This window comes from Paenibacillus sp. 01T442 (assembly GCF_056398345.1).
This window is the reverse complement of record NZ_JBFTPF010000049.1, coordinates 1-48179: the sequence shown is the minus strand read 5'-3', so window position 1 is coordinate 48179 and position 48179 is coordinate 1. Positions and strand designations below refer to the sequence as shown.

Annotated in this window: 37 protein-coding genes, 1 tRNA gene and 2 pseudogenes; 12 read left to right on the top strand and 28 right to left on the bottom strand. The window is 46.7% G+C overall.

Features of this window, described 5'->3' with window-relative positions; genetic code table 11:
• Positions 1-192: 192 nt before the first annotated feature.
• The 4 genes from AC1DLM_RS25985 to AC1DLM_RS25970 form a co-directional block, all read right to left on the bottom strand.
• Positions 193-1179, bottom strand: a complete 987-nt coding sequence (locus AC1DLM_RS25985; protein ID WP_477571597.1) for a Gfo/Idh/MocA family protein — start codon at positions 1177-1179, stop codon at positions 193-195.
• 100 nt (positions 1180-1279) lie between these two features.
• Complete coding sequence (locus tag AC1DLM_RS25980; protein ID WP_477571595.1) at positions 1280-2389, bottom strand: Ger(x)C family spore germination protein; 1110 nt, start codon at positions 2387-2389, stop codon at positions 1280-1282.
• The gene (locus AC1DLM_RS25975; protein ID WP_441992604.1) at positions 2382-3461 is read right to left on the bottom strand and encodes a GerAB/ArcD/ProY family transporter; all 1080 of its coding nucleotides are present in this window, start codon (positions 3459-3461) and stop codon (positions 2382-2384) included. Before AC1DLM_RS25975 ends, AC1DLM_RS25980 begins: the two co-directional genes overlap by 8 nt.
• Before the next feature lie 13 nt (positions 3462-3474).
• The gene (locus AC1DLM_RS25970; RefSeq protein WP_477571594.1) at positions 3475-4980 is read right to left on the bottom strand and encodes a spore germination protein; all 1506 of its coding nucleotides are present in this window, start codon (positions 4978-4980) and stop codon (positions 3475-3477) included.
• A gap of 234 nt (positions 4981-5214) precedes the next feature.
• Here AC1DLM_RS25970 and AC1DLM_RS25965 point away from each other — a divergent pair, with 234 nt between their 5' ends.
• From AC1DLM_RS25965 to AC1DLM_RS25950, 4 genes are all read left to right on the top strand, one after another.
• Positions 5215-5637, top strand: coding sequence for an SRPBCC family protein (locus AC1DLM_RS25965; protein ID WP_441992606.1), 423 nt, complete (start codon positions 5215-5217; stop codon positions 5635-5637).
• 1 nt (position 5638) lies between these two features.
• Positions 5639-6013: an ArsR/SmtB family transcription factor gene (locus tag AC1DLM_RS25960; RefSeq protein WP_477571593.1), complete on the top strand. Its 375-nt coding sequence runs from the start codon at positions 5639-5641 to the stop codon at positions 6011-6013.
• 873 nt (positions 6014-6886) lie between these two features.
• Complete coding sequence (locus AC1DLM_RS25955; protein WP_477571592.1) at positions 6887-7654, top strand: DODA-type extradiol aromatic ring-opening family dioxygenase; 768 nt, start codon at positions 6887-6889, stop codon at positions 7652-7654.
• Between the two features lie 89 nt (positions 7655-7743).
• Positions 7744-8115, top strand: coding sequence for a DoxX family protein (locus tag AC1DLM_RS25950; RefSeq protein WP_441992454.1), 372 nt, complete (start codon positions 7744-7746; stop codon positions 8113-8115).
• A 170-nt stretch (positions 8116-8285) separates the two neighbouring features.
• Here the strand turns inward: AC1DLM_RS25950 and AC1DLM_RS25945 are convergent, their stop codons facing one another.
• The 11 genes and pseudogenes from AC1DLM_RS25945 to AC1DLM_RS25895 form a co-directional block, all read right to left on the bottom strand.
• Positions 8286-8528, bottom strand: coding sequence for an alpha/beta hydrolase (locus AC1DLM_RS25945; protein WP_477571591.1), 243 nt, complete (start codon positions 8526-8528; stop codon positions 8286-8288).
• Between the two features lie 395 nt (positions 8529-8923).
• Entirely contained in the window at positions 8924-9829 is a 906-nt protein-coding gene (locus tag AC1DLM_RS25940; RefSeq protein WP_441992452.1) for a GyrI-like domain-containing protein, read from the bottom strand.
• 72 nt (positions 9830-9901) lie between these two features.
• Complete coding sequence (locus tag AC1DLM_RS25935) at positions 9902-10612, bottom strand: metallophosphoesterase family protein (RefSeq protein WP_477571590.1); 711 nt, start codon at positions 10610-10612, stop codon at positions 9902-9904.
• Between the two features lie 156 nt (positions 10613-10768).
• The gene (locus AC1DLM_RS25930) at positions 10769-15925 is read right to left on the bottom strand and encodes an S-layer homology domain-containing protein (RefSeq protein ID WP_477571589.1); all 5157 of its coding nucleotides are present in this window, start codon (positions 15923-15925) and stop codon (positions 10769-10771) included.
• Between the two features lie 191 nt (positions 15926-16116).
• The gene (locus AC1DLM_RS25925; RefSeq protein WP_477571588.1) at positions 16117-17634 is read right to left on the bottom strand and encodes a glycoside hydrolase family 28 protein; all 1518 of its coding nucleotides are present in this window, start codon (positions 17632-17634) and stop codon (positions 16117-16119) included.
• A gap of 106 nt (positions 17635-17740) precedes the next feature.
• A complete protein-coding gene (locus AC1DLM_RS25920; RefSeq protein ID WP_477571587.1) occupies positions 17741-18022 on the bottom strand; it encodes a glycoside hydrolase family 88 protein in 282 nt (93 codons plus the stop codon).
• A pseudogene (locus tag AC1DLM_RS25915) lies at positions 17943-18125 on the bottom strand (glycoside hydrolase 105 family protein); the annotation flags it as partial. The gene AC1DLM_RS25920 and the pseudogene AC1DLM_RS25915, both read right to left, overlap by 80 nt.
• Before the next feature lie 42 nt (positions 18126-18167).
• Positions 18168-19244, bottom strand: a complete 1077-nt coding sequence (locus tag AC1DLM_RS25910; RefSeq protein WP_477571596.1) for a hypothetical protein — start codon at positions 19242-19244, stop codon at positions 18168-18170.
• Between the two features lie 136 nt (positions 19245-19380).
• Positions 19381-20256 carry a carbohydrate ABC transporter permease gene (locus tag AC1DLM_RS25905; RefSeq protein ID WP_477571586.1) on the bottom strand — a complete coding sequence of 292 codons (876 nt, stop codon included), beginning with the start codon at positions 20254-20256 and terminating at the stop codon, positions 19381-19383.
• Positions 20257-20294: 38 nt separating this feature from the next.
• Positions 20295-21245, bottom strand: a complete 951-nt coding sequence (locus AC1DLM_RS25900) for an ABC transporter permease (protein WP_477571585.1) — start codon at positions 21243-21245, stop codon at positions 20295-20297.
• 87 nt (positions 21246-21332) lie between these two features.
• Entirely contained in the window at positions 21333-22871 is a 1539-nt protein-coding gene (locus AC1DLM_RS25895) for an extracellular solute-binding protein (RefSeq protein ID WP_477571584.1), read from the bottom strand.
• 292 nt (positions 22872-23163) lie between these two features.
• Here AC1DLM_RS25895 and AC1DLM_RS25890 point away from each other — a divergent pair, with 292 nt between their 5' ends.
• Complete coding sequence (locus AC1DLM_RS25890) at positions 23164-23250, top strand: putative holin-like toxin (protein ID WP_081787580.1); 87 nt, start codon at positions 23164-23166, stop codon at positions 23248-23250.
• A gap of 415 nt (positions 23251-23665) precedes the next feature.
• Here the strand turns inward: AC1DLM_RS25890 and AC1DLM_RS25885 are convergent, their stop codons facing one another.
• Complete coding sequence (locus AC1DLM_RS25885; RefSeq protein ID WP_477571583.1) at positions 23666-25186, bottom strand: extracellular solute-binding protein; 1521 nt, start codon at positions 25184-25186, stop codon at positions 23666-23668.
• A gap of 155 nt (positions 25187-25341) precedes the next feature.
• Between AC1DLM_RS25885 and AC1DLM_RS25880 the strand changes: the two genes are divergently transcribed.
• On the top strand, positions 25342-27666 hold the full coding sequence (locus AC1DLM_RS25880) for a helix-turn-helix domain-containing protein (protein ID WP_477571582.1): 2325 nt from the start codon (positions 25342-25344) through the stop codon (positions 27664-27666).
• A gap of 172 nt (positions 27667-27838) precedes the next feature.
• Here AC1DLM_RS25880 and AC1DLM_RS25875 read toward each other — a convergent pair whose 3' ends face one another.
• The 3 genes from AC1DLM_RS25875 to AC1DLM_RS25865 form a co-directional block, all read right to left on the bottom strand.
• Complete coding sequence (locus tag AC1DLM_RS25875) at positions 27839-28135, bottom strand: hypothetical protein (protein ID WP_477571581.1); 297 nt, start codon at positions 28133-28135, stop codon at positions 27839-27841.
• 519 nt (positions 28136-28654) lie between these two features.
• Positions 28655-29491: a sugar phosphate isomerase/epimerase family protein gene (locus tag AC1DLM_RS25870; RefSeq protein ID WP_441991450.1), complete on the bottom strand. Its 837-nt coding sequence runs from the start codon at positions 29489-29491 to the stop codon at positions 28655-28657.
• A 104-nt stretch (positions 29492-29595) separates the two neighbouring features.
• Positions 29596-30669 (bottom strand): Gfo/Idh/MocA family protein, encoded by a 1074-nt coding sequence (locus tag AC1DLM_RS25865; protein WP_441991451.1) that lies wholly within the window; start codon positions 30667-30669, stop codon positions 29596-29598.
• 122 nt (positions 30670-30791) lie between these two features.
• On the opposite strand from AC1DLM_RS25865, the gene AC1DLM_RS25860 reads away from it, so the two are divergent.
• A complete protein-coding gene (locus AC1DLM_RS25860; protein ID WP_477571580.1) occupies positions 30792-31682 on the top strand; it encodes a helix-turn-helix domain-containing protein in 891 nt (296 codons plus the stop codon).
• 195 nt (positions 31683-31877) lie between these two features.
• The gene (locus tag AC1DLM_RS25855) at positions 31878-32174 is read left to right on the top strand and encodes a hypothetical protein (RefSeq protein WP_441991452.1); all 297 of its coding nucleotides are present in this window, start codon (positions 31878-31880) and stop codon (positions 32172-32174) included.
• 214 nt (positions 32175-32388) lie between these two features.
• Here the strand turns inward: AC1DLM_RS25855 and trpB are convergent, their stop codons facing one another.
• The 8 genes from trpB to AC1DLM_RS25815 form a co-directional block, all read right to left on the bottom strand.
• Positions 32389-33555 (bottom strand): tryptophan synthase subunit beta, encoded by a 1167-nt coding sequence (trpB, locus tag AC1DLM_RS25850; protein WP_477571579.1) that lies wholly within the window; start codon positions 33553-33555, stop codon positions 32389-32391.
• A 193-nt stretch (positions 33556-33748) separates the two neighbouring features.
• Positions 33749-36223, bottom strand: coding sequence for a S9 family peptidase (locus AC1DLM_RS25845; RefSeq protein ID WP_477571578.1), 2475 nt, complete (start codon positions 36221-36223; stop codon positions 33749-33751).
• Between the two features lie 162 nt (positions 36224-36385).
• The gene (locus AC1DLM_RS25840) at positions 36386-37369 is read right to left on the bottom strand and encodes an aldo/keto reductase (RefSeq protein WP_441991498.1); all 984 of its coding nucleotides are present in this window, start codon (positions 37367-37369) and stop codon (positions 36386-36388) included.
• A 174-nt stretch (positions 37370-37543) separates the two neighbouring features.
• Positions 37544-38875 carry an ABC transporter substrate-binding protein gene (locus tag AC1DLM_RS25835; protein WP_477571577.1) on the bottom strand — a complete coding sequence of 444 codons (1332 nt, stop codon included), beginning with the start codon at positions 38873-38875 and terminating at the stop codon, positions 37544-37546.
• A 181-nt stretch (positions 38876-39056) separates the two neighbouring features.
• A complete protein-coding gene (locus tag AC1DLM_RS25830) occupies positions 39057-40667 on the bottom strand; it encodes a response regulator transcription factor (RefSeq protein ID WP_477571576.1) in 1611 nt (536 codons plus the stop codon).
• Positions 40645-42414 (bottom strand): sensor histidine kinase, encoded by a 1770-nt coding sequence (locus AC1DLM_RS25825; protein WP_477571575.1) that lies wholly within the window; start codon positions 42412-42414, stop codon positions 40645-40647. The genes AC1DLM_RS25830 and AC1DLM_RS25825 overlap by 23 nt, the downstream gene beginning before the upstream one ends.
• Positions 42415-42495: 81 nt before the next feature.
• Positions 42496-43341 (bottom strand): carbohydrate ABC transporter permease, encoded by an 846-nt coding sequence (locus tag AC1DLM_RS25820; protein WP_171637012.1) that lies wholly within the window; start codon positions 43339-43341, stop codon positions 42496-42498.
• Positions 43338-44297 (bottom strand): carbohydrate ABC transporter permease, encoded by a 960-nt coding sequence (locus tag AC1DLM_RS25815; RefSeq protein ID WP_441991459.1) that lies wholly within the window; start codon positions 44295-44297, stop codon positions 43338-43340. Before AC1DLM_RS25815 ends, AC1DLM_RS25820 begins: the two co-directional genes overlap by 4 nt.
• 348 nt (positions 44298-44645) lie before the next feature.
• Between AC1DLM_RS25815 and AC1DLM_RS25810 the strand changes: the two genes are divergently transcribed.
• The 4 genes from AC1DLM_RS25810 (at position 44646) to AC1DLM_RS25795 (ending at position 47750) form a co-directional block, all read left to right on the top strand.
• Entirely contained in the window at positions 44646-45389 is a 744-nt protein-coding gene (locus AC1DLM_RS25810) for a spermidine synthase (protein ID WP_477571574.1), read from the top strand.
• A 95-nt stretch (positions 45390-45484) separates the two neighbouring features.
• Positions 45485-47041: an ABC-F family ATP-binding cassette domain-containing protein gene (locus tag AC1DLM_RS25805; protein WP_171637022.1), complete on the top strand. Its 1557-nt coding sequence runs from the start codon at positions 45485-45487 to the stop codon at positions 47039-47041.
• Positions 47042-47160: 119 nt separating this feature from the next.
• Positions 47161-47232, top strand: a tRNA-Lys gene (locus AC1DLM_RS25800).
• A 182-nt stretch (positions 47233-47414) separates the two neighbouring features.
• On the top strand, positions 47415-47750 hold the full coding sequence (locus AC1DLM_RS25795) for a DUF5658 family protein (RefSeq protein WP_441991461.1): 336 nt from the start codon (positions 47415-47417) through the stop codon (positions 47748-47750).
• Positions 47751-47941: 191 nt separating this feature from the next.
• Here the strand turns inward: AC1DLM_RS25795 and AC1DLM_RS25790 are convergent.
• Positions 47942-48175: pseudogene (locus tag AC1DLM_RS25790) on the bottom strand (IS3 family transposase); the annotation flags it as partial.
• Positions 48176-48179: the final 4 nt, after the last annotated feature.

Here is a 48179-nt window from a genome sequence, read left to right as displayed (position 1 = left end):
GTCTAATTGAGGGTCATTCGGTTTAGAGCGAAGCATGAGGTTCACCACTTTCAAGAGTATACTTATATTATACCAAATTAACGCGGTAATGTGATGAACTAAAAAGAAAATAATAAAGACTGTCGAGACTTTCTCGACAGTCTGAGTTTTTCCAGTTAGTCGCGGCTAGTCGGTCGTGAAAAGGCTCCCGCGTTACTTCCGATCCGCCGGATACACCAGCCCGATCTGTCTCCGCGCCTCATCCATAATAGCCATCGCCGCGCTGGAATTCGCATGTGAGTTCGTCGGGGACTCTAAGTCGCCCGCCTTAATCAGCCGGCTAAACTCCTCCGCCTCGTAGCGCATCGTTCTTGCGCTTTGCTCCCGCGTCAGATCCTCTACGGAGCCATCGCGGTAACGAATTTGCACTTTCTCAGGCTGGTTAATCTTATCGATGACCATGGTCGCAAGTTCGCCTTGAATTTCGGTCGGCAGGTAGGAACTAGCGATTTTGGAATGCTGAATCGCAGCATCCATCTCTTTGTAGCTTAGTAACAAGCTACCTTCGCCATCAACGCCTGATTCCAGCATCACCGCACTCGCTTGTACCCGCTCAGGCGCACCGAACAACACAACCAATGGATAAATACAATACACACCTAAATCCATCATCGAACCATTTGAAAACACCGGATTAAACGCATTCAACACAGTACCTTGCTTATAAGCATCATATCTGGACGAGTATTGACCATAGCTCGCAACATAACGACGCACTTTGCCAAGCTTATGTAAATTGTCTTGTACCGCTTTGAAGTTAGGCATGAGCGTTGACTTCAACGCCTCCATGAACACAACCTGATGGCTGCGCGCTGTGTCAATCATAGCAGCAAGCTCCGCCGTATTAGAAGCCGCAGGCTTTTCGCAAATCACATGCTTCCCATACTTCATGCAATGAACAGCATACTCCGCATGCAAGGAGTTCGGACTTGCAATATAAACAGCATCAAACGCATCACTTTGTGCAAATGCTGTTAAGTCTGTAAATTGATGTTCAACATCAAATTTCCCTGCGAATTCCGCAGCCTTTTCCGCCGTGCGTGAGTATACAGCGGTCAACTCGAACTCTCCTGTTTCGAGCGCCGCATGAATGAATTCCTCTGTGATCCAGTTCGTACCAATGACTGCAAATCGTATCATTTTCCCCATGACTCCTTCATCCTAGCTATATTCTTTGACTTCTACCCTACCAAATTCACCCTCCGAATTCAATCTCATCGCCCCTCTGATTTCCGCACAATCATTGAAATTTCCCGTAATGCTTGATCTTTACTTTCGTTTGACAATGAATCTCTATCTCGGGGTACACCTCACGCCAGTTCATAGCTTTCCATTCCTTATAAGGAACAATTCGCTTAATCTCGTTTCCCAGTCCGATGCTGTCCACATTATGCTTCTGCATAGCATTCAACATAGTTTCCATGTGCGAGGTAATTTTTTCTCCTATTTTGTCCTCAAGTGCATGCCGATCTTCTTCCTTGCTAATTTTCAAACTTCCCATGTACTCCAAAATAACACCGCTTACTGAAATCTCGAAATTCACGATGAACGAGTTACCACCCGCGCGAGTCGTGTGAATCCGCCGTTTGCTAATCAACGAATCGAACAGCACAAGTTCCTTCGCCTCTTCATTTTTACTTAGACGCATAGGTAAGGAACCTAACTTGAAATCTTTGCTTAACATCGCAAAGTAAATCGTTTCCTTATCATCAATCTTCATTAGATAACGATCATCCTGAAACAAGGCAATGCCATTTACCTTCACATGGTCGCCAATATCTTTAATAGTGGGAGCAATAGGATCAATACCATCATCGTAATAATCTCTGGTGAACTCATATAAGGTAACCTTTGGAATGCTCTGAAACCTCGTTTCGGATTCCATCATCCGATCAATATACTGCGCTGTTCGCAAGTAATTGCTGTAGTTTTTGATTAATAAGTCATGGGCATCTCCATCTACAACGGTCACTTTGACACGCGGTGAAACAGAAGGATCCCTCACAAGCGTATCGATGTCATCCCAAAATCCCCGACGAGCCAGCGTCGTCCCGAACAAAATATTACGCATCTGGCCGCTGACCAGAATCAATTGAGTTTGCCTAGAGAGATCAACTTTTGCACTTTTGCTACTATCGGAAATGGTCGTCAAGACTTCTCTTGGCTTCCGGCCTTCATCCACAGCTAGAGGAATACTATTGGTCACCTTGAGCATCCCCCCAGGCATTAAATCAAATGCTGTCGTATGTGTCAGTCCAATCTTCTCTAAGATCCGCTGGTCATTCCCGCAGCCTGTGATCGTCATCAGCAACATACAAGTAATCAGCCATTGAAACCGCGTCTTATACAAGCTGTTTTCGCCACCTTTGAATAGAAAGAATACCAATTAAACAGATCGGTAGGACAAAGCAATAAGCAATATTCAAATACGTACAAATAGTCAACCATTTACCCACTTCATCCAACACACTTGGCATTAACGAAATGAGAAAAGTGATTACCATCATAAATAACGTGATCCGCTTAAGCTTAAAATTTTTGAAAATTCGCTGCATACATAAACTCGCCGCCCAATGATACATGACAATCGTAATGAGAACCCGAAAAACAAGAAAACTAAAGAGGATATTCTCCGCTCGCTCGATAAAAGGAAATTTAATATACGCAAGTAAGTCGAGAAAAGGAAACATAATTAATTTCAACTGCTGCAAGCTATAGAAACCGAAGCAAATTAGGCACACACTCACATAAATAAGAAAGCTAAACGCACTAGATAGCTGTACACCTGTAATAAATCGCGTTTTCTGCTGAACATAGGGGAACAACAACATGCAGAGCTCATACCCCAAGAAAGAACCATATAGATTAAAAAAACCTGTCCAGTGCTCTTTCCCCTCTTGAAATATATAGTGCGTATATCGCGATAATTGCAAATCATTATAAAATGGAATTTCCAAAGGCATCATCCACAATACCAAAAAGAAAAATACGGTACTTGCCTTCACAATCGTATACACGCCTTTAATGAGCAGTAAATACGCAAGCAGGCTGATAATGAACATGAAAGACATCGGGTTTGCAGTTGGAAATGCAGTAACTTGGAAAATCAGAACATACTCCTTTGCAACCAGACTAGCCGTAAGTGACCAAGTTAGGCCAACAATGATATATAACGGAAAAACGATCCACTTAGGCAAGTAACTTTCAAAAATAGTAAATATATCTGCACCGTTTCCCATTTTCCAAACGACCCGTATTAGGTAAATATTAAACGCAGCGATAGCAGCGATGACAACTAGCATGAGCCAACCGTTATAGCCAAAATATTCTGCTGCAATACGTGGTAAAGCAAAAATCCCCACACCAACTTGTATCATATGAATCAAAATGAAGATATGGAAACCGTTCAACTTCTCATTCACGCACGGATCATCCTTATTTTCTCATTTTATTCTTCTGCGAATTGGTTGTCTTTACTTGACTCGGGCGCGCTGTCAACATAGAGAAAGGTCCCCGAATAAAAACATCTTTCCAATCAACCCATTTTGTAGGAGCAAATGGAGATAAATAGGAAGTCCCCAAGCTGGTTAATCCACATAAATGGATGACAATATAACCAATGCCCGCCATCAGACCGAAATTCCCCCATATGCCCGCTAACAATATTAAACCAAAGCGGATAAGACGAATCGATGCACTCATCACATAACTTGGAATAACAAAAGACGATATCGCAGATGAAGCGACTGCAATAATAAGAATGTTGCTCGTAAGCCCCGCTTGGACGGCTGCTTGACCAATAACAATACCGCCAACGATGCCAATGGTTTGTCCGATTTTGGTTGGCAACCGAGCCCCCGCTTCTCGCAATAGTTCTATCGTTACTTCCATCAACATCGCTTCAATAACGGGGGGAAAAGGCACCTTACTTCGTGATTCTCTTAACGTCAAAATCAACGCCTCAGGTATCATCTCATAATGATACGTAGTCACGGAGACATAGACAGCTGTAAACGTAATGGTTATCACAAAAGCGATAAACCGAAGCATCCGAGTAGCAGTCCCAATAGACCATCTCTGATAATAGTCATCCGCGGAAGAAAAGAAGTCGAAGAAAGCTGTTGGAGCGCTCACCACGGACGGACTCCCATCTACAATGGCCAGAATCCGACCTCCCACCAATTTGGAAACGGCCGTATCTGGACGCTCCGTCATTAAGAATTGCGGAAATAATGAATTAGGAAAATCATCGATATACTGAGAGAACATGTTGCCATCGTAGACGGCATCAATCTCAATTCCACGAATACGCCGAACAAATTCATTAACCAGATCCATATTCGCAATCCCTTTGATATACAGAACAAATACGACGGTTTTGGTGACTTCACCGACTTCTAGCTTGATCACTTTTAGATGAGAGCTCTTTACCCTTCTTCGCACTAACGAAAGATTCGTACCCGCTGTTTCCGTAAACGCATCATGCGGCCCCGTAATAACGGTCTCGGTCTCGGACTGTTGCACACTCCTAGCTTCAGGGCCATAAACAAAGAACAAATATATCTTCTCGTTATGAAAAATAGCCACTTGCCCAGACAGTATCCCAATGACAATTTCCTTAGGGTCATCCGATTCTTCAAATTGTGACTGCTCCAAAATGTGGCTTAAATCATCCGTTTGCACATTCGATAATGGATCCATGACTTCCCGAGACAATTGAGTGTGATCAATCATATGGGGAATATAAATAATATCAACTTGGACGCTAGGTATGTTTCGATGAAATACATCAATACAATCTTCAAATTGCTCCAGAATATGAGCTAAAGAAACCGACTCATTCGTATTGGCAGGCTCCGTTAACACAGGTATCTCAAATCGTGTAGGCTCTCGATCTACTTGCCGCGAGAAAGAAAACAATAAACGATCCCATATGGCCACGCACGATCCCCTCCTGCTAGAGCTTTCCATTATTCTGAGCAGTTACGCTTAAAATATTCCATTTCGCCCAAAAGTTGCGCTTAGGCGCGTATCTTGACACGAAACCAAATGGTTTCGTATAATGAGACATGTAACCAAACGGTTTCGCGTTGGCGAGTCCGATGTAAAAGTGATTTTGCGGGAAAACTAAGGGTAAGAGTAAATAATAACACTAAACACTGGAGGTTTTTAACAATGGAAAATCAAATGCAATCCCTACCTGATATTAAACAAACACTTGTTTTTAACGCACCTATACAAAAAGTGTGGAACGCTGTATCCACTTCTGAAGGCATCGCGGTTTGGTTCATGCCGAATAATTTCATGCCAGAAATCGGCTATGAATTCCATTTGGAAGCTGGCCCTTTCGGCAAATCCCCTTGTAAGGTTACAGAATTAGATCCCCCCAATCGCCTAAGCTTCTCTTGGGGCAAGGATTGGTTCTTATCTTTTGAATTGACCGAGTTAGATGGCAAAACACAGTTCACCCTCACCCATGGCGGCTGGGATATCGACAAAGTTACCGAATTCGGTCAACCGCATGATACGGTTCGCGATACGATGTCACAAGGCTGGGCAGGCATCGTCCAAAGGCTATCTGCTTACATCGAGGCTTAATATGGCCATTCCCGCGCAAAAGCATGACGTCTTCCAGGCCATAGCCGACCCCACGCGACGACATCTGCTGCAGCTTCTGGGTGATCAGGAAATGCCTGTCACTGTCATCTCAGGCCATTTTCCCATGAGCCGTACAGCGGTATCGAAGCATCTTCGTATTCTCGCCGAGGCCGGCTTAGTAAAAGAACGCAAAGTCGGCCGCGAGACCCGTTACCGATTGGAGGCCGAGCCACTGATGGAGCTCAAACGTTGGCTTTCCTTTTACGAGCGCTATTGGGAAAATAAACTCCATGTGCTCAAACGTTTCGTTGAGCAGGATGATGATGCAGCTGAGCTCACATTCACTCCACTTGAAGTGGTGGATCCAGAGAAATAGATCTTGCGAGAAGAGTCTCCGTTTGGGGAGGCTCTTTTGTGTTATGTGCCGTTGAGGTGGAGGTGGCTAGGGCGGCGGCGACTGACGGGATATGAGAGAGCGGTGGCCACCTACCGTGAGGGGCTGAGATGGGCCGAAAGCGAAGGAATACAGGCAGAGACCGATGGAGAGTTGCGGCGATCGATCGAATGGAATGGGCTATTGCAGGTCGCGATGAGCTGCGAGAATGAAATAAATGGAAAAACTCCAGTTAATTATGGCGTTTTCATTTGAAATCGCCAAATAGATGGAAATTATGTAGTTAATTCGAGGGGATTCGGCATATAGACCAAAAATTGAAGGGATTAGCTGTAGGAAATCCAGTTATTCGTTTAAAAAGACATTCCCCCTTCAAATTAGCGGGAGAAAATCCAGTTATTTGCACCAACCTCCCTCGGCGTGCGGATAGAGGCGCTCAGTTGGCCTTAGGGTGGGATCACTTTCACTTTCACTTTCACTTTCACTTTCACTTTCACTTTCACTTTCACTCTTACTCTCACTAAACTACGCTACACTCTACTCTACTCTACTCCAGTTCCCCCTCTCCCCTCACGGCACGTCAACTAGCTTCACTTCACTTCACTTCACTTCACTTCACTTCACTTCACCTCTACTCTAATCTACTCAACTCACTTCATCTAACAGCTTCCCCCCACTTCACTTCCCCACTCTCATCCTCATCCCTCACCCACACGCTTAACTCCTCCCCCTCCAACAAACTAACAAAAAGTAATTTACTTACTTGACGCAGAAGAATCAAAAGCGTATCATTAGTTACATAAAGTAATTAAATATATTTAAGTACATTAAACATATAAAAGGAGATGTTTTTCCATGATTTCACCGATTTTTGTGGGGCACGGTTCACCGATGATGGCGCTGCAGGATACTGCTTGTACGCAATTTTTACTCGAGTACGGTAAAAAGCTGTCACCCAAAGCCATCGTTATTTTCACCGCGCATTGGGAAACCGAAGTACTTACCATTTCCTCCACAAATGATGTATATGAAACCATCTATGATTTCCGCGGCTTTCCTGATGAGCTTTTCCAATTAAAATACCCAGCCAAAGGGGATGCCACACTGGCACAATCGATCGCGGAGCGCTTTCAAGCGAAGGGTATTCCTGTTCAGCTTGATCGTACACGCGGCCTAGACCACGGCTCATGGGTACCATTGTTACGGATGTTCCCTACACCTGAAGTTCCTGTCATTCAAATTTCGGTGAATCCGTATTTGCCACCTGCCGAGCAGTACCGAATCGGCGAAGCTCTGCGTGGCCTGGATCAGGAAGACATCCTGATCATTGGCAGCGGCGCCACCGTGCATAACCTGCGCGCGTTGAACTGGAATGCGACCGAGCCGGATGCTTGGGCGGTCGCTTTTGACGATTGGCTTGCCGCCAATATGCAAGCTAAGAATCTAGATGCGTTGTTCAACTACGCCACGGAAGCCCCTAATGCGAAGATGGCCGTGCCGCGCCCTGAGCATTTCATCCCGCTCTACATCGCGATGGGGAGCGGTGATCCTGAGCGGCCAGTCCAGATCATCCACCGCAGCTACGAGGTTGGATCGCTGAGCTATTTGGCCGTTTCATTCTAAGTAGCGCTGCATGCATGACTACCCGCATGAAATTGGTTAGGTTGCACATGCTAACATAACCAATTTCAACAAACAGAGGTGCTCAGGCATTGACATGGACGACTCGCATCATTCAAATCTTATTGGCAGCAGCGTTTGTCATGTTCGGGATTTTGAAGCTGTCCACCCATGAGCTGCAAATGGAAGTCTTCACATCGACCTACGGGTACAGTGTAGGTTTCATGTATATCGTCGGCGCCGTCGAACTCGTCGCAGGAGCCGGGCTCATCATCGGCCTTTGGCACCCGCGGATTAGCCTGCTCTCCGCTGGTGTTATCGCCATGATTATGGCGAGCGCAATGCTGACCCATATCCGCTCCCACGAGGGGATGCGGACATCGATACCGCTGCTGATCTTCCTCGCGATGGCGATATTCCTCGTTATCCGAAGCTCGCGCGGACAGGAGCGAGCGAGGGCCTAAGCGGCGCCACCAAGTAAAAAAGCGTGCGAGCCTATGGCCCGCACGCTTTTAAATTCCCTTTAACCATCCCATAATTGCATCTACCGCTTCCTTATATCTCTGTCCTACAAGCACGCCAGTATGCGTGGTATGCCAAAGCCCTCTATACTCAGCACGAAGATGCTCCGCGGTCACCCTACCCCGGCGATCTTGACGGTTTCAGCCACCTTCTCACTCAAGATTCCTCCCATGCTAAATCCGATAAGAATCGGAGGAGCACCACACTCAGCAATAGCCTCATGAATATCCTCCAAATAATCCTCGAAAGTTATACGAGTCATATCTAGTTGCCTACTTTTATAGTGACTTCTCAAGTTCATGACATAGCATTCCCAACCTTCGTCGATGAAGTGAAGTATATACTTGCTCCACATCCAACTTCCTGTAAAGGCGCATGTATGAAAAGCAAAGGAGGCTTTTGTGTTTATATCAAACTATTCACGCAAAAAAATTTATAAGTTACTATAAATCTTTTTTAAAATATGAAGCAGCTCTTCTTTTTCATGATCAGAAATGTTCAAGTAAAACGCGTCTATCATCTCTTGGGATATCGATTCAAAGATTGGTTGCAAGTCACTGCCCTTTTCACCGACTCCGCACAAAAAAAGAGACCCACAGCAACGGGCCGCAGGTCTAAGGTATATATATTAAAAGGGGGTCGAATTTCATTATAGGCTCCGAACCTTAAAGCGAGATGAAATTCAGATGTCATTTGCGTGACAATTGATTCCTCATTTGTTACATCCTGCACCTATCCTATTTCCACGGCTTACTTCGCTTTGATTGGAATATAAATATCCATCTCCACTAGTTCATGCAGGTTCGCATGACAGCGCTCATCGTAGTATTCGAACTCGGCACTCCCCGCATGCTCGTACCCTGAATGAGGAAACCATTCCGTGAAAATCGTCTGCCACGTACTTTGAATCGAAGCCACAAACTGCTCTTGCTTCACCTTCGGTGTCGTGAATACAGCGTAATTCGCCTCTGGAAACTCGCGACATACCATATTTTCAGGAACGTCCTCGAAGCTCGTTGCCTCCATCCCAATGATGTAAGTCAAATCCCCGCTCTCCAAGTTGAAATCCGCACAAACTCCAATCTCAACGGGCACCCCTGTGTGAACACGGTTCGGAATATGTTGCCCTAACCCTTCTTGCATGTACGTCTGCCAGAACAACGGGATATCTCGGTGATTCTGCCCCTCCTTGCAGGAAGTCTTCAATTCATATCCAATTAGTTTAAAACTAGGTTTCGTTTTCAATGCGTAATCCATACGTATTCCTCCTAAATAGGGATTAAATTTCCGATCCAGCACATTCACTTTGGGATAGTTAGGCGGTCGTATGCCTTGCTTGCGATAGGCAAGCGGCGTACGTTCAAACACCTTTTTGAATGCCCTAGAGAAATTCTCCGGGGACCCAAAGCCATTGTCGAGGGCGATATCGATCAACTTCTGTTCGGTGTGTGCGATTTGAAAAGCGGCTCTCGCTAATCTCCTTTTGCGCACATACTCCATCACCGCGTCGCCTACCATCGTTTGAAAAACCCGATGAAAATGAAAGGCAGAGAAACAGGCGACCTCGGCTAAGCATTCAACAGACAGCGGACCCGACAGATGCTCCTCAATATGATCCAGCGTCCTCTGAATCCGCGTCTCATAATTGGTGTCCATCGTCTGCCCCCTTCAACTTCCTAACCTCAGTTTACGTCATTCGGAACTACGCTTCTTGATATTTCTTGCTCCTTATTTCCAACTTCCTTTGGAAGCAACGGAATACGTCTTGTATTGATTCTTCCCCTTAATTTCAAGAAGATTCAACTGCAGGCCGTAGGCACAACCGCCATCGATCCCGATTTTGTCCGTATCAAACCACACTTCCGCTTTCCCATGAATATCCTTCGTCGTCGTATGTCCAAATACAACAATCTTCTTCACAACTGTTTTCTGTTGCACAAACGGTGCACGAATCCAAATAAAGTCCCGCTCCGGCTGTGTTTTCCAATCTGCATAAGCGGGATTCAGCCMGGCATGGACAAAAATATGCGTGTCATTCTCGTAATAAAGCGGCAGCTCACGTAAAAAGGCCAGATGCTCACTGCAATTCGCCCGAATGCGCTCTTTCGCTGTTTTCAAATCAAAATCCCTAACTCCGCTAAAGCTTTGGAACGTCTGGATGCCCCCATGCTCAAAAAACTTCATTTCCGTCAAGTCATCGGTACCGCCCATCACTTCCAAAAAGCGCTGATCATGATTTCCTTTGAGGGCAATCGCACCCTTCTCACGCACAAGGAACATCACATGCTCCACAGTCTCCCGACTCGCTGGTCCCCGGTCTACATAATCTCCCAGCAAAATAAGCTGGTCCTCGTCCGCATTAAACTTTGCTTTATCTAGTAATTCCTTAAATTCATCCGCACAGCCGTGGATATCGCTGACAGCTAGCAATCGTTTCATAGACGGTTCCCCCCTGATGATGTTCTCTCTTGTCAAACTCCCATGTATATGAAACTTATTTTAGCATATTTCGTCACTTGCGAGCTTCCTTAATTATGGAAATCCTTGTGGAAGCAGGAAAAAGGACGCCCTGAGCGGACGTCCTGCAACTAGAAATTAATTGATAAATTGAACAAATTGTAAGAATCTCTTCAGCATGACCGCGGCTTCCGCTCTAGTCGCTGAAGCTGCCGGGACAAATTCCGTTTCGGTTACGCCGTTTACAATACCAGCGCTTACCGCCTCAGCTACGGCATTTTGGGACCACGTACTCAAGCTCTTACTATCCGTAAATTTGACTAATTGCTTAAGGTCAACAGCAACTGATTTCCCGGCAAATGTCATCGCTCGCGTGATCATGACCGCCATCTGCTCTCTCGTGATTCTTTCATTCGGTCTGAATGTGTTATCTTCAAAGCCCTCAATTAATCCAGCTTTTGCCGATGCGCCTGCCGTCCCCGCAAACCAACTGTTAGCAGGTACATCCGTGAAACGTGTTGATCCCTCTTCTTTTAAGCCAAGTGATCTAACCAGTAGGGCCGCAAATTCGGCACGCGTAACGTGATTGTTAGGTCCAAAAGTCGTTTCCGAAGTACCCTTGATCACTAATTTGGAAGCCAACAATTCGATCTCATTCTTCGCCCAATGTCCTTTTACGTCATCGAAAGTCTTCGAAGATTGAACAACGGTGTAGATACTGTTACCCTGACGTTTGATTGTAACCTCTGCCTTGCCATTTACGGTTGTTACTACCACTGGAACGAAAGACATCTCTCCGGTTTCCGGGTTGAACAATACCGCAGTTAGTTGATTGGCATCTACTGTTTTAACCAACGTAATCGTTCTTGGCACGTACGTATTCCCGAAATTGTCTACCGTTACAGTCTTCCCATTGGCTTCCGCGGTAATCGTGAAATCAACTGCGCCAGAAAGCAGCGTTAATCCAGCTTGTTTCGCCTTAGCGTTAATTAGTTCAGCCGTAGGGCCCGTTACTTTTTCAATCGTGATATTAATTTTCACGTTGCTTTCATCAGTACCAAGCGCTGTCGCTATATTCGCAAGTTCCAACGATTTGGCAGGGAGATCGTAAGTAACCTCATTACTTTTAATGGACAACACTGCATCTGGCGCGTTTTTCAGACCTGCCGATAAGGCGTTAGCATCCATCTGAACTTTAGCAGTCCCTTCCGTGCTATTGACATCAATCGTAATCTTTTGCTTGTTGGATTCATTCAATTTGAGTGCATCAAATGCTTTCCCCAATGTGCCGCCATCTACCGTAACGACCGCAACAATTTTCCCATTAATCGTTTGATTCACTGGGGCGATTGATACTTGTACGCCGCCATCAATGATTGTTGGAGCAGCTGGTGCTGAACCCCCAGAACCTCCAGGTGAATTATCAGTCGATGCTTGAGGTGCAATAAATTGAAGGAAGCTTCCTCTAATTATGTTTCCTTCTGCATTTCTTTGATATGGCAGGGATGCTGTCAAACTTACAAAATTAGCATTTGAAAGGGATACACCTGATCGATTAGCTGAGACTGTACCATTAAACATATAGTTATTGTCTGATTTTAGTTCTGCTGGAAAACTGTCTTTAGAAGCATAATCCTTTTGATAGGATACAAATCCACTTAGGCTAAAGTAGGATGGTTTATCTGCATACGGTTGGAAGTATAAGTTTCCTCTCGCATTGTTAAAGCCAATATTGTTTTCAGCTATAACGCCTGGATTGCTATTATTCGTAAATCCATATGCACCGTTACCAAATGCCATGCTGTTACGGATGATATGGTTGACACGAATGCCTTCACCACCCAGTTTAAAGCCGTTTTTATCACCATCGCCTACACGATTGTTCGTCAAAGTACCATTGTTATAAGCGATACTGTCTTCAATGATCACGGCGCCAATAGCACCTGTACCTGCTTTCGTGTATAAATCCCAACCGTCATCAATATTGTTATGGGCAATGTCACCTCTGAAAATATTGCCTGTGCCCGATGTTAATTTGGCAGCAAAGCCATCCGCATTGTTATTCGAGGGATCCACATTATCAAACGATTCACAATTTAGAATGAGATTGTTGGAAGGCCACAGCGATTTATTGGACTCCGTCACATCTGTGCGGCTTATTTGGAGGCCTGTATCTCCATTGTCATAAAATCTGCTGCTTTCCACGATATTGTTGCTGCCGCCAACTGTAAAGCCTTTGGTATTTGCTGCTGACCGAGTAAAATCAATACCCTTTACTTGCCAGTAATTACCACTCAGCACAACGCCTTCTGATCTTTTGTCAAAATCGATAATAGGCTTGGCACCTGGGGCCGCGACCAAATATTTCATCGCATCCACCCTACCGTCATTGCCTTTCTTGATATCCAGTTTAGCGGTGCGTACATATCGTCCATCCTGCAGGATGATTTTTTGACCTGCCCGGACATAATCAATCGCAGTGTCCAAATCAAGCGGGCTATCGATGGTACCTTTTCCGCTACTAGTCGCTGTTATCGATACATAGATGTCACCGTTATCTACATAAGTTTTCATATCGACCGTATGATTTTTGACGATTTTATTATAGCTAGTCAGATACTGCGTATCGTCTGGCACGAAAGTTGCTGTAAAGTTGGTATACGTATTTGCAGTAACCGTGCTATTTATAGAAACCAGCTTACCCGCTTCCATAACTGCATTTTGTTCGATGACGTTGGGTCCTTGTTTAATCGTAACTTTCCCGTTCACATTGGATAACAAGCCTAAGGTATATGCAGTTACAGAAGTTCGTGTTAGACCTACAAAGTTAACATCGGGCACGACAGGCTGTGGAGATGGTGCTTGCATAGGTGTATCCGTATCCGCAGAGGTAACTTTCAGCTCCATATTGCTTACTACAATCGTTGCAAGTCTAGCCGTATAGAAACCTACATACATCTTAACGCCATCTTGAATTGTCATAATATCCGGTGCATAGATTTCAGCACTTGTCCCGTTATTTAATCTGCCAGTGAATCCGTTGTTCGATTTGATTAACGTGAGCTTATAATTGGTTGCCGTATTGCTTGCCGCAGGTCTAACCGAGCTGAGCATACTGCTTTGAATACCTTTACTGCCTGCCCCATCCGGCGTAGTAACACCTGTTCTAACGAACAATTGTGTACCATTTGGCAAAGTCGTTCCTCCGCTGTAACCACCAATTGCCGCAATGTTGGACGCAAATACCGTAGAATCACCCTGCGTACCGATAGCATCTCTAGCCATAATTCCGAACGATTCTTGACCATCCTGTGGCTCTTTGGCATACGCTTCAACCTTGATATCTGCCGACAATTCAAAGTTATCCTTCCTTGCATCCAACTCCGTGTAGTAGAAAGTTATGCCGTCATGGTCGCCGGTCACTTTACCGCCGCCTTCCAGCGCTTCAAGCTTTACCGAACCATTTGCGTTTACCGTTACTTTATTATTCGTACTCGATGTGGATTGTCCAAAACGAATCGATTTCCACTCATACGTTTTATTCTCAACTACTGTTACTTTAAGGATGGTCTGAGGGATTGCAGCATTATTCGGAACGATAACGATGTCGTACACGCCTGGTGTCGTTTTATCGAAAGCGTTGGTATTAACCGTATACTGAGCATCTGGCAGTTCCTCTAGCTTACTGCTGTAAACCGCCGATACAACCATACCTGCTTTATCAAAATCTTCACCAATCGCATACGTCGTTCTAGGATATATCGTTACTTGGCTGCCAATGATTTCTTGTGGCCAAACAGTAATCGTAAATGGAGCTGTCGGTGTCCCTTTACTAGTAGAGACCTGTAATGTCTTCGTGCCTGCTGTACTCATGTCTGCAGGAGTAATGGCAAATTCGCTTTTCAAAAGCTTCATTTCCGTATTATCACTGTACTTCGCGTACACGACAATGCCGTCTTGAACGAATTTGTCGCCAACAAAATATTCCCGCTTTACTGGCAACTCTCTAACTTCTAGACCTGTCAAATGCGCATTGTTAACCATCACATTTAGCGTGGTATAGGTAGACGAAGTGACGGTGGAACTCACTGTTACCGTTTTAGTGCCAGGTGTTGCAGTTGGTTTGAATGTATATGTTGCATTCGTTACACTTACATCAGCTTCTGGAGAAATAGATAATGCATACTGACTACTTGCCATCTCTACCCAATTACTACCATAATTGTATTGTCCTAACACGGTCAGACCCTGAGGTTCAAAGGCTTCACCAGGGTAATAGTCCGTCTTGGCAGGCTGATATTTAATGTCTATCCCGGTTACGATTAAAGGCTGAAAGGTTAACGGAATAGATGCCGTTTTCCCGTTAAAATTTACAGTAATGAAACTAGGTTCCGCTTTCGTATTATTAAATCCAGAGACAATATAGTCGCTCGTCGACAGCTCTTTCTCAACATTCCCCTCATAGACAGCCGTAACTTTTAATCCTGTTAAATCAAGGCTGTCACTAACGTAATAATCTTTTTTCATGGCGTCAGCATCCACTTTTAGGCTAAGAGGGGCTCTTGTGTCCTTGGTGAAGGTTACATCACGGTAGGTAACCGTTGTGTTCCTGGACGAATAGAGACCTGCGTAAGCAATATCTCCTGTAAAATCATTAATGACCTTCGTTTCGTTACCAATTCTCAACGCATAAGCATTTCCTGATTTTTTGATACTTATCTCATATTCAATCCCTTGGTTGGGTGGAGTAGCGGTATATGTAGCGATTTTTTTCGTAGGATTAGATGTATTATTGAATGTTCCTTGTTTGTAGAAAGCTTCCATTTTTTGATCTAGTGCGCCCAAAGCGATGTAATCACCTGTATATCCCGATTGCGTTTTATTGTCGGTCATAACATTACTGCGCATCATGATACCGAATGAAATTTGGCTATTGGTCGCCCCCCAAGCATCTACAGTCGCTTTAGCCGACAATTCAAAGTTCTCATTGGGATTAATGTCTCTAAAATAATAAGCAATCCCTTCCGATGGGTTGGAGCTACTCGAACCAGTGGCAATTTTCCCCTTGTTGCTATTGACACCTATTGTAACGCTTTTATCCGCCTTTTCACTGATGCTAAAATTGGTCGATGTCGGATCTCCCCCAAGATCACCGAACACTCTTCCCTTCCAGTCACTTTCGCTTGGAATAGAAACCATAGGTAGTGGATCCGCTGCAAGCGCAGTAATCGGAAGCATCGAACACATTAGAATTACTGTCATTAGGAAAGCCAATAAACGTTTTTGTTTTTTCAAGTCACATATCTCCTTTGAATTGGATTGCGAGAAGTGCTGATTCTGTGTCTTTGGGTCTAAGGTGTATGTATCTTGAAGTAGAACTTACGAGGAATATTTTTGTATGCGTTTTCATTTCAAAGTGAAATAATATCGCTCACCACAGCAACTCGGATAGAAGGACGCCGTCAGGCGCCCTTTTCCTCCAAATCTCACGCTCGAGAACGAACCGTCTCTTTCTCTTCTTCCAGATAGCCAGTCTCCATCGACTGCCTTCCCGAGAAGAATACATCCTCCGAACGAGTCACACGCGCAACCGGCGTCGCGGCATGTTTCCCCTTCATCGTAAGCGAATGAACATCGACGCCACGCCCATCTTCCAAACAAAGAGCAGGACCCTGACGCGTTTCGATCCGCACATGATGAAGCTCCAAATCCGCTACATGCTTGCACAGCATGCCGTCGCCAGCCATGATTAACTTCTCGCGCACCATGTCCGGCTCATCTCCCTGCTCCGCAGGATCCGTCGTCATCTCGATGTGTACATGCGATAACTGCACGTCACGAATCGGCATTTCTGGCAGTCCATAGAGGAAGCCAGCAGCAGCACGAGTCCGCTTCGCGGTTACTTGATGTATCCGAATATGTTCAATCACAGGTGTGCATTCCGTTACGGGAACGGCATCTGGACTGCTGATCAATGGGTCGCTTTCGTCAACGCCGTGCCGATAGAACGAGTTAATCGTTATCGGACAGAACACATCTTCCATATAAATATTGCTGACCAAAATATTCTTGATGTACCCACCGCGGGCACGGTTCGTTTTCATCCGTATGCCACGATCAGTCCCTGTGAAAATACAATTGGAAATAACCACATTCCGAATACCGCCAGCCATCTCGCTGCCGAGCACGACACCGCCATGTCCTCTTAACATCGTACAGTTGGTAATTACGATATTCTCGGAAGGCTTGCCCACCCGTCGGCCATCTTCATCGATGCCGGATTTGATGCACAAACAATCATCGCCAACATCGAAGAAGCAATCGGAAATACGTACATTTTGGCAAGAGTCGATATCCAGTCCATCCCCATTAGGCGTATCATTCGGGTTCTTAATCGAAACCCCGTGAAGCTGAACATCCGAGCAATAGACGAGATGTGTATTCCAGAAAGGGGAGTTCTGCAAGGTTATGCCTTCGAGCCTAACGCCTTCACAATCCATCAATTGCAGCAGCGGCGGCCTTAGAAATTGGGAGGCCCACTCCACAATATTGCTCTTCACCGTTTCCAGCAAAGCCCGATTCTTCGCCTTGAGCTCTTGCGTTTTCGCCGAATTCACTGTACCGCCATTGCGAATCTCACGATACACTTGCCACCAAGATCTGCCTTGCCCATCAATGATGCCATCACCTTTGATCGATACCTTCTTCAAGCCTCTCCCATAAATGAGCGGGGAGTACCCGTAGCATTCGTAGCCTGACCAGCGCGTCTGTACGAGGGGGTACTTGTCGAACTCGCTGGTAAACATCAGCTTCGAGCCCGTCTCAAGCTCCAACGTCATGTAACTGCGCAGCTCAATCCTGCCCGTGAGATACGTACCCGCTGGGACGAATACCGTTCCGCCGCCATGTAGCGTGCAGGCTTCAATTGCTGCCGCGATCGCTTGCGTGTTGTCGGTTTCGCCATCACCAACAGCGCCGAACGTCGTTATGTTATATATCGCCATAGGTCGCTCCTTCGGATCCTTACTTGTTCAATGCTTCAACTTCAACGCACGCGATGACAAAAGCTCCCACACCATGCAGATCATTCTCACTCGTTGGACGCGTTACTTAGTTCTCATAGTCACCCGCAGATGTTCCAATACAAATCAGCGGCAAAATAACTCTTCCTTGCTCATCAAATTTTAACGTGCGCAGCAAGCCTTCATACCCTTTCACCGCTGCTGCCGCACATTCATGGTCAACAACCCCAAGATTCACGGCTTTGGCGATCGTGTAGACGAACAGACTTGTACAGGAGCTTTCCAGCCAGTTATCTGGTTGATCGCCTTTGTCGATCACCTGATACCAGAGGCCGCTTTCCGCATCCTGGTAGCGGATCAACGCATGCACGAAGTCGTGCAGCGAGCTGACTAGCGCTGCGCGCCCAGGCTCGTCTGCCCGGCAACTCGTCGAGGAATTGTGAGACGGCTAGGCCGTACCAGCCAAGCGAACGCCCCCAGAATTCCGGCGAGCAGCCGGTTTCGGGGTTCGCCTTTCAATTGTTTTCCAACACGTTGAACATCGACCCTTTGGTCAGAGGTGGCGCTTTCTTACCAGCTAACTGATAACAAACCGAACGAATCAACAATGCCTGTGTGCCAGCGTTCATATCGCCTTCCACTTCGCCGCCCCCGAGATGGACTGCCTTCGGCATGCCGGGGTAGTATTCGCCCTCCTTCACTTGCGCCACGTTAGGCGCTGTTGGCGAGTGGGCTAGTTCACGAGAAAAACCGCCGTCTGCACGAAGCAGGCGCTTCATATTCGATAATGTAATCGCGATGATCTCTTGCAAATCTTCCGCCGGAATAGGTAACTTCATATACGACAGTAAGTGAATCGGATTACGTATATAGCACATATCAACCGCTTCCTCATGCCGTAGGGCATAGAGGATACTTTGGTAAATTCGTTCCTCTCTTGGCAGCGGCACGTTGAAATGGTCATAGAAAATGTGCAGCTTAAACGTGCCTGAAATCCGCACATAATAGGACCCTTCCCCCCATAAACCGGTAAAAGGATCCTGTTCATTGGCGAAGAAATTGAATGCGGTTTGGGCAAACTCAGCTCGGCGGCTCGCTGGCTCTACTTGTTTCACATACACGCTTGAGGTCGAAAGGCGATCACAGCCTCGCCAGCTGTTCGTTAGCTCAACTGACTTCAGCCACGTGAGGTAGTCTTCCGGTGAGGACATATACGATGGTGCTTGCTTGGCCTCGTATGGCAGTGCATGAAGCGGCTGCCCGCCAAGCTTGCGCAACGCATTCAAGCTGTAGGAAATAGCGCGGGCAACCATCACTTCATCTTCACGCATCAGTGGATTATCATCATAGAAGTAGCCTGACGATGCCTCTTGCTTGCTTTGAAAGAAACGGATATACCCGTGCTTCATGTCTGTGGACATGGTGTTTAACCAATCGCAGCGCTCCAAAATGTTCAACGCTTGCGCGGAGGATTCAATGTCTGGAGCGCCGCCCAGCATCCGTCTGGAGCTTGCGGCGTAGTAGAACCCGCCGCTTTCTGCATCCATTTGTCCACTAAGCCACGCTCCAAAACCATCAAACAATTGATCCATCTCGGCAAGTAATTTACTGATCTCCGCACTTTGGTCTTGATTTTGTTTCTTATCTTGTTGATCTTGGCTCTGGTTTTTTAAATCTGTCATGTGCATTTCCCCACTTATGTGTTGTGCCGTCTTTACCATTCACCGACTATCCCTTGATGGATCCAATCATGGCACCCTTAGCAAAATGCTTCTGCAAGAACGGATACACTAATAGAATCGGAAGTGTCGCTACGACGATTACTGCCATTTTGATCGACTGGGCAGGTGGCGGTGCCACGCTGTCCAAGTCCGAGCTTACGTCCATACCGCTGGCAAGGACGACAATTTGGCGAAGCAAAACCTGAATCGGCCATTTAGCACTTTCATTGATATAGAGAATCGCGCTCATATACGTGTTCCAATACGTTACCGCGTAGAACAATGAAATCGTTGCAATCGCTGGCATCGACAACGGCAGCACGATACGGAACAAGATACCGAAGTCGCTGCATCCATCAATTTTTGCCGACTCCTCCAGTCCTTCAGGGATGTTCTGGAAGAAGTTTTTCAAAATAATTAAGTTAAATGCACTGATCGCTGTTGGCAGAATCAACGCCGCATAGGTGTCGATCATGCCAAGCTCCTTCACGACCAGGAACGTCGGAATCAACCCGCCGTGGAACAACATGGTGAATACAACGAGGAACATAATCACTTTACGACCATCCACATCTCTGCGTGCCAAGCCGTAAGCCATCAACGCTGTGATGAACATACTAATCACAGTGCCGATAAGCGTCGTCCCAATCGAGACCGCCATCGCTTTAAATATCGTATTCGTTGAAAATATAAATCGATAAGCCTCGATACTCCAATCCGTCGGAATGAGGACGAATTTCTTCGCCGCCATTTCCGCACTCGTCGTGAAGGAACCTGCCACCACGTGCACGAAGGGGATGATCGTAACCAATCCGATAATGGTTAATAACAAATAGTTGATGATACCGAACGTTCTGCCGGCAATTGTTTTATCTTCTACCACGACTTTCAACCTCCTAGCTGCTTACACTCTACACAAGCCTAGTAAACGCCTTCTTCGCCCATTTTCTTCGCAATCCGATTCACAATCATCACCAGAACAAGTCCAATAAAGGATTTGAACAAACCAATGGCTGCGCTGTAGCTGAATTGCCCTTGTTTCAAACCTGCTGTATATACATAAGTATCAATGATCTCAGCAACTTCTCGGTTCATGGAGTTAAGAAGCAAATACACATGTTCAAAACCGAGCTCGAGAACCGCACCAATTTTCAAAATTAGTAAAACAATAATGACACTTCGGATCGCCGGCAGCGTAATGTGCCACACTTGTCTAAGACGTCCTGCGCCATCCATACGAGCAGCTTCATACAATCCGGGGTCAATGGAGGCAATCGCCGCCAAATAAATGATCGTTCCCCAACCTGCTTCACGCCAAATCACTTGCAGAATATAAATCGGTCTGAACCATTCTGGAGCAAGTAAGAAATTCACCTTTTCAAAGCCGAAATACGTAATCATCTCATTAATAACGCCGCCGTCCATAGTCAGCATAACGAAACTGATGGAGACGATAATGACCCAAGACATAAAGTGAGGCAGGTACACGATTGTTTGAAACACTTTCTTGAAGAGATCCCCTCTAACTTCATTCAGCATGAGCGCCAAGATGATGGGGATTGGGAAATAGAACAAGAGATTCATAACGAACAAGATTAACGTATTGCTCAAAATATTTAAGAAGTCCGGCTCTGTAAACAATCGCTGAAAATGCTCGAGACCGACCCATTCACTCCCTGTAATTCCTTTGAAAGGCTTGTAATTCTGGAAGGAAATGATCAATCCATACATCGGGATGTATTTGAACACGATAAAATACAAAATCCCCGGCATCAACATGACATAAATCCATTTATTTTTCAAAAGACGCCTGCTCAGTTCACTGCTCGACTTCCTTGCGACAACACTTTGCGAAACATTCACTTCTTGCATAGGACTTCTTCCTTTCCTTAAAAGGAGAAGACTGCCGCGGTGCAAGCAGCCCTCTCGCCTTGACTAGTCAGACACTGTGTTGCTGAATTACTTTTTAAGTGCGTTGTATTCTTCGATGATTTTGCTGCCGCCACGACTTTTCCAATCTTCAATCGCTTTATCAAATCCAGCTTTATCCAGTGTTCCGTAAATGTATTTGTTCGTTGCATCCGTGATAACAGCTTGCAATTGAACACCTTTTTCAAGGTTTGTTTTGGAATCTAGCGCTGCAACTGGATCTTGAACAGCGAACTTCAGGTTCGCGATTTTCAATTCATCTGCTTTACCTTGTGCTGGGATCGTTGGAATACCCAAGAATCGGCCAGACGTATCTTCATCACCAATCGCTGCATCTGTGAATGGTTTTACTTCGCGTGTCCATTTTTCTTCATCCAGCTTCTTCGCTTTGTTATCGGTTACGCTGTAGTTCACATCTTTAATGCCCCAGTTCGCCATGTTCGCTACTTCTGGTGTCATCATTTTGTCGAAGTAAGCTAATACTTTACGAAGATCTGCTTCTGTTTTGTTCGCGGATTTCGGGAACAGCACGACATTTGCATAGCCAGGCAGTGCCCATGCTGCGAATTTGCCGTCAGGTCCAGCTACCATACTGTGCACATCGACTACGGCTGTCGGTACGTTTTTGACCAAGTCTTTGTTCAACGTGGAAACGTCCGTCATCGCTCCGATGTACATACCTGCTGTTCCGCTTGTGAACAGTTTTTGTTGATCTGTTTTACTTGTAGCAGCGAAATCTTTGTTGATGTAGCCGCCATCACGCATTTTTTTGAAATAATCCATCGTCGCTACATATTGTGGGAACATGAATTCCGGAGCTAGCTTGCCATCTTTAGTTCCCCAGTTATTCGGCGTGCCCTGCCAAGCAGCAACGGTTTTGAATGCGCCATAGATCAGATCGTTACGATCGGTTAGACCGATGGTGTCTTTTTTACCATTTCCGTCAGGATCGTTTTCCGTAAACGCTTTCGCCATAGCGAACAATTCATCTAGATTAGCAGGAGCTTTCAAACCCAACTTGTCTGCCCAGTCCTTACGGTAGATAAGACCTTGACGAGCAATGTCTACGCCGCGGTACAAGGTATACAATTTGCCATCCACTTTCGTATTGTCATTCGTTGTGGATTTCAATTTGCTAAGGTTAGGGAAGTCTTTCAATAGCGGCCCGATCTCCCAGAATTGACCATCACGGATCGCGGATTTCATTTGAATGAAGGTTGCTTGGTTTTTCAAATACGTTACTTGTGGCAGTGCTCCTGTTGCAAACGTCGTATTCAACTTCTCCTCATACGTGTCTGCTGGGAAGAATTGATACGTCAGCTTCGTGTTCGTCAGCTTCTCTAGTTCTTTTATAATGGTATCTGGTGGCGTTTGTGCCGTATTGAGTGGTGCCATGATGGTAATCGCTGTCGGTGTATTGTCTGTCGGCTTCGGTGCTGTTGTTGTCGTTGCTGCCGTTGTTGATGCTGCAGTTGTTGATGCAGGCGTTTCTTTATCTCCGCATGCTGCCAAAGCAAAGCTGGAAACGAGTAGTACGCTTAGTGGTATCGTAACTAAATTTCTCTTCATATCGGTTTGACCTCCGTGAAAATGTGGTGTGCTACAACTCACACATTACACGGTTCGTGGTGGGTGCCGAAACAATCATTTGCTCATATAACCCACGTCTGACGCGGGATGTGAGATGATGATTATCGGGAGGGAAGATGATTATTGAGGAGGCCATTAAGGCCGCGGGGTTGAGTCTTTTGGCCTAAACGGACAAAAGAAAAAGCCTACCGATTGGTAGACTCGTTATGATATATTTATTAAGTACAATCTCAACTTGTGTGCGGCTCCCTCCGGAAAGGAGGTTGATGCCATGGAAACTTTCCAAACGATAATCGTTATGCTCGCGTTCGGTACGTTTATACTGGCGCTTCTAACATATATCGAAAAACGAAAGTAACCCACTCAGGCTGACTACCTAACCAGTGGGTTACACCTTGCTTATACCTTGGAGGTTGCCCACCAGATTATTGTGCAGGAGACGTGTTGGTAGCACGTCTCTTTTCTATTTATAATCTTATCACGCCTGTTTTATACTAGCAACTTAACTTGTTGCTCTTGACCACTTATCTCAACCAGATTTAGGTGTTTAACTGGAAAACCTCCATCTAAATCCACCGAAACGCGCCCAATTTCTGATTTAGATGGATTTCCTCCATCTAATTTTAAGCCAAATTACTCTTATGGCCAATAGTAGCTCAAATTAACTACCTATTTTCCATCTAATCGCATTTTCCAACGAAATCCGCCAAAATTAGCTGTAGGAAATCCAGTTATTAGCACGATGTCCCAGAGTTTGCAGGTGCGAGACCCAACTACCCCTTTTTCGCAAATGCCTCATTATACTCCGTTATCATCTGATTCCCGCCGCCGCGCTTCCAACGCTCAATTTCTTGTTGAAAAGCCGCTTTATCCAGCTTGCCCAGGATATAATTGTACGTCGCATCGGAGATGATTTTGTACAACTCGACGCCACGTTCGTCGTAGGTCTTCGACTCCATGCCTAATGTCGGATCCTTGACGACATATTTCTCATTATCCAAGCTAAGCGTATCGGCCAGCTGGGACAAAGATTCACTTTCCACAACGGGAATGACGTTCGGGTTGTTCAGATCGGCGATCATCAGCGCATACAACGCGTTGACTTCATTGACACGAATCTTCGACGTCTCTTCGGAGAGCTGGATTTGCCCATTTTTAACCGTATAATGCCGTCCCTCTAGGCCGTACTTCATGAGATTGGCGACATCTTTATCCATCGTCCGATCAAAAAACTGCAGCATCTGCTTCAGTTCCGCCTCGGTTCTTATAGCCTTTTTCGAAAAGAGATATAACGCACTATAGTTCGGAATGGACCAAATATGAAACCCTTGCGGCCCTTCAATATGATTCACCAACGTCAGTCTTGCCTCCGGATTCACTAACTGCGCCTCATCGGAAAGACGCTGCACATCCTGCATACTGCCAATGTACACGCCAGCCGTGCCGCGAATCAGCTTATCTCGCTGTACTTCCTTACTCGTTACGGCAAAATCCGAATTAATCAGCTTCTCATCATAGAGCTTCTTCATGAAATTCATTGCATCGACGTAAGACTGCGTTTCAAACTCCGGTACAAGCTTACCTCCGGAAACACCCCAATTATTCGGTGTCCCAAAATAGGAACTGAGCGTCTTAAAGGAACCGAACACCAAATCATTGCGGTCCGTTAATCCGATCGTATCGTTCTTCCCGTCGCGATCAGGATCGCCATATGTGAACGCTTTTAAAACCTCATAAAGCTCATTTAAATTCGTTGGCTTTTTCAGCTTAAGATTATTCAGCCAATCCTCACGAATAATAATGCCTTGCCGAGAGGACGGGCGCTCGGTATATAAGCCATAGATTTTGCCATCGACAGCCGCTTGTCCCAAAATCTCTTTATTCAGCTTTTTTAAATTCGGATACGCATCCAAATACGGCCCAATATCCCAGAATGCGCCGGAACGGATCGAATTTTTCATCAGCATGTAATCCGTATATTTCACGTAGGTTGCCTTTTTCAACGAGTTCGTCGTAAGGGCCGTATTCATTTTATCCGTGTAGATGCCATCCGGAACCCAATTCAATTCCAGCTTCGTTTGCGTCTTATTCTCAATCGCTTGGACAAGCTCAGGTATGGGCGGATGCGGAAAATGAAGAGGTGCCATAATAGAAATAACAGGCCCTGCGCCTTTATCATTTTCTGCTTTTGGCGTGTTGTCGMTCTGACAGGCACTGATCAACATGATGACAATAAGAACGATACTCATTCGTCCTGTCCACTTAAACCGCTGGCCAACTATTCCACTTCTCATGCTAACTCCTCCTTGCAACAGCTGTGTTTTGGGCGGTAAATATGAGATAATGATTATCCCATGGGCAGATGATTATTGATCTGAACCGCACTCTTGACTACAATACATAGATAGTCTGACGAATGATTCTTTGAACAGATAAGGTGTTGGATGCGATGCGCTCTTTAAGTTTTCTTAGCAAAATGACGATATTCAGCTTCTTGCTTAGTACGCTGCCTGTGATCTTTATCGGCGCTTTCGCCTTCTTTACGTCCTCAAGTGAAATCCAAAAAAATGTAAACGAAGGGAAAATGCAGTTAATCACCCAAATTAACTCCAATGTAGAGCAGAAATTAACCACTGTCAACCATACACTAAATCAGGTCATCAATTCCACTGTTCTCAAAAAAGCCATGGATATGCCGCTGACTGTAACCGATTTCATGATGTACGACGATCTGCGAAGCGAGATTCGGTATATGCAATCTTTTGACACGAGGCTGGAAGATGTTCTCCTGATTAATGCGAAACAGAATTGGATGATCAAAAATTCAGGGCTCTACCGTTTCGACAACTATCCGTTTGCTGATAAATTGATATCCCTGATGAACACGCAAGACAATAGCACGTGGATCCTGAATCCATCCGAGTGGTTTTACACCGAAGAAAATGCGCGAAGCGTGACCTGTGAATATAGTATTTCGCTAGTTAAAAAGCTGCCGACCACAGGACTCGATAAATTCGGCCTCGCTTTAGCTAATATCCCTGCCTGCTCCCTGAAGGATATGATTCAAAGTGATAGCGATCATCCCGATGACATTGTCATCATGGACGAGCACCAGCGAATTGTGATGGATCGGGATCCAGGTCTCATCGGAAAATCAATCGCAGCTGCCGGTCTGACCGACCTGACACACCTTGATGAAGATGAGAGCGGACAGTTCCGCGCCAACATTCACGATAAGCCTTATTCCGTTACGTATTTGCGTTCGAACCTGAACAATTGGACCTACTTATCCTTGACTTCGATTGACAGCTTGACCAAGGAATCAAGCAAAATCGGAACCTATACGATTTATATTTGCGTCCTGATGCTGCTTCTTGCTTTGCTGCTCGCATGGCTCGTTTCGCGTAAAATGTACTCTCCGATCCAGCTTCTTTTGAATCAAATCGGAGGCTTGGTGAGTGGGAATCAGAAGCGCAAAGCGAATGAATTTCAGATGATCAGCGAGCATGTGCATACGTTGTTTCAATCGAAATCGCAGCTCGAAAAAGAAGTCCATCAGCATATCGGCCAGGTACGGACCTTCTTCCTGATCAAAGCTTTTCAGGGGCATATTAAACCGACTGAGCTGCTAGAGAAACTTGCCCAATTCGGTTACACCGACCATATTGCTGCTTGGAAAACGATGTCCGTCATCACCATCCAAATCGACGCCATCGATCACACTCGCTATGAGAAAAAGGACATGGAGCTGCTGCTCTTCGCCGTGCACAACATGATGGAAGAGCTTATCCCTTCGGAGCAGCGCTTAGCGCCGATCCTAATTGACCAGACCATTGTGACCATGATTGGCAGCTCGGACAGCGTCGACAGCGACTTCCGTACGAAGGTGTACAGCCTAACCGAGCAGGTTCAACAGCATATTTATAATTTCCTGAAGCTGCACATTTCGATCGGGATTTCCTTGCCGATTCATGCGTTTACCCAGATGTCGCTAGCCTATAAAGAAGGGCTCGAGGCTTTGAAGCATCGCATCAAGCTCGGCGAGGGCATTATTATCCAGTATGAGAACATCAACTCAGGGAAGCATTACTTGAATTTGAACTATCCCAAGCCTATTGAGAATGAACTGATCGACAGCATTAAGCTAGCCGAAAAGGATAAATCCCGCGAGCTGTTGAAGCAGCTGCTGCATGCTGTTTTCGCGGCGCAGCTCACCCCGCAGGAGTATCAAATTCCGCTAGCGCGGCTGCTCAACAACCTGCTGATGATGATGCAGGAATCCGGCATCGCCTTGAATCAAATTCATCCGAACAAAGGCTCTTTGTTCGAGGAAGTGCTCGGCCTGCACACGACCGCCGAGATCGAGGACTGGTTCTGGACCGAGGTCATCCATCCGCTGATCCGTATTTACCGCGACAGACAGGATGCGCAGTACCACAACATTTCCGAGAAAATTATCGATCTCGTGCAGCACTATTACGACACGGATCTGACACTCGAGGAGTGCGCTTCTCGCTTGCATTACAATGCCAATTATTTGAGCAGCATTTTCCGCAAAGAGACGAACTGCTCCTTCAGCGATTATTTATCGAACTACCGTTTCAATATGGCGAAAAAATGGCTCTCCGAGACCGATATGCCGATCAAGGATATCTCCTCGAAGCTGCGCTACAACAACTCGCAGAATTTCATCCGCTCCTTCCGCAAGCAGGAAGGGCTCACGCCCGGTCAGTATCGGGATAAGCAGAGGGAGGGCTTGCCGCCTAGTACTTAGGGGGAAGAGCTGAGACACCCTCCACCGCTGGAAAAGCAAACAGCCTGCGAAAATGCAAACAGCCTGCGAAGACACCACATGATTGTTGGTGGTTTCGCAGGCTATTGTTCGCCTTGCGGGATGTAGGACAGCCTCGAGGAGGCTTGTCCACATGATCTCCGTTTCTACGCGGTTAAGCGGAAACGACTTGGCTCGAATCGACCGCTGCTTTAAGCGCGGCACGGTTGTCCCACAGGAAGGAGAGCACCTGATTACGCTCATCGAAGAAAAACTCTTCTGCATCCTCATAATCTTTCCCGACGCCATGCACACTGAATCGTTCGTCTTCATAACTCATTAAGGTCCATTGACCTCCACGTTTTTTATCAGCAAAAACAAGGTAAAGCTTCTTCCCTGCTGCGTCCCACTCTGCGAAGTTTGAAAAGTTGTCCAAAATCAAGCTGATGTCCTGTTTATTCTTAATTTGCATGATCTTATCTCCTTTTCGCTTTTTTTAAAATCGTACCCGAGTTTCCGTGAGAAGTTTGTCACACTTTAGGGACGAATTGTAGGAATTTTTGTCGACGGGGATGAATGGGTCTGTGGGAATCGCTGCGTAAGGTGGCTTGGGACTAGCAGTGGCGCTATTTAGCTGGAAAAACTACAGCTAATTTCAGCGGATTCACTGAGAATCTGCGATTAGATGGATTTCCTACAGCTAATTTTCGGCTTTTCGGCGTAGAGGCGGAAAAGAGAGGAAAATAACTGTAGGAAATCCAGTTAAACGTCCCAAGACGTGGATTTCCCACGAATTAGCGGGAGGAAATCCAGTTATTTCTCAAAAAGKGGGCAAAGCGTATCATTGAGCCGCTGAGCTCCCTCAATTTCGATTTTAGCTAGTTGGAAGTGCGCTCGATTAAAGTTGGGGGGAGTTGGAGCCGCGGAGCCCCAAAGAAACAAAAAGCGAATCCCGAAGGATTCGCTCTCCATACAACACGCAACACACAACCTACAGCCCCGCCGCGGCATACACCTTGTCGAAGCCAGCTTTGGACCGCTCGACCAGGCTCTCCGGAGAATCTGTCGGCGCTTCGGCCGTCAGGATCTCCTGCGCCACGGCGCCGGTGTAGCCAATACGCTTCAGGCCTTGCAGGAAGCCTGCCAAATCAATAACACCTTCGCCCGGATACACACGTCCGTTGTCGAGCACTTCCTCAACCGGCACATCCGGTGCATCGTTGATGTGCACATGCACGATCTGATCGACGCGGAGCTTCTCGATATCCGCGACAGTCCCACCGTTCGTGTACCAGTGGTACGAATCGAACAGTAAACCCACGTTGCGCTCACCGATCGCATCGATCCAATCCAACGTTTCATCGATGGTCCAGATGAACGGGTTCTGCCACCGTGTCCGCAGATGATGCGGACCGACGAACTCCAGCCCTAGGCGAATGCCGTAGGCGCCTAGGATTTGGGCGCACGTGCGCAATCTGCGCGTCGCGAGCGCCATGAAGTGCGCTGCCCCGAGGTCTGTCGAGGGCAGCACATACGTGCAGCAGCTCGTGCAGCCGAGCGCTGCTGCCGCTTCCGCGGCTTGGGCTAGCTTCGGCAGCCCCTCGCGGAACACCTCTTCCGTGGAACGCCATTCCACGGGCAAACCAATGGACCCGACAACGAGTCCATTCTTCTCTAATAACTCACGAGCACCAGCTGCGGTGTGAGCTTCTACAAGGCTCAAAGCGTCGATGTCGACCGCTTGGAAGCCATATTTTGCCGCTAACTCGATGAACTGCTCGTTGCTCTCGATCTTGCCAAGCCCTGCTCTCGTTAACCCTCTAAGCATCGGATAATCCCTCCAAATGGTTGCTGCAATACGCTTTCTTAGTCTGTTCTCCACGCTGTCCGTTCTATATTCACTCTGTTCCGCTTACTTCGCTCTATCCGCGACTACTCCCAGTTCAATTTCACTTCACTACCTGTACGCGAAGATTCATAGATTGCATCGAGAATCAAATTGTTCGTATAACCGGAAAGTGCCGATGTAATCGGCTGTTTGCCTTCACGAATACAATCTAGGAAATGTAGGCTAAGACGTAGGCGCTCGCCTTCATCATTCTCAGGCTTTTTCAATTCAGTCTCGATTGCACGGTTGAATTTCTCTGTCAGCAATTTACCCGTAGGTCCCTTGTAGCTAGCTCCGCCATCCGCGCCCATGAGGTGTACGAAAGGCGTGTTGTCTGTGTCCATATGAACCGCCCAGCTCACTTCAAGCGTCAGCGTGCTGCCATCTTCCATACGAATCAGCGCAGTTGCCAAATCCTCTACATCATAGGTACCGTTCCAATTCGGTTTGCCCCATGTGCCAATCCCTTTGCGGCGCGGCCCGAATTCCGCATACGTTGCACCTACAACAGAAACTGGTTTCGGATTCCCCATCAAATAAAGAGCAAGATCCAGCATATGAACGCCGATATCGATCAACGGACCGCCACCGGACTCATCCATTTTCGTAAACCAAGTTCCCCAGCCTGGAATACCTTTGCGACGGAACCAGCCTGTTTTGGCTGTATAAATTTTGCCTAATTCGCCTGCTTCAACCTGCTCTTTGATTTGCATAGGAACGGATTCCCAGCGCATTTGGTGACCGATCATCACAATCGTATTCGACGCTTTACTTGCTTCATATATTTGTTTAGCCGCTTCGGCGTTAATGCCCATAGGCTTCTCGATAAGTACATGTTTACCCGCTTCAATCGCTTGTACAGCAAGGGAAGCATGGTATTGATTCGGCACCCCAATAATGACGGCGTCGACGTTCGAGCTTTGGATTAATTCCTCCGGTGTGGCAGCCACATGAGCAATGCCATGCTCTTGCGCTCTCGCTGCAGCCAAAGGCAAGTACGCATCTGTAATCGCCGTAATTTCACAGAGTTCCGCCAGCTTTGAAAACTCCCGAATATGAACCCCGCCAATATTGCCTGCACCAATAATTCCAATTCTAATTTTGTTAACGCTTTCCACGATTCGTTCCTCCTCATAAGTACACGCTGTTGACCCTGCTTTTATGATAAAATAAGATCACTAAGAAGTCGTACCGTATATTCGGAAAACGTCCCATTTTTTCGAAGGAGCCCTGACTGATCATGACGTATTTTCCAGATTATCTGAAAACGTACCCAAATATGCACTCCCCCTTCCCATTTCACCTTAGTAGAAATACATTGGAACATGGCTTTCGCGCGCACCGCCATGATTACCTGGAGTTCTCTTATGTGGTTGAAGGACGTGGCGCTGAATCCATAAATGATGTGAAACATACGATGGCGCCTGGCACTTTCACGTTTGTACTGCCCTATCAGGTGCATGAGATTTTTACGGATCCGGGTCAAAAGCTAGTTCTCTTCAACGGCATGTTCAGTATGGATCTGCTCATGGAACCAGGGAACGATCAAGGTCTCTCTGATCTGTTTAATGATGCGAATGGATTTCCAGCTTATGTACAGTTCGAAGGGGCTGAGCAAGAGATGATGTCGGCTCTCATCGAAGAGATGGTGAAAGAGTATCACGGTGACGAACGTTACAGGCAGACCCTGCTGAAGGCCAAATTGAAGGAAATACTGATCCGCTTCGATCGGCATCGCTTCCAGCACGCAGGCCAGGAGGAAGAAGCTGCAACGTTGGCCAAATCCCCATCAAGGTCCAGCCACGCCGTGTGGCCGATTATTCATTATATCCATCGGAATTATCAAGAAGATTTGGCACTGTCCGATCTGGCAGCTCGCTTCACGATGAGCGTGTCACGCATCAGCGAAGTGATTAAGCAAACGACAGGCCAAACCTTCGTCCACTTCCTGCACGATCTGCGCTTGCGTCATGCCTGCAGCTTGCTGGTCTCCACCGACATGAGTGTCACGGAGATCGCATTGGAAGTTGGCTATGGCTCCTACAAAACCTTTTCGCGGATATTCCGAGAGAGTAAGGGCATTGTGCCGAAGGAGTACAGGCGGGTTGAGCATGGGCGTGCGGTGACGTAAAAAGGACTGGTCTGATGTACCCTATCGTGATGATCCTTCCTACCATTGCGTATGTAGAAAGCTGCCGCGAGGCAGCTCTTTTGCCGTTCTACTGAACTGCGCTACAACCCTACTACACCGGTACTATGAAATGTTAGTACTTATCCTACTGGGCTTACTTTACTAAAATGTAAGTATTGAAGGGTGGGTGTGGTAATGGAAAGAATAAGCGTGTATACGAAAGTTATTGATTTCATCGGTTTAATCATTCTGGGTATTCTCGTAGGGTTTCTTTATTCGATCTTATCCATCGTCATTCTGGTACTATGTTCACCTTATTTGGAGCCGCAGTTTCAGATGTTTAGTCAAATCTACATGTACTATCTTCCACTAGCGGTCTTACTGAGCTCCCTTATTTTCAAACAAGTTAACGCATTTATCACTATACTCGCTGCCATGCTGACTGTGGCCTATTTGTATTATCTATGGAGCCATATGACATTCGGATTCTAGTCTGACCTACTACGCTACAAAAAAAATGACCCACAGCAACGGGCCGCAGGTCTCAAGGTATATATATTTAAAAGGGGGTCGAGATTTAGTATAGGCTCGTTTCCTTAAATCTACCTGAAGATAAGATTTCAATCTTGTTACATTTACATGACGGCTTGTAGGCCCCCCAAGGGGTGCCCCACTCATCGCCATCGTGGTGCGATCATAAGCTCGTTTATTTTTTCTTAAGCATTTCGAATACTTGTTCGACATCCTTGTCTCCGCGACCAGAGAGGTTGATGATGATGATTTGATCCTTACTCATCGTCGGAGCAAGCTTCTTCGCATAAGCGACAGCATGCGCGCTCTCAAGCGCGGGAATGATCCCTTCCGTGCGAGACAGCTCCTGAAATGCCGTCAAAACTTCATCATTGCTGACTGTCACATATTCCGCTCTCTCCGTTACTTTCAGATGGCTATGCTCCGGACCTATGCCTGGATAATCGAGACCCGCTGCAATCGAATAGGTCTTCCGTGGGTTGCCCTCCTCGTCCAACAGCACCAGGCACTTGAAGCCGTGAATTACGCTCGGAACACCTTCAGTCAACGTAGGTGCTTGATCCGGCTCGACCCCGATCAATCGAACCGATGGTTCGTCTAGGTAGTGGGCAAACGCGCCGATCGCGTTGCTTCCTCCCCCTACGCAGGCGATAACCGCATCTGGCAGGCGACCCTCCTTTTCGAGAATCTGACGCTTGGATTCCTCGCTGACGATCGATTGGAAATGTTTAACCATTGACGGGAATGGATGTGGGCCGACGGCAGAACCAAGCAAGTAGAACGTGTTCTTGTAATTCTGAACAAGATCTCCCAAGGCTTCGTCAACGGCATCCTTCAGGCGACCTTGTCCTTTGTGAACGGGAACAACGGTAGCGCCAAGCAGCTCCATCCGGAAAACATTCAAGGATTGACGGCGCGTATCTTCGGCGCCCATATAGATGATACATTCCATGTCGAACATGGCGCAGGCAGTCGCCGTTGCGACGCCATGCTGCCCGGCTCCAGTTTCGGCGATAATCCGCTTGGCACCCATCCGCTTGGCGAGCAGAATTTGACCGATTACGTTGTTAATTTTGTGCGCACCTGTGTGGTTCAGATCCTCACGCTTTAGATAAACTTTCGCACCGCCCCAAGTCTCCGACAGCCTCTTCACATAGGTCAGTGGATTCTCGCGACCCACATATTCACGTAAATAATAACTATATTCTTCATTAAATTCCGCATCGTCCTTATACTTATAGAATTGCTCACTCAGATAATTTAGCACTTCCTGTAATTCTGGCGGCACGAAGCTGCCTCCGAACTCCCCAAAATACCCTTCCTGCAATTGTTCCTGATTCATACTGTAAGCGCCTCCAATATACATAATAATAGTCTGTCTGACCTAGTTTCCATCGTACCATAAATAGCCAATTTGTGGTGTTGCACATTTTAACAACTTCATGAGGAAGTCCGTCGGCACATAAAATAAAAAAGAGGCCCTAGAGCCCCTCATTCATTCGAGGATCCCCTTCTAGGACAGCCCCGACATAATTCTACGCCGCTTTCTTCTTGTTCTTTACGTTCTTATTCAGAAAATGGATAAGTGCCTGGTAGAAATCCCGTTCATTTTCTAACTTGGAATAACCATGTCCTTCGGACATTTTGAGCATATAAGGTACGTCGACATCTAGTTTGCGTAGCGCTGTCACCATTTGATCCGATTCCGTTCTCTTCACCCTCGGGTCGTTCACGCCTTGCGCGATCATGAGAGGGGCTTTGATTTGGTCCGCATGCAGCACGGGCGAATACGCTTCGAGCATCTTCTTATCTTTAACAGGGTCACCTACCTGTTGGTACATCTGCGAACGGCCAATCTCCCAATATGGCGGCATCGAGTCCAAAAACGTCAATAGACTGGACGGACCTACATAATCCACACCTGCTGCGTACAAATCCGGCGTAAACGCCATACCCGCCAACGTCGCATATCCACCGTAGGAGGCACCGTATATCGCAACGCGTTCAGGGTCTGCAGTGCCCCGTTCAATCAGCCATTTAACACCGTCCGTGATATCATTCTGCATCGCTTGGCCCCATTGCTTATCTCCAGCATGCAGGAAGGCTTTCCCATAGCCTGTTGAGCCTCGGAAATTCAATTGCAGCACAGCGTACCCTTGGCTAGCCAACAGTTGAACTTCCGAGCTATAGCCCCAGGAAACGCGAGCCMTCGGCCMGCCATGCGGATTGACAACAAGGGGCAGTTCCGTTGCTGCTGCTCCTTTAGGTAACGTTAAATATCCGTGAATCGTCAAGCCATCTCTGCTTTTGAAAGAAATCGGCTTCATGTCGGCCAGTTTCTTCTCATCCAGATTCGGATTACTATCTGCAATCTTGTCGAGCTTATCCATCTTGCGATCATATAAATAATAGCTGCCATATGACTTATCGCCTCCCGCATGCAGCAGCAGGACATCTTTATCCGGTGAACCAATAATGCCCCAATGCGTGTTTTGCAGTTTGTCATCGATTTGGCGCGACATCACTTCAAACTCTTTATCCAAATACTTCAAATGAACATCATCGGTCTCATAGGAAACCGCTAGAATGGACCTCTTCTTGTAAGAATAGATGAAATTGCTAATATCGACTTCGTCATTCACATAGATGACTTCCGTCTCTTTCTTCGTGCTTAAGTCATAAGTAACCAGTGCTACTTTGTCGCGTCCAACGTTGGAAGCCGCATAGAGTTGATCAAATGCATTAGCCCCTGGATTGTAAGTGAACATAACAGGAATAAAGGTATCATTTGCATCAAAACTCGCTATTTTCTCAAAATCTTTGTTCTCATCCTGCCTATAGAGGAGGCTTGTTTTTTCGCCATCTACAGCTATCGCTGCACGAACTTGGCCCCAATTATCGGTCTGCCAATAATTGACGTTTCCTGGATTTTGCACATGGAGGGTTGTATCACCTGATCCCAGCTTTACCCGGTAAACATCCATTGCTTTGGGATCGCGCTTATTCATGGTAACTAAAAGTTCAAAATCCTCTTCTTTCTGAGCAGGCCGCACATCAAGCAGGTCCGCCTTTACATTCGTATAGGGAGTCAGGTCTTTATCGCCTGTACCGTCTGCATGAACAACATGAATATGCGTATTTTCGGTACCGCCGTTATCGACGGAATAGACGAGCACTTTGTCTGTAATCCAATATAGACTTTGAATATTTTCGTCTTTGGAGCTCGTAATCCGTGTGCTTTCTGTCTCTCCAACTTTTTGAATATAGAGATTCATGCGGTTTTCCCACGGTTGCAATAAAGCTAGTTTCGTACCGTCAGGTGATAAACGTAAGGCAGCCTTATCTGGTAGCTTCAGGAGATCATCCAATGAAACCGTACCTTGCGACGTCTCTTCTTGCGCGGAAATCGTCCGATATATGAATAAGACAAGTTGTGCACGCGTCACATGATCCTGTGGCATAAACGTCAATTGCTCGGTAATAAAATTTTGCTTCAGTCTTATCACATCGTCGTGATGCGGTTTTGCGATGCTGCCCTCATCCTTGAGCCAGGCCTGAATGCCATTATCTTTGAGCTGAAAAGCACGAACGAGCAGGCTCGCCATCTGTTCACGTGTTAGAAAGGATGCTGGTTGATACATCCCGCCATCCCCTTGGACAATATTCCGTTCCTTCAAAGCGTTCACCGCTTCCGCGTAAGGACTGGCTTCGGCCACGTCCGTGAATCCATTCAATGACTTCGGCTTCTGCACCTTGAGCGCCTTGCCGAGCCATACCGCAGCATCACCACGTGTAACGGCATCATCTGGGTGAAAGTTACCGTCCTCTTCGGCTTGGATAATCCCCTTTTGTTTAAGCCATGTAATCTCTTGACTCGCATAGTAATCAGCTGGCACGTCCGCATAGGCGACGGCATCGCTGCTTGCCTGAGCACTGATCGGCACGGCAACGGCCGCAATCCAAACAGCAGCCAGTAGGGAAGCTATCCCTTTTCGAATGAAAATCTTCATGTTATTCCCCCTGTAAACTAAATACAACGAACATAATACGTCCCATTATATGACAGAAAATAGTATATTCATAGACTTATAGGAGAGATTTGTATAACATTCCTATTCTCTTCGAAAAAGGTAAAAGCCCCCAACTCACGATGAAGTGATTGGAGGCTTCTCTTATTGGTTCAGCACGCGATTCGAAACATCGCTGATCTGCTTTAATTCCTCTTCGGTTAGTGTGAATTGCATGGCTTTCACATTCTCTTCTGCGTGATGTGTTTTCGACGCACCTGGAATGGCGAATACGGTCTCCCCATGCGCATGAATCAGCCAATTCAGTGCAATCTGCGTTGGTGATGCATCATAGATCAGTGCAAGTTCATCTAACTTGTCGATCAGCGGCTTCGATTTCTGCAGCCCCGAAGCACGGAAAGCCGATGTGAATTTACGCGGACCTTTGATTGCTTTCACCAGCTCTGGGTTTTTGTGAAACTTGCCGCTTAAGATCCCCTGCTCCAGCGGTGAGTACGCGATAATCGCGACACCAAGCTCCTTGGCAGCCTCCATGATCCCATTGTGCTCAATCCTGCGATCCAGCAAGCTATACTTCACTTGATTGGAAATGAGGCGAAGTCCGTGCTCGCGGAGGACGCGGTCGGCTTCACGCATTTTATCCTCAGAAAAATTACTGACGCCTACGTTCTTGATTTTACCTGACTTCACAAGTCCTGCCATCGCGTTCATTTCTTCTCGAACAGATGAAAATGAAAAAGGCTGATGCACCTGATGCAGGTCGATCGTCCGATTCTCCAGCAGCCGTATGCGCTCTTCAATCGTGCTCGTGATGCTGCTCGCGGTACGAAGGAACGGCCACCACTTCGTCGCAATATGTGCTTCATCAGCCAAAGGACCCGCTTCGCGCAGTGCTTCCGCTAGCATTTGCTCAGATTGACCTTTTCCGTACACCTCCGCTGTATCAAACCAATTAATCCCGCCCTTGAGACTGGTCTGAACGATGCTGCGCACATCCGCTTTCTTCAGCACCGGCCAGAACTTCCCAACCATGCCCTGACCGTTACTGAATTGCCAGCAGCCGAGCCCAAGTGGCGACAACGCCAACGACGAGCTGCCCATTTGCCGAAGTACCGCTTTCCCCATCATACTATTCACCTATTCCTCGCAAGAATGTGATTCTCCCATGATTATACACGATACCAGTAGGAATCACCCAATTCACGCAAGTGGCGAGTCTGAGCTTCACCAACGCGAAAAACTCAAGCTGTCGAGAACATCCCGACGACCTGAGTTTTTCATGAATTGCTCTATTCCCACAATTTATTGGTAATCCTTCGCTTTCTTCACCAATTCATCATACGCCGCTTCCGGTGTAATTTTGCCGAACATCACTTTTTCACCAATATCCTTAAAGTCCTTAGCTGTGTAGTTACTCCAGCCTTTAGCGCCAGGATTAAATGGTTGTGCATCCGGTGCTACATTCTTGATCAGCTCGATTTGCTGTTTATCTGCAGGCGTTAGCTTAGGTGTCAAATATTCGAGAACCTTTTTGGAAACGGGTACACCGCGCGTTGTTGTCAAAATGTCCGCTGCTTCCGTATCGTTTACAAACCAGTCGATGAACGCTTTGGACGCTTCGATGTTCTTGGAATCCGCACTGATGGACCAGAACATGGACGGCTTCAGGAAGCCGCTGGCTTGAGCGCCTTTGGGCTGCGTAACAAATTTATAAGCGCCCGGCTTCACGCCTTCATATCCAGGTAACAGTGCCGCAAAGCTGCGCTTGATCAAAACCGTATCGTTGTTCATCAAATCCATCTTTGCATCGGATTCTTTATCTGTCGTTGCAATATCCGGTGGGGGAACAACGCCTTCTTTTCGAAGGTCAGCGTATTTCTTCGCGTACGTGAGGTACGTATCCTTGTCCAAATTAAATTTGCCGTCTACTGTTACCGGGTAGCCTTTGCCTTGGCTGATCTGGTAGGAAGAATAAACTGTGTAATCACTCGTCGCATCCATTAGCGCATATTTATCTTTCTCCAGCTTTGCTTTCGCATCCCTGCCGAATTGGAAGTATTGATCCCATGTCCAGCCATTAGCCGGAGGTGTGATACCCAGTTTGTCCACGGCATTCTTGTTGAATAGCATCCCCGTCGCATTATTTCCTAAAGGAATCGCATATAACTTATCTTTATATTTACCAGAATCGACGAGAGATTTATCGATATCCGCGGTATTAATACCTTTGGACAGATCCACGAGTTGGTTTCTTCCACTATATTCAGCTAACCAAGCCGGATCCATTTGGATCACGTCCGGTGCATTTTTCGCCGCAGCCTGAGTGGCAAGCTTATCCGCATAGCCATCGAACCCGGAAAATTCCGGTTCAAACGTAACGTTTGGATGTTTCTTCGTGTAAGCATCAAGTGCCTTCAAAGTCGCATCATGTCTGGCTTGTGAGCCCCACCATACAATGCGCAGTTTCACAGGCTTATTATCCACTGCTGCTGTTGCTGCTGCACCGCTGCTTGGTTGTGCGCTTGTACCCGTTTTGGTACTGGTCGCGGTATTGCCACCGCAAGCGGTCAAGCTTACCGCTGTAAGTGCTGTAACTGTCAGTAAACCCCATCTTTTTATCTGCTTGTTCATCATTCTGTTAACCCCTTCCTGTACTCCATATTCAGGTCCATGTGTCAACGCCTTTTCGATAAAAGGAACGAAGTACTGTGGCAACTCCATTCATCAGCAGCACGCTTATACCTTCATTATATAAACCGAAGGACACAATCAAAATAAGGGTAATGAACACATTTCTACCACAATCGAGCACAACCTATTTCTTTCCGAGCTCACTCGGATTCATACCGTAATGTTTTTTGAAAATAGAGCTGAAATAAGCCACATTTTTGTAGCCCACCTTTTCTGCTATCTCATAAATCATGTGCTTGCCTTCCGTCAGCAGTACTTTGGCTTTCTCCAGCCTTACACGGATCAAATAGTTCGTAAAGGTTTCTCCCGTTGCTTTCTTAAACATCCGGTTCAAATAATTGCGGGTTAAATACAGCTGTTTCGATAAATCTTCCAAAGCAATGTCCTCGGCATAATGCTCATGCGCATATTGAATCATGAAATCGATGGCTTCCTTATGTTTGGAATGTTCGCTCCATCCACGCTGTGAGGAAATGCCGGAGATTTTGATCTCAAGCCAATCCCGGAGCTCCTCGATTGTCTGAATCTTGGTAATTTCTTGGTTTGCCGGCAGACCGGGAAACAGATCGTCGAGCACTACGCCGGTGCTGTATAGCGAATAGGCCAGAATCGTCCACAGTTCCGAGCATAAGTATTGCAGATACGCTGGCGTTACGGAAGGCATCTGGCGAAGCTGCGCCAAGTAGGCATCCACAATCGCAAGTGTCTCCTCTTTCTTCGCATATACGATAGCCTCGGCCAGCTCTTGATAAAACTTGATAGGGCGAATTGTAAACTCAGGCTCCGCAGCATCAGGATTGGATAGGCGAGTCTCCTGATCTTCGTTCAGCGTTTGCTGCAGGAGATCCAAGAAAGCCTCTTCTGTTGAGTCAGAGAGTTGTCTCCAGTCCGCCTGTACACTTCCAATTCCGATACGGATACTTAATTTCAAATAAGTCTGGGTACATTCCGAAATGTACGCTCCGATACGCTYTATACTCGCTCTTGCCTCTGCATCTGATTGCTCTAGAGGAATATGAAAAACGATGGCAGCATGATGGCTGTGCAGCTCGATGAACTCAGAAAGCGGCCAATCCCGCTCTAACACTTCGCGGATGATGTTGGCCAGAGCGAACCGGAACAAGCTCCAGTCCGTTAAGGTGAGGTTCGATACACGGATTGTCCCCATGAGCTCGATGCCCATGATGAGATGTTTCTGCCTTAGCCACGATTTCTCGTCGATCGGCTCCATGCTTTCCTCCGCGATAGCCCGACCCAACGTACCCGTGACGATCGACTTCAGCCATTCCTTCTGCACGAAGGGCTCGTACATCATTAACCTGCGCCGCGTCTCCTCCTGCTCTAGCTTCGCCAGTTCCTTGGTCTCCAGCTCATGGATAGCCCGCTCCAGCACACCACTTAGCTCATCCATCGTGACTGGCTTCGACAAGTAATCACTTACCTGCAGTCGCAGCGCTTGACGCGCGTACTGAAAATCGGAATAACCACTGAGAATAATGATTTCTCCCGCAAATCCTACCTGCTTCAGTTGCTCGATCATCTCGAGACCATTCATCATAGGCATATAGATGTCGGTTATGATAATGTCTGGGCTCGTTTCCTTCACCTTCTGGAGTCCTTCCTGCCCATCCATCGCTTCTCCTACCCATTCGGCCTCTAAACGCTCCCAGGGGATGGATTTCTTCATCCCTTCCAACACTTGAAAATCATCATCAATAATAAGTACTCTCCACATGAAAGGCCTCCTCCACTTCGGATTTATTGTGCAGTACAGGTAGTCGCAGGACCACTTCCGTTCCGCCTTCCGCTCTGCCTCGCATCGTAACTCCATAAGGCTCCCCGAAATAGGCAGCGATGCGGTCCATCACATTCCTAACGCCATAGCCTCCGGTTTTGCGCGGCTTCGGCACATCCCAACCTGGCTGTAGACCTACGCCATTATCACGAATGATAATTTCCAATTCGCTTTCCTTACGCTTAAGGGCAATATGAACCTCCCCAGCCCTTCTGCCATGAAATCCATGAATGAATGCATTCTCGACAAATGGCTGTATCGTTAAACGCGAAATATACAGTTCTTTTAGCTCCTCTTCGATTTCAATGGTGTAATGAAGACGTTCGCCCCAACGAATCTTTTGAATTTGCAGGTAGCAATCAACATGCGTAAGCTCATCCCGAATTGGAATGACTGTCTCACCATTGGAAAGACCAATACGGAACATTTTGCCCATTAACGAAACGATTGTACTGATTTTCTCTTGCCCAGAATCAATAGCAATCCAGTTCAGCTGATCCAAGGTATTATACAAAAAATGGGGATTAATCATCGCCTGCAGCGCCAATATCTCCGCTTCTCGCTTACGCTTATGCTGGGATTGCAGCGATTGCACCAACTCTTCAATCCGCTCCATTTGCCGGCGATAGCCGTTGAATAAGCTCCCGAACTCATTCTCATAGTCTGTAGGCAGATCCATGCCAGCCCCTGTCGCGGGCACACGTCCCATTCGCGCAAGCAGCAAGCGAATCGGCTTCGTGAATTGCTTTGACAGGAACAGCGTGAAGAAGGCGGTGATGCAGATGGCCATCAGACCAATAGAGACTAGGATATAGGCCAGCCGGATACTGCCGTGTACAATTTCATTCCATGGCGTGATTTCAATCAACATCCAATCCGATCGCACCTTGCTCCACACGAGCAGAGCTCCCTCACTCTGATCTTGGTTCACTGGTAGGTGTATATAATTCGAAGCGATTTCCTTGCTACTGATCAGCCTAAGATCATTTTCACTTAATGTTGGCTTACCAATCGTGGCAATCGTTCTGCCGCTGGCATCCAACAGCAACCGGTTCCTCTCTTTACCCTCGGACTCCCCGCGAACCAAGCTTTCGATGGCGGACGCTTTCACGTTCAGCATCAGCAGACCATAGTATTTGTCAGAATTGTTGTACAGCTTACGGGCGAAGCTGATAAACCGTTGCGGCCCCTTGTTCGTTGGAAGCGTACGTTCCCCAATCCAGCTGAAGTCTGATTTCTGAATTTCTGGATACCATAGCTCATCCTGAACATGCGCCATATCGAGAATTTGCACAGGCGCCTGTGAATCGGTCGGAGTAGAATTGTCAATGTATAAATAGATGGACTGCACCATCGTCGTACTGTAGGTGATCCTAGCCAGCATCTGCAGCATATCTTCCCTTCGAATATGTTTCTGTAGCAAATCCTTTTCAAAGGGATCATAGCCAATCGTATTCATATTTCGGGAGGCAGCCAGCGACATTTGTTCGATCGATTTCAGCTGGATATCAACCTGCTTATTCAACTCATTGAGCATATCTTGTTGGTAGTAGGATGACGTATCCGCAAGTTCTCTAGACGTCACACTGTAGCTGATCCATGTAAAGACGAGCAGCAAGATCGATAAGAAAGAAGCGAAACTGCTGAAAAACAACCGATCAATCCGCACACGTTTGAATAAGTTCATCAAGGCCCTCCCCTCAGGCGGCAAACCTAAAAGCTAAAAAAGCTGCACAATATCGCAGCTTTTTTAGCAACTCATCAAATTTTACCCCTTCACCGCACCGGAAGCAATGCCGTCCACAAAATGACGTTGAGCCATAAAGAAGATAATTAACGAAGGAACAATGGATACGAGTGACATCGCCAGCAATTGACCCCAAGGCAAGGCAGATTGACTGTCTACAAACAATTTGAGTGCCAGCCCTACCGTATATTTGTCCACCGAGTTGATATACAACAAGTGACCGAAGAAATCATCCCAGTTCCATAGGAAGCAGTAGATCGCTACCGTGACTAGTGCAGGCTTGGTGAGTGGTAGGATGATGCGCCAGTAAATGCCGAACCAGCTGCAGCCATCAATTTTGGCCGATTCGTCCAAATCCTTCGGAAGCCCGCGAATGAACTGAATAAGCAGGAAAATAAAGAAGGGTCCACCGATACCTCCAGCCAATGCATGCGGGACATAGAACGGCAGATACGTATTTATCCAACCGAATGTATTGAACATAATATACTGCGGAACTAACGTCACCTGACTAGGCAGCATCAACGTTACCATCAGGATAGAGAACCAGAAATTTTTGAGCGGGAAGTCAAGTCGGGCAAAGCCGAAAGCGACGAGACTGCAAGAAAGCACCGATGTAATTAGTACGCCTGCGATCAACTCGAAGGAGTTTATATAGAAGTGCGTGAACGTAAATTTCGGAAGCGCAACCCAACCGTCAGTGAAGTTGCTCCACAACCATACTTTCGGGAACAAATTAGGCGAGCTCATCTCATCATTGGATTTGAATGCGGCTCCAACCCACCACAAGATGGGATATACCATAACGATACTGAATAGGGTTAAAAAAATATGGGAGCCGAGAGTCCGGCGCTGCGTTAGTGTCATTTCTTACGGCCTCCTTCAGTCTCATAGAATACCCAGTAACGGGATGATGCGAAGATCAAGGCAGTCGCGATGCCGATAATAACAAGCAGTATCCAGGCTAATGCCGAAGCGTAGCCCATATCATAGCGGGCGAAAGCTCTTTCGTACAAATACAGCGCATACATATACGTAGAGTTGATCGGGCCGCCTTTTGTAATAATGAATGCCTGCGTGAACATTTGGAACGAGCCAATCGTCTGCAAAACCAGATTAAATAGCAGAACCGGGGAAAGCATGGGCAGCGTAATGTTGAAAAATTGTCTGAGCTTCGACGCGCCATCGACAGAAGAAGCCTCATAGAGCTCCGATGGAATTTGTTTGAGCCCCGCAAGGAAAATAACCATCGAAGAGCCGAACTGCCACGCTACCAAAATAATTAATGTGCCCAGAGCCGTACCAGGGGAGCTGATCCAACTGATCCCCTCGATCCCAAAAATGCTTAAAAACTTATTGATAAATCCGTCGATCCCGAAAATATTTTTCCATAGAACCGCGACGGCGATACTGCTTCCGATTAGAGATGGCAAATAAATAAATGTACGATAAATGGAAATTCCCTTTATGTTCTTGTTGAGCAGCATAGCGACCAACAGGGCAGTCACCAGCTTGATTGGCACGGAGATGACAACGAACAACAGCGTGACAGTGAGAGACTGTCTGAACGTTTCATCGTCGGCGAAGATGCGCTCATAGTTTCTCAAGCCGATCCAATCGGGAGCGTCCAGCAAAGTAAACTTGGTAAAGGAATAATAAACCGATCGGATCATCGGCCATAAGGTTAAGAGCAAGAAGCCAAGCAGCCATGGGGAGATGAACAAATACCCTGCTACAGGCGATTCCCAGCGGCCCTTCCAATGAAAGGCGGAGAACCGCTTTTGAGCCTGTTTACTGGTATTTGTCGTAGGTTGTGTACGCATATTGGGGCTCACCCTTTTCTAATAGTAATTTCATCTATCATCAGTATAAAAGAGCCCTCGCCCCAAGAAAATGAGAGGATTGAACACAACTTCATCCCTATCGAACACAACCCAGACAGAAAAACCTCCTAGCCTATTCTAGCGCTAATGTCAAAGTCAGCCTCTCAGCAGCAGCCATTTTAAAACTACGTTGTTTCACCTCTCTACCTCCTCGAACTGGATAACATTGCTGACGTTGGGATCACGATTCCCGCTATGACTTGTCATAACGTTCCCTGTGTCTTGCTATGCTGCTTGCCGCGCTATGATATACTATCCACATACCTATTATCGAAGGAGATCCGATCGTTGAACGTGCTATACAAGGAACAAACCGCCCACCATGACATCTCCATTTATGACACCAACACCTTTTCTGATCAAAAAGGGAGCTTCCGCGTCTTGGAGTTTTCCAATCAGGCCATGCAAGGTGCGATGGATTTGGATCATCCAGATCGTATCCTTTTCGAATATCCACGAGCCATGATTCATCTCATGCAGATTAATGCTCCCACCTTTGAACGTGTATTCCTTATCGGTCACGGGATCGGTACGATCGCTTCCCACCTGAAGGAGAAACGCTTCACCGTTGCGGAGTTGGATGAACATGTCGTGGCGTTGAGCAGGCGCTACTTCGGTTATAACCAGGACAATGTGCACATCGGTGATGGCAGGCAGCTTCTAAGCAACGAGCCTCCACGAACGTATGATTACATCCTCGTTGATGCTTTTACTGACAAGGGCACACCGCTGTCATTAACGTCATTAACCTTTTTCCAAATCGTCCACACCAAGCTCGACGAGGGCGGCGCTATTCTTCTGAACCTAATGGGCAAAGGTGAGCATGATCCGCTCCTAGCCGCCATTCACACAACACTTCGTGAAGTGTTTAACCACGTTAAAGCATTCGCCCTCCCCTCGGAGGGACGCCGCGATCTGCAGAATATGATCCTGATGGGGCAAAATAAACCGATCACCCGCCACATGCGCCATATGGCCGGCTTCGTCGAAATAGAGCCAGGCTATGGGCATATCCTGATGGATGAAGCTTAATTTCCTTTTTTTATTCACCTGGGGGAGTTGTTTGCTTCCTATCGTTTATAATAAAATGTAAGAAGAAAAAAAGTTCAATAGAAAAGGTGTCATTCATGAGCATATTAAATGTAGAACGACTTAGTCACGGATTTGGGGATCGCGCGATCTTCAACGATGTATCCTTCCGCCTGTTGAAAGGCGAGCACATCGGACTTATTGGCGCAAATGGTGAAGGGAAATCGACCTTCATGAACATCATTACCGGCAAGCTGCAGCCGGACGACGGGAAAGTCGAATGGTCCAAGCGCATGCGCGTTGGTTACCTCGATCAACATGCCGTACTTAGCAAAGGTATGACGATGCGCGACGTGTTGAAAGGTGCTTTCCAGTATCTCTTCGATATGGAACAGGAAATGAACGATATGTATGGCCGCATGGGCGACGTTTCGCCTGAAGAGCTTGAGCGCTTGCTCGAGGATGTAGGAACGATTCAAGATACGTTAACGAATCAGGATTTCTACATGATCGATGCCAAAATCGAAGAAACGGCCCGCGGTCTGGGTCTGACAGATATCGGCTTAGATAAAGACGTGAACGATTTGAGCGGTGGGCAGCGTACGAAGGTGTTGTTGGCGAAACTTCTTTTGGAAAAGCCAGACATCCTGCTCCTCGATGAGCCTACGAACTATTTGGATGAGCAGCATATCGAATGGTTGAAACGCTATCTGAACGAATATGAGAATGCCTTTATCCTAATCTCACATGACATTCCGTTCCTGAACAGCGTAATCAACTTGATCTACCACATGGAAAATCAAGCCTTGAACCGCTACGTCGGTGACTACGATCATTTCCTAGAAGTCCACGAAATGAGAAAATCCCAGTTGGAGTCTGCTTACAAGCGACAACAGCAGGAAATTTCGGAGTTGAAGGACTTCGTTCAACGTAACAAAGCAAGCGTGGCCACACGGAACATGGCGATGTCCAGACAGAAGAAACTCGACAAGATGGAAGTCATTGAGATTGCCAAAGAGAAACCGAAGCCACAATTCAACTTCAAAGAAGGCCGCACAGCTGGCAAGCTCATCTTTGAAGCGACAGATTTGGTTATCGGTTACGACTCACCGTTATCCCGCCCGCTTAACCTGCGCATGGAGCGCGGGCAAAAAATCGCCCTCGTCGGTGCCAACGGGATCGGGAAGACGACGTTGCTGCGCAGCATTTTAGGCGAAATCCCTGCGTTGTCAGGTTCCGTGCATAAAGGTGAAAACCAACAAGTTGGCTATTTCCAACAGGAAATTAAAGAGTCCAACAACAATACCTGTATTGATGAAGTGTGGAACGAGTTCCCGTCATTGAACCAATTCGAAGTGCGCGCGGCGCTTGCTCGCTGTGGACTTACGACCAAACATATCGAGAGCAAGATTGTCGTGCTCAGCGGTGGTGAGAAAGCGAAGGTCCGCCTATGTAAGCTGATCAATCGTGAAACCAACTTGCTCGTGCTCGATGAGCCGACGAACCATTTGGATGTCGATGCGAAGGAAGAACTGAAGCGTGCACTGAAAGCGTACAAAGGCAGCATCATCCTAATCTCCCATGAACCTGACTTCTATCGCGATGTCGTGACAGAGACTTGGAACTGTGAGTCGTGGACGACGAAAGTATTCTAATCCACGCGTAACTTGAAGAGCTTACCCCATTTATGATGGGGTAAGCTCTTTATTTCAAGGCAGGTTCTGGAAAATAAATTGACCCAATCTTACGCAGCATGGTACAATTAAGCGATCTTAGGTCCGTAGCTCAATGGCAGAGCAACCGGCTCTTAACCGGTAGGTTGTGGGTTCGACCCCCACCGGGCCTATAACGAATCCCCCTCGATCTCCATCGGATCGCAGGGGGATTTTCTTATACGTCGGTGTAACTGGACAAACTGCCTTCGGAATGATACATTATGTATCAATAGTGGAATTCGTCCTCCTCACCTCTGACCTGCCCGATGCTCCGGAACGCATCCGAATGAAGCCACGGAAAGCGAGGAACCGTATGCTTGTTGTTCGATCCATGTTTAAGAGCAAACTGCTGGTATTGCTGCTCATTCTCTGCTTTTTCGACGCACTATTCACCGATATCGGCTTGCAGCTAGCCCTCATTCAAGAGGCCAATCCGTTCATCCGCCATCTCTACGAATGGCACATCATCGCGTATTACCTCGTGAAACTCATATTCCCTCTCGCGCTAATGCTCATATATCCCTATATTCGCCAGAAATTATGGGTGCAGCCCTGCCTAACCCTCACTGTTATCGTTTATGCAGCCGTCAATGTATATCATTTCGTCTGGCTTTCTTATGGGCTTACGTATGTCGCTGGTTCTGCCTAGCTACGCTGTCCTCATAAGGCGACTCCGTTTCGGAAGGTAACTGGAAAATATACAGCTATTTACGAGAGATTTCTTCGAAAACTCGATTTAACTGTAAAATATGTAGCTAAAACGGCCTCTTTTCTTCACATTAGGTAAAATGGTTAAAATTAACTGTAGGTTTGGACCTCTGTCAAGAAAGTAGACACTCGTTAAGAGAATTCAGCAACACTCTTGTAATAGTTTTCTTCAAATCGAACGGGTGAAAGGTAACCCAAAGAACCATGGATCCTTTTACGATTGTAAAAAAGTTCAATGTATTCGAACATATCTTGTTGTGCTTGGGCTTTGGTCAAAAATCTCGTACAATAAACAAACTCTTTCTTTAGTACACTATGAAAAGATTCGATGCAAGCATTGTCATAGCAGTTACCTTTCCGACTCATTCAT

Excerpts from the sequence above, each read along its gene's own strand:
- AC1DLM_RS25880 (WP_477571582.1), top strand. The coding sequence starts at position 25,342 with ATGCGCTCTTTAAGTTTTCTTAGCAAAATGACGATATTCAGCTTCTTG.
- AC1DLM_RS25855 (WP_441991452.1), top strand. The coding sequence starts at position 31,878 with ATGGAAAGAATAAGCGTGTATACGAAAGTTATTGATTTCATCGGTTTA.
- AC1DLM_RS25805 (WP_171637022.1), top strand. The coding sequence starts at position 45,485 with ATGAGCATATTAAATGTAGAACGACTTAGTCACGGATTTGGGGATCGC.
- AC1DLM_RS25870 (WP_441991450.1), bottom strand. The coding sequence starts at position 29,491 with ATGCTTAGAGGGTTAACGAGAGCAGGGCTTGGCAAGATCGAGAGCAAC.
- AC1DLM_RS25820 (WP_171637012.1), bottom strand. The coding sequence starts at position 43,341 with ATGACACTAACGCAGCGCCGGACTCTCGGCTCCCATATTTTTTTAACC.
- AC1DLM_RS25895 (WP_477571584.1), bottom strand. The coding sequence starts at position 22,871 with ATGAAGAGAAATTTAGTTACGATACCACTAAGCGTACTACTCGTTTCC.
- AC1DLM_RS25945 (WP_477571591.1), bottom strand. The coding sequence starts at position 8,528 with ATGTGGAGCAAGTATATACTTCACTTCATCGACGAAGGTTGGGAATGC.
- AC1DLM_RS25860 (WP_477571580.1), top strand. The coding sequence starts at position 30,792 with ATGACGTATTTTCCAGATTATCTGAAAACGTACCCAAATATGCACTCC.
- AC1DLM_RS25890 (WP_081787580.1), top strand. The coding sequence starts at position 23,164 with ATGGAAACTTTCCAAACGATAATCGTTATGCTCGCGTTCGGTACGTTT.
- AC1DLM_RS25910 (WP_477571596.1), bottom strand. The coding sequence starts at position 19,244 with ATGGATCAATTGTTTGATGGTTTTGGAGCGTGGCTTAGTGGACAAATG.
- AC1DLM_RS25940 (WP_441992452.1), bottom strand. The coding sequence starts at position 9,829 with ATGGACACCAATTATGAGACGCGGATTCAGAGGACGCTGGATCATATT.
- trpB (WP_477571579.1), bottom strand. The coding sequence starts at position 33,555 with ATGAATCAGGAACAATTGCAGGAAGGGTATTTTGGGGAGTTCGGAGGC.
- AC1DLM_RS25795 (WP_441991461.1), top strand. The coding sequence starts at position 47,415 with ATGCTTGTTGTTCGATCCATGTTTAAGAGCAAACTGCTGGTATTGCTG.
- AC1DLM_RS25960 (WP_477571593.1), top strand. The coding sequence starts at position 5,639 with ATGGCCATTCCCGCGCAAAAGCATGACGTCTTCCAGGCCATAGCCGAC.
- AC1DLM_RS25985 (WP_477571597.1), bottom strand. The coding sequence starts at position 1,179 with ATGATACGATTTGCAGTCATTGGTACGAACTGGATCACAGAGGAATTC.
- AC1DLM_RS25900 (WP_477571585.1), bottom strand. The coding sequence starts at position 21,245 with ATGCAAGAAGTGAATGTTTCGCAAAGTGTTGTCGCAAGGAAGTCGAGC.
- AC1DLM_RS25955 (WP_477571592.1), top strand. The coding sequence starts at position 6,887 with ATGATTTCACCGATTTTTGTGGGGCACGGTTCACCGATGATGGCGCTG.
- AC1DLM_RS25965 (WP_441992606.1), top strand. The coding sequence starts at position 5,215 with ATGGAAAATCAAATGCAATCCCTACCTGATATTAAACAAACACTTGTT.
- AC1DLM_RS25825 (WP_477571575.1), bottom strand. The coding sequence starts at position 42,414 with ATGAACTTATTCAAACGTGTGCGGATTGATCGGTTGTTTTTCAGCAGT.
- AC1DLM_RS25840 (WP_441991498.1), bottom strand. The coding sequence starts at position 37,369 with ATGATGGGGAAAGCGGTACTTCGGCAAATGGGCAGCTCGTCGTTGGCG.
- AC1DLM_RS25835 (WP_477571577.1), bottom strand. The coding sequence starts at position 38,875 with ATGATGAACAAGCAGATAAAAAGATGGGGTTTACTGACAGTTACAGCA.
- AC1DLM_RS25925 (WP_477571588.1), bottom strand. The coding sequence starts at position 17,634 with ATGGCGATATATAACATAACGACGTTCGGCGCTGTTGGTGATGGCGAA.
- AC1DLM_RS25815 (WP_441991459.1), bottom strand. The coding sequence starts at position 44,297 with ATGCGTACACAACCTACGACAAATACCAGTAAACAGGCTCAAAAGCGG.
- AC1DLM_RS25875 (WP_477571581.1), bottom strand. The coding sequence starts at position 28,135 with ATGCAAATTAAGAATAAACAGGACATCAGCTTGATTTTGGACAACTTT.